This is a genomic window from Aeromonas sp. 160P (assembly GCF_055193095.1).
This window is the reverse complement of record NZ_JBUXKV010000001.1, coordinates 817,501-867,500: the sequence shown is the minus strand read 5'-3', so window position 1 is coordinate 867,500 and position 50,000 is coordinate 817,501. Positions and strand designations below refer to the sequence as shown.

The 50,000-nt window shown below is 59.5% G+C and carries 49 protein-coding genes, 2 tRNA genes and 2 rRNA genes (1 of these 53 running past the window's edge); 21 read left to right on the top strand and 32 right to left on the bottom strand.

Features of this window, described 5'->3' with window-relative positions; translation table 11 throughout:
• Positions 1–170 precede the first annotated feature (170 nt).
• Positions 171–734 carry a gamma carbonic anhydrase family protein gene (locus ACY8FN_RS04145; RefSeq protein WP_303846403.1) on the top strand — a complete coding sequence of 188 codons (564 nt, stop codon included), beginning with the start codon at positions 171–173 and terminating at the stop codon, positions 732–734.
• Between the two features lie 83 nt (positions 735–817).
• Here the strand turns inward: ACY8FN_RS04145 and polA are convergent, their stop codons facing one another.
• On the bottom strand, positions 818–3,583 hold the full coding sequence (gene polA / locus ACY8FN_RS04140) for a DNA polymerase I (RefSeq protein WP_463099300.1): 2,766 nt from the start codon (positions 3,581–3,583) through the stop codon (positions 818–820).
• A 400-nt stretch (positions 3,584–3,983) separates the two neighbouring features.
• On the opposite strand from polA, the gene elbB reads away from it, so the two are divergent.
• Positions 3,984–4,634, top strand: a complete 651-nt coding sequence (elbB, locus tag ACY8FN_RS04135) for an isoprenoid biosynthesis glyoxalase ElbB (protein ID WP_463099299.1) — start codon at positions 3,984–3,986, stop codon at positions 4,632–4,634.
• 72 nt (positions 4,635–4,706) lie between these two features.
• Here elbB and ACY8FN_RS04130 read toward each other — a convergent pair whose 3' ends face one another.
• The 4 genes from ACY8FN_RS04130 to fieF all read right to left on the bottom strand — a co-directional run bounded on the left by ACY8FN_RS04130 (position 4,707) and on the right by fieF (position 8,166).
• Positions 4,707–4,916: a cell division protein ZapB gene (locus tag ACY8FN_RS04130; RefSeq protein WP_042022687.1), complete on the bottom strand. Its 210-nt coding sequence runs from the start codon at positions 4,914–4,916 to the stop codon at positions 4,707–4,709.
• Between the two features lie 248 nt (positions 4,917–5,164).
• On the bottom strand, positions 5,165–6,445 hold the full coding sequence (locus ACY8FN_RS04125) for a hypothetical protein (RefSeq protein WP_463099298.1): 1,281 nt from the start codon (positions 6,443–6,445) through the stop codon (positions 5,165–5,167).
• 21 nt (positions 6,446–6,466) lie between these two features.
• A complete protein-coding gene (gene cysE / locus ACY8FN_RS04120; protein WP_042022685.1) occupies positions 6,467–7,246 on the bottom strand; it encodes a serine O-acetyltransferase in 780 nt (259 codons plus the stop codon).
• A gap of 8 nt (positions 7,247–7,254) precedes the next feature.
• Complete coding sequence (gene fieF / locus ACY8FN_RS04115; RefSeq protein WP_101319384.1) at positions 7,255–8,166, bottom strand: cation efflux pump FieF; 912 nt, start codon at positions 8,164–8,166, stop codon at positions 7,255–7,257.
• Positions 8,167–8,251: 85 nt separating this feature from the next.
• Between fieF and ACY8FN_RS04110 the strand changes: the two genes are divergently transcribed.
• The 3 genes from ACY8FN_RS04110 to trmL all read left to right on the top strand — a co-directional run bounded on the left by ACY8FN_RS04110 (position 8,252) and on the right by trmL (position 10,838).
• Positions 8,252–8,947: a response regulator gene (locus ACY8FN_RS04110; protein ID WP_098971311.1), complete on the top strand. Its 696-nt coding sequence runs from the start codon at positions 8,252–8,254 to the stop codon at positions 8,945–8,947.
• Entirely contained in the window at positions 8,929–10,299 is a 1,371-nt protein-coding gene (locus tag ACY8FN_RS04105; protein ID WP_392390309.1) for an ATP-binding protein, read from the top strand. The genes ACY8FN_RS04110 and ACY8FN_RS04105 overlap by 19 nt, the downstream gene beginning before the upstream one ends.
• A 74-nt stretch (positions 10,300–10,373) precedes the next feature.
• Positions 10,374–10,838: a tRNA (uridine(34)/cytosine(34)/5-carboxymethylaminomethyluridine(34)-2'-O)-methyltransferase TrmL gene (trmL, locus tag ACY8FN_RS04100; protein WP_101319386.1), complete on the top strand. Its 465-nt coding sequence runs from the start codon at positions 10,374–10,376 to the stop codon at positions 10,836–10,838.
• Between the two features lie 13 nt (positions 10,839–10,851).
• On the opposite strand, the gene ACY8FN_RS04095 is transcribed toward trmL, so the two are convergent.
• The 4 genes from ACY8FN_RS04095 to lexA all read right to left on the bottom strand — a co-directional run bounded on the left by ACY8FN_RS04095 (position 10,852) and on the right by lexA (position 14,372).
• Positions 10,852–12,213: an MATE family efflux transporter gene (locus ACY8FN_RS04095; RefSeq protein ID WP_463099297.1), complete on the bottom strand. Its 1,362-nt coding sequence runs from the start codon at positions 12,211–12,213 to the stop codon at positions 10,852–10,854.
• A 2-nt stretch (positions 12,214–12,215) separates the two neighbouring features.
• Positions 12,216–12,842, bottom strand: a complete 627-nt coding sequence (locus ACY8FN_RS04090; RefSeq protein ID WP_172954751.1) for an SCO family protein — start codon at positions 12,840–12,842, stop codon at positions 12,216–12,218.
• Positions 12,843–13,049: 207 nt separating this feature from the next.
• On the bottom strand, positions 13,050–13,265 hold the full coding sequence (locus ACY8FN_RS04085) for a hypothetical protein (RefSeq protein ID WP_101323291.1): 216 nt from the start codon (positions 13,263–13,265) through the stop codon (positions 13,050–13,052).
• A gap of 483 nt (positions 13,266–13,748) precedes the next feature.
• Positions 13,749–14,372, bottom strand: coding sequence for a transcriptional repressor LexA (lexA, locus tag ACY8FN_RS04080; RefSeq protein ID WP_042022677.1), 624 nt, complete (start codon positions 14,370–14,372; stop codon positions 13,749–13,751).
• A 204-nt stretch (positions 14,373–14,576) separates the two neighbouring features.
• Here lexA and plsB point away from each other — a divergent pair, with 204 nt between their 5' ends.
• Complete coding sequence (gene plsB / locus ACY8FN_RS04075) at positions 14,577–17,000, top strand: glycerol-3-phosphate 1-O-acyltransferase PlsB (RefSeq protein WP_463099296.1); 2,424 nt, start codon at positions 14,577–14,579, stop codon at positions 16,998–17,000.
• A gap of 70 nt (positions 17,001–17,070) precedes the next feature.
• Here the strand turns inward: plsB and ubiA are convergent, their stop codons facing one another.
• Both ubiA and ACY8FN_RS04065 read right to left on the bottom strand, forming a co-directional pair.
• Positions 17,071–17,940 (bottom strand): 4-hydroxybenzoate octaprenyltransferase, encoded by an 870-nt coding sequence (gene ubiA, locus ACY8FN_RS04070; RefSeq protein ID WP_139692706.1) that lies wholly within the window; start codon positions 17,938–17,940, stop codon positions 17,071–17,073.
• Positions 17,937–18,473: a chorismate--pyruvate lyase family protein gene (locus ACY8FN_RS04065; protein WP_463099295.1), complete on the bottom strand. Its 537-nt coding sequence runs from the start codon at positions 18,471–18,473 to the stop codon at positions 17,937–17,939. The genes ubiA and ACY8FN_RS04065 overlap by 4 nt, the downstream gene beginning before the upstream one ends.
• A gap of 145 nt (positions 18,474–18,618) precedes the next feature.
• Here ACY8FN_RS04065 and ACY8FN_RS04060 point away from each other — a divergent pair, with 145 nt between their 5' ends.
• Positions 18,619–19,056 (top strand): flagellar basal body-associated FliL family protein, encoded by a 438-nt coding sequence (locus ACY8FN_RS04060; protein ID WP_101319398.1) that lies wholly within the window; start codon positions 18,619–18,621, stop codon positions 19,054–19,056.
• Positions 19,057–19,168: 112 nt separating this feature from the next.
• Positions 19,169–19,333 carry a hypothetical protein gene (locus ACY8FN_RS04055; protein ID WP_098971330.1) on the top strand — a complete coding sequence of 55 codons (165 nt, stop codon included), beginning with the start codon at positions 19,169–19,171 and terminating at the stop codon, positions 19,331–19,333.
• Between the two features lie 35 nt (positions 19,334–19,368).
• On the opposite strand, the gene ACY8FN_RS04050 is transcribed toward ACY8FN_RS04055, so the two are convergent.
• The 5 genes from ACY8FN_RS04050 to ACY8FN_RS04030 form a co-directional block, all read right to left on the bottom strand.
• Positions 19,369–19,707: a hypothetical protein gene (locus tag ACY8FN_RS04050; RefSeq protein WP_463099294.1), complete on the bottom strand. Its 339-nt coding sequence runs from the start codon at positions 19,705–19,707 to the stop codon at positions 19,369–19,371.
• On the bottom strand, positions 19,704–20,036 hold the full coding sequence (locus ACY8FN_RS04045; protein WP_162515611.1) for a DUF2799 domain-containing protein: 333 nt from the start codon (positions 20,034–20,036) through the stop codon (positions 19,704–19,706). Before ACY8FN_RS04045 ends, ACY8FN_RS04050 begins: the two co-directional genes overlap by 4 nt.
• 136 nt (positions 20,037–20,172) lie before the next feature.
• Entirely contained in the window at positions 20,173–20,298 is a 126-nt protein-coding gene (locus ACY8FN_RS04040) for a hypothetical protein (RefSeq protein WP_256029019.1), read from the bottom strand.
• Positions 20,299–20,372: 74 nt separating this feature from the next.
• Positions 20,373–21,353 (bottom strand): acrylyl-CoA reductase (NADPH), encoded by a 981-nt coding sequence (gene acuI, locus ACY8FN_RS04035; RefSeq protein ID WP_463099293.1) that lies wholly within the window; start codon positions 21,351–21,353, stop codon positions 20,373–20,375.
• A 32-nt stretch (positions 21,354–21,385) separates the two neighbouring features.
• Positions 21,386–22,408: a LacI family DNA-binding transcriptional regulator gene (locus ACY8FN_RS04030; RefSeq protein ID WP_068979333.1), complete on the bottom strand. Its 1,023-nt coding sequence runs from the start codon at positions 22,406–22,408 to the stop codon at positions 21,386–21,388.
• Positions 22,409–22,659: 251 nt separating this feature from the next.
• Between ACY8FN_RS04030 and ACY8FN_RS04025 the strand changes: the two genes are divergently transcribed.
• The 3 genes from ACY8FN_RS04025 to ACY8FN_RS04015 are packed head-to-tail and all read left to right on the top strand — an operon-like array spanning position 22,660 to position 24,737.
• On the top strand, positions 22,660–23,103 hold the full coding sequence (locus ACY8FN_RS04025) for a PTS sugar transporter subunit IIA (RefSeq protein WP_042022661.1): 444 nt from the start codon (positions 22,660–22,662) through the stop codon (positions 23,101–23,103).
• Between the two features lie 35 nt (positions 23,104–23,138).
• Entirely contained in the window at positions 23,139–23,426 is a 288-nt protein-coding gene (locus tag ACY8FN_RS04020) for a PTS sugar transporter subunit IIB (protein ID WP_042022659.1), read from the top strand.
• A gap of 51 nt (positions 23,427–23,477) precedes the next feature.
• Positions 23,478–24,737: a PTS ascorbate transporter subunit IIC gene (locus ACY8FN_RS04015; RefSeq protein ID WP_463099292.1), complete on the top strand. Its 1,260-nt coding sequence runs from the start codon at positions 23,478–23,480 to the stop codon at positions 24,735–24,737.
• Between the two features lie 96 nt (positions 24,738–24,833).
• Here ACY8FN_RS04015 and waaA read toward each other — a convergent pair whose 3' ends face one another.
• The 3 genes from waaA to ACY8FN_RS04000 are packed head-to-tail and all read right to left on the bottom strand — an operon-like array spanning position 24,834 to position 27,431.
• Complete coding sequence (gene waaA, locus ACY8FN_RS04010; protein ID WP_463099291.1) at positions 24,834–26,099, bottom strand: lipid IV(A) 3-deoxy-D-manno-octulosonic acid transferase; 1,266 nt, start codon at positions 26,097–26,099, stop codon at positions 24,834–24,836.
• Between the two features lies 1 nt (position 26,100).
• Positions 26,101–27,135: a lipopolysaccharide heptosyltransferase II gene (gene waaF, locus ACY8FN_RS04005; protein WP_101319407.1), complete on the bottom strand. Its 1,035-nt coding sequence runs from the start codon at positions 27,133–27,135 to the stop codon at positions 26,101–26,103.
• A 38-nt stretch (positions 27,136–27,173) separates the two neighbouring features.
• Complete coding sequence (locus ACY8FN_RS04000) at positions 27,174–27,431, bottom strand: hypothetical protein (RefSeq protein ID WP_463099290.1); 258 nt, start codon at positions 27,429–27,431, stop codon at positions 27,174–27,176.
• 93 nt (positions 27,432–27,524) lie between these two features.
• On the opposite strand from ACY8FN_RS04000, the gene ACY8FN_RS03995 reads away from it, so the two are divergent.
• The gene (locus ACY8FN_RS03995; protein ID WP_463099289.1) at positions 27,525–28,301 is read left to right on the top strand and encodes a glycosyltransferase family 2 protein; all 777 of its coding nucleotides are present in this window, start codon (positions 27,525–27,527) and stop codon (positions 28,299–28,301) included.
• A gap of 51 nt (positions 28,302–28,352) precedes the next feature.
• Here the strand turns inward: ACY8FN_RS03995 and ACY8FN_RS03990 are convergent, their stop codons facing one another.
• A complete protein-coding gene (locus ACY8FN_RS03990; protein ID WP_463099288.1) occupies positions 28,353–29,390 on the bottom strand; it encodes a glycosyltransferase family 9 protein in 1,038 nt (345 codons plus the stop codon).
• A 232-nt stretch (positions 29,391–29,622) separates the two neighbouring features.
• On the opposite strand from ACY8FN_RS03990, the gene coaD reads away from it, so the two are divergent.
• Positions 29,623–30,105, top strand: coding sequence for a pantetheine-phosphate adenylyltransferase (gene coaD, locus ACY8FN_RS03985; protein ID WP_463099287.1), 483 nt, complete (start codon positions 29,623–29,625; stop codon positions 30,103–30,105).
• A gap of 94 nt (positions 30,106–30,199) precedes the next feature.
• Here coaD and ACY8FN_RS03980 read toward each other — a convergent pair whose 3' ends face one another.
• The 6 genes from ACY8FN_RS03980 to radC form a co-directional block, all read right to left on the bottom strand.
• Positions 30,200–31,135 carry a VirK/YbjX family protein gene (locus tag ACY8FN_RS03980; RefSeq protein WP_463099286.1) on the bottom strand — a complete coding sequence of 312 codons (936 nt, stop codon included), beginning with the start codon at positions 31,133–31,135 and terminating at the stop codon, positions 30,200–30,202.
• Positions 31,136–31,249: 114 nt separating this feature from the next.
• The gene (gene mutM, locus ACY8FN_RS03975; protein ID WP_463099285.1) at positions 31,250–32,062 is read right to left on the bottom strand and encodes a bifunctional DNA-formamidopyrimidine glycosylase/DNA-(apurinic or apyrimidinic site) lyase; all 813 of its coding nucleotides are present in this window, start codon (positions 32,060–32,062) and stop codon (positions 31,250–31,252) included.
• A gap of 24 nt (positions 32,063–32,086) precedes the next feature.
• Positions 32,087–32,542, bottom strand: a complete 456-nt coding sequence (locus ACY8FN_RS03970) for a hypothetical protein (protein ID WP_463099284.1) — start codon at positions 32,540–32,542, stop codon at positions 32,087–32,089.
• Positions 32,543–32,635: 93 nt separating this feature from the next.
• Positions 32,636–32,803, bottom strand: a complete 168-nt coding sequence (gene rpmG / locus ACY8FN_RS03965; RefSeq protein ID WP_005323752.1) for a 50S ribosomal protein L33 — start codon at positions 32,801–32,803, stop codon at positions 32,636–32,638.
• An 11-nt stretch (positions 32,804–32,814) separates the two neighbouring features.
• Positions 32,815–33,051, bottom strand: a complete 237-nt coding sequence (gene rpmB / locus ACY8FN_RS03960; protein WP_005321271.1) for a 50S ribosomal protein L28 — start codon at positions 33,049–33,051, stop codon at positions 32,815–32,817.
• Between the two features lie 137 nt (positions 33,052–33,188).
• Positions 33,189–33,863, bottom strand: a complete 675-nt coding sequence (gene radC, locus ACY8FN_RS03955; protein ID WP_068979342.1) for a RadC family protein — start codon at positions 33,861–33,863, stop codon at positions 33,189–33,191.
• Between the two features lie 147 nt (positions 33,864–34,010).
• Between radC and coaBC the strand changes: the two genes are divergently transcribed.
• The 5 genes from coaBC to pgi all read left to right on the top strand — a co-directional run bounded on the left by coaBC (position 34,011) and on the right by pgi (position 39,419).
• Positions 34,011–35,213 carry a bifunctional phosphopantothenoylcysteine decarboxylase/phosphopantothenate--cysteine ligase CoaBC gene (gene coaBC / locus ACY8FN_RS03950; protein WP_463099283.1) on the top strand — a complete coding sequence of 401 codons (1,203 nt, stop codon included), beginning with the start codon at positions 34,011–34,013 and terminating at the stop codon, positions 35,211–35,213.
• An 82-nt stretch (positions 35,214–35,295) separates the two neighbouring features.
• Positions 35,296–35,754 (top strand): dUTP diphosphatase, encoded by a 459-nt coding sequence (dut, locus tag ACY8FN_RS03945; RefSeq protein WP_033113594.1) that lies wholly within the window; start codon positions 35,296–35,298, stop codon positions 35,752–35,754.
• Between the two features lie 68 nt (positions 35,755–35,822).
• Positions 35,823–36,419: a nucleoid occlusion factor SlmA gene (gene slmA, locus ACY8FN_RS03940; protein ID WP_033113593.1), complete on the top strand. Its 597-nt coding sequence runs from the start codon at positions 35,823–35,825 to the stop codon at positions 36,417–36,419.
• 166 nt (positions 36,420–36,585) lie between these two features.
• Positions 36,586–37,422 (top strand): mechanosensitive ion channel domain-containing protein, encoded by an 837-nt coding sequence (locus ACY8FN_RS03935; RefSeq protein WP_101319424.1) that lies wholly within the window; start codon positions 36,586–36,588, stop codon positions 37,420–37,422.
• A 347-nt stretch (positions 37,423–37,769) separates the two neighbouring features.
• A complete protein-coding gene (gene pgi, locus ACY8FN_RS03930) occupies positions 37,770–39,419 on the top strand; it encodes a glucose-6-phosphate isomerase (protein WP_463099282.1) in 1,650 nt (549 codons plus the stop codon).
• 249 nt (positions 39,420–39,668) lie between these two features.
• Here pgi and ilvC read toward each other — a convergent pair whose 3' ends face one another.
• Positions 39,669–41,150, bottom strand: a complete 1,482-nt coding sequence (ilvC, locus tag ACY8FN_RS03925) for a ketol-acid reductoisomerase (RefSeq protein WP_463099281.1) — start codon at positions 41,148–41,150, stop codon at positions 39,669–39,671.
• 254 nt (positions 41,151–41,404) lie between these two features.
• Here ilvC and ilvY point away from each other — a divergent pair, with 254 nt between their 5' ends.
• Positions 41,405–42,298, top strand: a complete 894-nt coding sequence (gene ilvY, locus ACY8FN_RS03920; protein WP_463099280.1) for an HTH-type transcriptional activator IlvY — start codon at positions 41,405–41,407, stop codon at positions 42,296–42,298.
• Here the strand turns inward: ilvY and ACY8FN_RS03915 are convergent.
• Positions 42,287–43,147 carry a hypothetical protein gene (locus tag ACY8FN_RS03915; RefSeq protein WP_463099279.1) on the bottom strand — a complete coding sequence of 287 codons (861 nt, stop codon included), beginning with the start codon at positions 43,145–43,147 and terminating at the stop codon, positions 42,287–42,289. The two genes, ilvY and ACY8FN_RS03915, sit on opposite strands and share 12 nt — an antisense overlap.
• Positions 43,148–43,339: 192 nt before the next feature.
• On the opposite strand from ACY8FN_RS03915, the gene ACY8FN_RS03910 reads away from it, so the two are divergent.
• Positions 43,340–43,531 (top strand): hypothetical protein, encoded by a 192-nt coding sequence (locus tag ACY8FN_RS03910; protein ID WP_463099278.1) that lies wholly within the window; start codon positions 43,340–43,342, stop codon positions 43,529–43,531.
• 73 nt (positions 43,532–43,604) lie between these two features.
• Positions 43,605–46,187 (top strand): bifunctional acetate--CoA ligase family protein/GNAT family N-acetyltransferase, encoded by a 2,583-nt coding sequence (locus ACY8FN_RS03905; RefSeq protein ID WP_463099277.1) that lies wholly within the window; start codon positions 43,605–43,607, stop codon positions 46,185–46,187.
• Positions 46,188–46,453: 266 nt separating this feature from the next.
• Here ACY8FN_RS03905 and ACY8FN_RS03900 read toward each other — a convergent pair.
• From ACY8FN_RS03900 to ACY8FN_RS03885, 4 genes are all read right to left on the bottom strand, one after another.
• Positions 46,454–46,530: transfer RNA gene (locus ACY8FN_RS03900), tRNA-Asp, on the bottom strand.
• A gap of 98 nt (positions 46,531–46,628) precedes the next feature.
• A 5S ribosomal RNA gene (rrf, locus tag ACY8FN_RS03895) occupies positions 46,629–46,743 on the bottom strand.
• A 129-nt stretch (positions 46,744–46,872) separates the two neighbouring features.
• Positions 46,873–49,762, bottom strand: a 23S ribosomal RNA gene (locus tag ACY8FN_RS03890).
• A 237-nt stretch (positions 49,763–49,999) separates the two neighbouring features.
• A tRNA-Glu gene (locus ACY8FN_RS03885) sits at position 50,000 on the bottom strand (it continues 75 nt past the right edge of the window).

Below are 50,000 nucleotides of genomic sequence, written 5' to 3'. Positions count from 1 at the left end.
CAGTGCGGCGTGTTCCGCCGTGCTGGTAGGGGCGCATTATAGGGATCTTCGACATGCTTGCAAGGCTTTAAAGCTTTTAAATTGCTAAAAAGTGCGATTTATTAGTTATTCATATCAACGCACAGCTTTTATACAAACTTATCCACAGAATCTGGTTCTGGATTGCTAGAATGGCCGAAAACAAGGAGGCCAAGATGGACTTGCGACTGAGACCCTACAAGGGAAAACGCCCGCAACTGGGCAAACGGGTATATATAGATCCCTGCGCAACACTGGTGGGTGATATCGAGCTGGCCGATGATGCCAGCATCTGGCCCATGGTGGCGGCGCGAGGCGACGTGAATCATATCCGCATCGGCGCCCGCAGCAATATTCAGGACGGCACAGTGCTGCACCTCACCCGCAAGAGTGCCAGCAACCCTGATGGTTATCCGCTGCTGATCGGTGAAGATGTCACGGTCGGTCACAAGGCGATGCTGCATGGCTGCACCATAGGTAACCGGGTACTGGTCGGCATGGGGGCCATTATTCTGGACGGGGTAGTGGTCGAAGATGATGTGATGATCGGAGCCGGTTCGCTGGTACCACCGGGCAAACGACTCGAATCGGGCTTTCTATATATAGGCAATCCCGTCAAGCAGGCTCGCCCCCTCAAACCCGCCGAAATCACCTTTCTCAAAACCTCGGCCGACAACTATGTCCTGCTCAAGGATGAGTATCTGCAAGAGGCTTGATGGCAGGGGCAGAAACAGGAAGCCCGGCAGGGTGCCGGGCTTCTCTTCTTATATAGCTATATATAGCAACCGAACATGGCGGATCAGTGGGCCTGATCCCAGTTATCGCCGGAGCCCGCTTCGACCAACAGCGGCACATGCAGATCGGCCGCCGCTGACATCTTCTCCTTGATGATGGCGGTGTACTCCTCCAGCTTCTCTGCGCGGATCTCGAACACCAGTTCATCGTGTACCTGCATCAGCATACGGATCGACTCATCCTCGATGCCGCGGATCCAGCTGTCCACGTTGATCATGGCGCGCTTGATGATATCGGCGGCGGTGCCTTGCATCGGGGCATTGATGGCTGCTCGCTCGGCGCCCTTGCGCAGACCGGCATTGCGGGACTTGATATCCGGCAGATAGAGGCGGCGACCAAACAGGGTCTCGACATAACCCTGGGCTTCCGCCTGCTGGCGGGTGCGCTCCATATACTCCAGCACCCCCGGGTAGCGTTCGAAGTAGAGATCCATGTACTTCTGCGCTTCGGCGCGACCGATCCCCAACTGCTTGGCCAGACCAAAGGCACTCATGCCGTAGATAAGGCCGAAGTTGATCGCCTTGGCACTGCGACGCATGTCGGTAGTGACCGCATCGAGCGCCACGCCGAATACCTCGGCAGCCGTCGCCTTGTGGATGTCCTTGCCCTCGGCAAAGGCAGTCAGCAAGCCCTTGTCACCGGAGAGATGCGCCATGATACGCAGCTCGATCTGGGAGTAGTCCGCCGCCACCAGCTTGTAACCGGCGCTCGGAATGAAGGCCTGCCGGATCCGGCGCCCCTGCTCGTTGCGCACCGGGATGTTCTGCAGGTTGGGATCAGACGATGACAAACGACCCGTGGCCGCTACCGCCTGATGATAGGAGGTATGCACCCGCCCGGTCTGGGGCTTGATCATCAGCGGCAGCTTGTCGGTATAGGTGGACTTGAGCTTGGCCAGGCCACGATGCTCCATCAACAGCCGTGGCAGTTCATAGGTCTCCGCCAGCTCGGCCAGCACCTCTTCTGCAGTAGACGGCGCGCCCTTGGGGGTCTTTTTGATGATCGGCAAGCCCAGCTTGGTGAAGAGGATCTCCCCCAGCTGCTTGGGTGAGGAGAGGTTGAACTCCTGTCCGGCCAGCTCGTGGGCCTGACGCTCCAGCTCGGCCAGCCGCAGTTCGATCTCCTGACTCTGCTGGTGCAGCAGCTTGGGATCTATGGTGGTGCCGAGCAGCTCCATCCGCGCCAATACCGGCAGCAGCGGCAGCTCGATTTCGCTAAATACCTGGCACAGACCCGGCACGGCTTCCAGCTGACCCCACAGGGTCTGGTGCAGCCGCAGGGTGATATCGGCATCTTCCGCCGCATAGGGGGCGGCCTGCTCCAGCTCAATCTGGTTGAAGGTGAGCTGCTTGACCCCTTTGCCCGCGATATCTTCAAAGGAGGTAGTCTCAACCCCGAGGTAACGCTTGGCCAGCGAATCCATGTCGTGGCGACTGGCGGTGGAGTTGAGCACGTAGGATTCAAGCATGGTGTCGTAGGCGATACCTTGCAGGTCGATGTCGTGGTTGAGCAGCACATTGCGATCGTACTTGAGGTTCTGCCCCACTTTGAGACGGGTCGGATCTTCCAGCAGCGGCTTGAGCTTGCCCAGCACCACGGCTTCGGTCAACTGCACCGGCGCCCCGAGATAGTCGTGGCCAAACGGTACATAAGCGGCTTTGCCCGGTTCAACCGCGAAGGAGACACCGACAATCCGCGCCTCCATATAGTCGAGACTGGTGGTTTCGGTATCGAAGGCGAACAGCGGCGCGGCCTGCAGTTGGGCTAGCCAGCCGTCAAACTCGGCTTCGTCCAGAATGCAGCGATAGTCGGTTTCGATAGCGGCAATCGGAGCGGCGCTGTCATCGCCAGCCTCGCCCTGTCCGGCACTCTCGCCACCCTCATCACCACCAGAATCCAGCTCCTTGATCAGGTTGCGCAGCTCATATTCGCGGTAGACCGCCAACAACGACTCCTTGTCGACCGGTTTGAGCAACAGCTGTTCCAGATCCTGCTCCAGCACCACATCGGTCTTGATGGTCGCCAGTCGGTAGGAGAGGCGAACTTGCTCTTCCTGCTCACGGAACTTGTCGGCGAACGCCTTGGAGCCACGAAAGCCCAGGGCAGCCACCTTGTCGAGGTTGGCGGCAATTTCGTCGATGCTGCCAATCCCCTGCAGCAGAGCCAGTGCGGTCTTTTCGCCAACACCGGTCATACCGGGAATGTTATCGACCTTGTCACCCATCAGGGCTAGATAGTCGATGATGAGCTCGGGCGGTACGCCGAACTTCTCGATCACCCCTTCCCGATCGGTCTTCAGATCTTTCATGGTGTCGATCAGGGTGACATGGTCGGAGACCAGCTGCGCCATGTCCTTGTCACCGGTGCTGATCAGCACCGGCAGCTGCTTCTCGGTCGCCTGGCGGGCCAGGGTGCCAATCACATCATCCGCCTCAACTCCGTCGATCATCAAAAAGGGGAAGCCCATCGCCTTGATCATCTGATGGATGGGAGCGACCTGGCTGCGCAGGTCTTCCGGCATGCTGGGGCGATTGGCCTTGTATTCGGGATAGATGTCGTCGCGGAAGGTCTTGCCCTTGGCATCAAACACCACGGCCACATGACAGTCAGGGTATTGCTTGCGCAGGCTGCGCATCATGTTGGCCATGACACGGACGGCGCCGCTCGGCAAACCGGTCGAGGTGCGCAGGTCAGCCTGCTGGGAGGCAAAGAAAGCGCGGTACAGATAAGAGGAGCCGTCGACCAGAATAAGGGGATTGCTAGAGGCCATGAAATCGTCCTGCCAAAGATAAATAGCCGCTAGGATGCCACAGGGGCCCCTTCACACCAAGGGGCGTAATACCACCATAAACGGGCGCTTCAAACGCCCAAGGCTGTGGATAACTCTGTGTTCAAAAATAGCCACTTGGATGTTCATCAGTGATCAAGCTGTGCACAAAAATATAAAAACCAATAGAAAACAACAGGTTGAAATCTAATAAATAGACCACAACACCGTTAGAATGATCTCGATCAATGTGGAAAAAGATTTAAGGGAGTAGGTAAGGCAGGATCCAAAACGAAACAATCCTAGCACAGCGAGATGACTTGACCAGCGGATGGCGAGCGATAACCATACAAAAGTACAACAATCTATCTTGGCTCACATTTTCAACAACGAGGAGTTTGCCATGAAAAAAGTGGCCGTGATTTTGAGTGGCTGTGGCGTCTTTGACGGAGCTGAAATCCACGAAGCCGTCATCAGCCTGCTGGCGCTGGCTCGTCAGGGCGCAGCCGTGCAGTGCTTCGCACCGAACGTGACGCAGCTCCATGTGATCAACCACCTGACCGGTGAAGTGAGCGAGGGAGAGAGCCGCAATGTGCTGGTCGAGGCGGCCCGCATCTGCCGTGGCCAGATCCGCGATGTGGCAGAGTTAGATGCACGCGATTACGACGCCCTGCTGGTACCCGGTGGCTTTGGCGCCGCCAAGAACTTGTGCGACTTCGCCATCAAGGGGGCCGAGTGCTGCATCCAGCCTGACGTGCTGAAAGCGTGTCAAAGCTTTGCCAACGCCAACAAGCCAGCCGCCTATATCTGCATTGCACCGGCGATGATCCCGCTGATCTATGGCGCCGGGACGCTGGCGACCATCGGTCATGACGAGGGGACCGCCAATGCCATCGAGGCGATGGGCGGCAGCCACCTCAACTGCCCGGTCAACGAGTTCGTGGTGGATCAGGAGCGCAAGGTGATCTCCACCCCCGCCTACATGCTGGCCAACAATATTGTTGAAGCGGCAGACGGCATCGAGAAAACAGTCAGGCAGCTGCTGGCCTTGTAATCCCCGACTCGCCAAAAACAGACGGGCCGCTCATGGAGCGGCCCGTTTTCAATTCTGCCTGATGGCAATGAATTAGATGGTTTCGCCCATCTGCTCCATTTTGCCCAGCAGGGCACGCAGACGCTCCTGCCATGCAACATGTTCGTTGCGCAGCTGATGGTTCTCGTCTTGCAGCTTGCCATTCTGCTCTTTCAGCTCGTCCAGCTCCATTTTCAGCAGGGAGATGTTATCGACGGCGGATTGTACTTTGGATTCGAGTTGCTCAAGGACTTCTAGTGACATATGCATACCTGTTTGTTCAATTGCGATGCCCCACAGAGGGCGATTCAAGCGCGTGAAGCCAGCATACCTCGACCGCATTGGCACAAACAAGCCAGTGCGCTGCAAAATGCGCCTTCCAAAGATGTATTGTCTAAATATGCGTCTATTTTTCTCGCATCCTGCGCCCAATCCGCTACAAGAGCCTGATAACCAGCAAACAACCCCCTGCCAACAGGCTGGCCAAGGGTGAGATCAGTATCGATTCCCCCTCATCCATACAAGGCGCTATAAGCCCCCAACAACAGGCTGGCGATAGCGTACATCATCAGCCCGTAACACAGATTCCAACGCAGGATCAGGGCAGCACTCAAGTTGTAGCGGGAGGCCAACGCGAGGTTTGAGCCCGAGAGCGGACTGGTGCCGGTGGCGAGCCCCCATCCCAGCAGGAAGCACATGCCGAGCAGACTGGGGTCTGGCGACAGCGGCCACAGCAGCGGCGCCACGGCAGAAATAGTGATCAGCGGATGCACCCCGACAATGGCCACCAGCAAAATGAATAACAGCGTCAGGGAGGCTTCGAGCCAGCCAAAGTGGTTGAACAGCGGTAGACCGTGACCCATATCGAACTCGACCACCGACAGCGCACTGTTAATGCCCGCAGCCAACAAGCCGGCCCCCAGAAACAGCACCAGCTGACCGCCGATAGCGGGGAAGCGCTCCACCACTTGCCGCTTGAGGGCCGCCTTGCGCCCGACCCTCGGCATAAAGAGCAGCGCCAGCAGCGGGGCCACCAGCGCGATCACCGCCAGAATGCCAAGCTGGGGCCAGATCTGCTTGATCAGCAGCACCAGCAACGCCAGCGTGATCGGCAACCCCAGCGTCTGCAGTCGCAGCGGATAACCGGCAAAGTCCGCCACCCCGAGGCGCTCCACCTGCCAGGCGGTCAAGCCCATCGCCAGCAAGGCAGCGAGGATCCCGAACGGCAGAATATGGGAGAGCTGCAAGCCAGGGGCATAGGTGAGCGCCACCGCCATGGCGACAAAGAAGGGTGACCAGAAAGCGGCGGCACAGAAGATCCGGCTCAGCACCATCACCTGACGCCGCTCCAGCGTCCCGTTACGCTCCAGCCGATCGCCAATGATGAACAGCACCGAGAGATTAATCACCGCCCCCAGCAAATTGAGGCTGGCCATGGTGCTCCACAACCCCTTGCGTCCGGTCCAGGAGGTAGTGCCAGTGAGCAGGCCGGAGGTGGCGAGATTGAGGGTGCTCACTGCGGCAAACATGGTGAGCATATTGATGTTGGGCAGCAGCCAGTCGCCAGCTGCGAAGCTAGCCCCCCGCCACCAGGAGAAGATAAGCAGCAACAGGGCGGCACCATAAAGGGCCAGCGCCTGCCGTTTGGCGGCCCCCACCAGCCAAGGCCAGGTGAGCAGTGACGCCCCCCATGCCGCGATGGCCGCTGGCCAGGGGGATAACCCCAGATAGAGATGAAGCAGGTTGAGCAGCCACATCCCCAGGATCAGGTAACCTGACCAGCGCTTGGCCATCGAATTGTCTCGGTCAGGGGATCAGAGGCACTGATCCATATCCAGTGAAGGCTTGTCGCAATCCGGGCGGCCAACGATCTTGGCCGGCACCCCGGCGACAGTGGTGTGAGGGGGCACCGGGTTGATCACCACGCTGCCCGCGCCGATCTTGGCACCCATGCCCACTTCGATATTGCCGAGCACCTTGGCGCCCGCCCCTATCATCACCCCTTCGCGGATCTTGGGGTGGCGATCGCCGCTCTCCTTGCCGGTACCGCCGAGGGTCACGCTCTGCAGGATCGAGACATCATCTTCGATCACCGCGGTTTCACCGACCACGATGCCAGTGGCATGGTCAAACATGATCCCCTTGCCGATGCGGGCGGCCGGGTGCACATCGACCCCGAACACCACCGAGATCTGGTTTTGCAGATAGAGCGCCAGCGAGCGCCGCCCCTGCCGCCACAACCAGTTGGCAACCCGATAGCCCTGCAGGGCATGGAAGCCCTTGAGATAGAGCAACGGGGTGGAGAAGAGATCGACCGCCGGGTCCCGCTCCTGCACGGCACAGATGTCAGCCGCGACAGCGGCCAGCAGTTGCGGTTCACTGTGCAGGGCCAGCTCGATCACTTCGCGCAAGACGATGGCCGGCATGGTGGCACTGTCGAGCTTGTTGGCAAGCTGGAAGCTGAGAGCCGACCGCAAATTCTTGTGATTGAGAATGGTGGAGTGGAAAAAGCTGGCCAGCATGGGCTCTTCGGTCACCATGCACTGTGCTTCTTGCTGAATTTTCTGCCAGGTTTTGGCAACCAGTTCATCCATGTTGCAGCCTACTGTTGTTCGGGGTGGGGGCTCTGTTGTTCTTTTGTCAGCACCGAGATGGGGTCCATGTGGATGATGACATCCATCCGCTCGAATGCCTGGCGCACCGCCAGTTCGGCTTCATCGGCGATCTGATGGGCCTGGACCAGCGGGATCTGATCATCAAGCTCCAGATGCAACTGAGCGAAGCGAGTCGGCCCGGATTGACGGGTACGCAGATCATGCACACCATGCACACCTTCTACGGCGCAGCAGAGGGCCATTATTCTCGCTTGTTCTTCGGCTGGCAACTGACGATCGAGCAGCGCCTGCACCGACTCGTAGCCGATGTGTCCTGCTCCCCACAACAGGAACAGCCCGATCAGGATGGCAAACAGGCCGTCGGCCCAGTACCACCCCTGCCCCGCCAGCACCAGCGCCAGCAAGACACCGGCATTGAGCAGCAGATCTGAACGGTAGTGCAGCATGTCGGCCTTGATGGCCACGCTGTTGGTCTTGCGGATGACAAAACCCTGAAAACTGACCAGCAGCAGGGTCAACACGATAGACCCGCCACTGACCCATAGCCCCGCCTCCAGTCGATGGATCGGAGCCTGATTGAGCAGCGACGAGATGCCGTGCATCACCAGCAGCAGCGCCGAGCCCGAAATGAACGCAGACTGGATCAGCCCCGCCAGCGACTCCGCCTTGCCGTGACCAAAGCGGTGCTCGTCATCGGCAGGGGCCAGCGCATAGCGGATGGCAAACAGGTTGATGATGGAGGCACTGACATCCATAAAAGAGTCGGTGAGTGACGCCAACAGAGTCGATGAGTCAGTCATCAACCAGGCGATCAGTTTGCCGATAATCAGCACGGTAGCAGTGGCGACCGCAGCCACACTGGCAAAGGTCACCCAACGGGAATATTGTTGATGGCTCAAAACCGGCTTTCCTATGACGGTGAAAAACTTATTATACCCTGACCCCGGCGCCAGTTTGGCGCGAAAATCTGCGGAATAACTCCAGATGAACAGAATACTCCTCGTTGATGACGACCTTGAATTGACCCAGTTGCTTACCGAAATTCTGACCCTTGAGGGATTTCAGGTCACGGTCGCAGAGGATGGTGAAGAGGGACTGCTGCGGCTGACCGAGCAGACTTTTGACCTGGTACTGCTGGATGTGATGATGCCCAGACTAAACGGCTTTGCCATGCTGACCAAGCTGCGCAAGACCCACGACACCCCGGTGTTGATGCTGACTGCGCGCGGCGACAGCCAGGATCGGGTCAACGGTCTGGAGGCGGGGGCTGACGACTATCTGGCCAAGCCTTTTGATGATCGGGAGCTGCTGGCCAGAGTACGTGCCATCCTGCGCCGCACTCAGAGCGCCCCACCCCAGCGTGGCAACGCCTCCGACGAAGTTCACTTCATGGATATAGTGCTGCAACCCGGCTTGCAACAAGCCCGCTGCGGCGAACAGCTGCTGGAGCTGACCGCCACCGAGTTCGGGCTGCTGGAGTGCTTGCTGCGCAACCCCGGCCAGATCGTCAGCAAGAGCCACCTCTCGGAACAGGTGCTGGGCAAAAAGCTGGAGCCCTTCGATCGCGCTATCGACATGCACCTGAGTAATTTGCGCAAGAAGCTGCCCGATCGTACCGATGACCAGCCCCGCTTCAAAACCGTAAGGGGGCGCGGTTACCTGTGGCTAGAACAAGAATAGAGAGCCCCCGCTCCCTCAACAGCATCTCGACCCACATCTTCCTCTGGTTCTGGTTCATGTTGCTGGTGATGCTGGCTGCGGTGATCAGCCTGCCAACCCTGGATCCCCGCAACCAGATCCCGTTGCCGACCCATGAAGCGACGCGGATGCAGAATAACGTGCAGGCCCTGCTCAACGCCGCCGAGCCGGATCGGGATTTCGACCTGAGCAGGGTGATGGACAAAATCGCCATGCTGCCGGTGGATAACGTCTACATCCGTGATGAGAAGGGGCAGATCCAATCCACCGCCCATCCCCGCAAGTTCGTGGTGCGCTTCATGGTGGATGCCGATGACCCGGCCAACCCCATGCTGGGCAACGAGGATCGCAAAGCGATCGCCGGCCCCTTTCTGATGGAGCATCACGGTCACAGCTACCACGTCTATTTCGGCCTCAATGCCGAGAACCCTTACCTGTTCCTGTTCATTCAGGTGCTGGACCACCCGATCCGCATTCTGGGCATCTCTATGCTGGTCAGCACCCCGCTCTGCCTGCTGCTGGCCTGGCGGCTGACCCGCCCCATCCTGCAACTGCAAAAATCGGTCTCCCAGCTGGCGGCCGGTAATCTGGAGGTGCAGATCCCCAACCTGGGACGGGGGGACGAGATTGGCCAGCTGGCGGACAACGTCAGCCGCATGGTGGAGACGCTCAAGAGCATGATCCAGAAGCAGAAACAGCTGCTTTCTGATATCTCCCACGAGCTGCGTAGCCCCCTCACCCGCATGCAGCTGGCGCAGGCGCTGATCCGCCGCAAGCAGGGGGACAGCGCCGAGCTGGCACGGATCGAATCGGAGATAGGACGGCTGGACAAGCTGATCGGCGATCTGCTGGATCTGTCGCGGGTGCAACAGCACGTAGAGGCACCGGTGATCCATCCGCTGGCTGCGCTACTGGAACCCATCCTCGAGGATGCCATGTTCGAGGCGAACCAGAGTGGCAAGCAGCTCAGATTGCAGCCGCTGCCTGCCGAATCAATCCAGATGTGGCCCGAGTTGCTGGCGCGAGCGGTGGAGAACCCCCTGCGCAACGCCCTCAAGTATGCCCGCGAGTTCATCAAGGTAGACTGGTATCGGGAGGGGCTGGAGTGGGTGATGATCATTCGGGATGACGGTCCCGGGGTGCCTGACGAGCAGCAAGCGCTGCTGTTCCAGCCCTTCTTCCGGGTCGATGATGCTCGCAACGCCAAGACCGGCGGCACCGGGCTCGGCTTGGCCATCGCCGCAGAGGCCATTCAGCGCCACGGCGGCACCATTGCGGCCAGCAACAATCACCCGACCGGGCTGACCATCACCATCCGCTTGCCCATCGCCTGATCCTTTTCATCTGAACGGGCGCTGGGTATGCTGGCGCCCCTTCTTGGCTTTACATCCCTTTGCAGGAGCTCGTCATGCTCGATATCGTCCTCTACCAACCTGAAATTCCGCCCAACACCGGCAATATCATCCGGCTCTGCGCCAATACCGGTTATCGGCTCCATCTGATCGAGCCGTTGGGATTTGAGTGGGATGACAAGCGGGTGAAGCGGGCGGGACTCGACTATCACGAATTTGCCGAGGTGAAGCGCTGGCCGAGCTATGAAGCTTTTCTGGCAGCCGTGGCGCCCAAACGGGTGTTCGCCTGCACCACCAAGGGCCGCACTGCGCACTCAGCGGCACAGTTTGCCCTCGGCGATGCCCTGTTGTTTGGCCCGGAGAGTCGCGGCCTGCCCATCGAGATCATCGAGAGCCTGCCGTTCGAGCAGCGGCTGCGCATCCCTATGGTGCCCCAGAGCCGCAGCATGAACCTCTCTAACGCGGTGTCGGTGTTCGTCTACGAGAGCTGGCGCCAGCTCGGTTACGACGGCGCCATGTAAGCGCCATCACGGATCAGTGGCGGGCGTCGAGCAGTTGCCCGCTGCGTTCCAACCGCCAGCAGCTGACCCCCAGCGACAGACCGCGCCCCACCATCAGCGCCGCCATCGCCGCCCACAAGGCGGCCACACCCCACGACTGACAGAGCCACCAGATCGGGAAGAAGCCGCCAAATGCGGCCAGCATCATGCTGTTACGCATCTCCCGCGCCCGGGTCGCCCCGATAAAGACTCCATCCAGCAAGAAGCACCAGACCGCCAGCAGCGGCATGGCGATCAGCCAGGGAAGCTGGCGGTTCGCCTCCGCCACTACCGCCGGAATGTCGGTGATCTGTTCCACCAGCCAGCCACCCAGCAGGGCGAAGCCCAGGGTAAATGCGGTCGCAATCAGGGCGGCCCAGCCCAGATTGAGCACAATGGCCTCCCGCAGTTTCTGCCGATCCCGCTGGCCGATCGCCCGCCCCACCATGGCCTCCACCGCGTAGGCAAAGCCATCGAGCCCATAGGAGATCAGCATCAGGAAGTTGAGCAGCACCGCATTGGCAGCCACCGCCACATCCCCCAGCCGCGCCCCTTGCAGGGTCATAAAGGCAAAGCAAAGCTGCAAACAGAGGGAGCGCAGGAAGATATCGCGATTGAGGCCGAGCAGCCGCACCATGGGGGCAAGTTGCCGCCAGCGCTGCCAGCCATCCTGCCACACCGTCGGCGCCAGTTGCCGCAGCTGACGGCGCACCAGCCAGATCCCGGCGGCCAGCGCGCAGTAGTCCGCCATGACCGAGGCCGCCGCCACACCCCGCACCTGCCAGCCGAGCCCCAGCACAAACAGCGCATCGAGCGCCATATTGACCAGATTGGTGAGGATCAGCATCACCATGGGGCTGCGGGCATCCTGCATCCCCAGCAGCCAACCCATGATCACCAGATTGCAGAGCGCCGCCGGCGCGCTCCAGATCCGCACCTCAACATAGTGGCTAGCATAGAGCTGCACCTCTGCCGAGCCGCCACTCAGGGCGATCAGTCGGGGTAACAGGGGAAAGAGCAACAACAGCAGCATCAGCCCCATGGCGATGGCCAGCCCCAGCGCCCGCAGCAGGGTATCGAGCTGGGCGCGGCCGTCGGCGGCACCGTGGGCCTGCGCCGTCAGTCCGGTAGTCGACATCCGCAGAAAGCCGAGCAGCCAGAAGATCAGATTGATCAGGGTCGCGCCGACCGAGACGCCCCCCAGAAACCAGGCCTGACCGAGATGACCGATCACCCAGGTGTCCACCAGCCCCAGCAAGGGAGTGGAGATATTGGAGAAGACCATGGGCAGGGCAAGCACAAAGACCGCACGGTGACGGGAAGGATCACGCCACCATGGGGCAACCGGCTGGGTCATTCTCAGTAGCCAGCCAGCTTCATCATGCGGGAAAAATCAGACAACATGGTGGCCATCTGCACCCTTGGTACCTCACCCGGCGCCACCTGCGGGCGGAATACCCCCTGCAGCTTACCCTTGGGATTGATGAGCACGATGGAGGCGGAGTGATCGATCAGGTAATCCTTCTCCCCCTGATTGGCGATGGAGTAGATCAGCCCCAGATTGCGCACGAACGGAAACAGCTTGTCGTGGGGGGCGGTGGCCGCCTTGAACTCGGGATTGAAGAAGGCGGTGTAGGTCTTGAGACGGGGAATGTCATCACGCTGGGGATCTGCCGAGATAAACACCACCTGACTGTTGGGGGCCATCTTCTTCAGCTGGTCATACACAGAGCGCATATCTGCCAACGTGGTGGGGCAGATATCGGGGCAGAAGGTATAGCCGATGAACAGAAAGGTCCAGTGCCCCTTCAGGTTGGCAGGGGTGAACGGCTTGTTGTCCGCATCGGTAAAGGCGAAATCGTTGATATCCCGCCCCGCAGGATAGTAGTCAGCCTGTTGCGGCTGCTCAGGCTGGGTGGCGTAGAACGCCAGGATCAGGCAACCTGTCAGCAGCAGAAAAAGCAGGGGATAGCGGAGCTTCATCATCACAAGAGACCCTTTAAGTTCGAGGTAGATGGCCAGCAGTGACCGGACAAGAGGAGCATTGTACCCCAGCGAGCCAGCAAGGTGGGCCAACCTTGTGTCTCGCACAGTCAGGAACCGACCATTTGGCACAATTGCTCGCCAGTTCAGACCATAAAAAAACCGGCCCCTCGGGTGCCGGTTAGGTGTGCGTCTGCTTGCCTCTTCTGCTCAGGGGCGAGCGTTGCGTCCCTGCTGCAACATCTTGCCGATGGCCCGCACGCCGATGGGAATGACCGGGGCCAGCACGCCCTCTTCCCCCTGGCGATCGCCATGACCCCGCTTGAACAGTAACACCAGGCGCACCACCTTCTCCTTCGGGCATCCCAACCAGAGTGTCCAGTGTGACCCCTTGTGGTGTAACCAGAGACCATAAAACCAGGTCATCCGGCTACCTTTGACACAACGGGTGATAGACGATGTCGATGGTACAACTACCACCTCTGAATCCCATGGCGATCTTGATGCCATACCAGTCCTCCTTGACCGACAGGTCATATTGCTGCATCGGCCTGAGCGATCGTCAGGCCCGTCACAACTAACTGCAACCCTACGAGTGGTCCCCTCTGCCCGACAGGGCTCGGGATCTCCCCACTCCCCCTTCATATCCCGTGAAGGTGTACTGCCCGATTCTCGTTGTTACCGGCCCTCCCATAACGGCTCATTGACGTTGCCTGCATGAGGAGCCGAGCCCCGTCTCGGCGACAGGGCACTGATCTGAGCATATATCTGAAATAGATGATTGGTAACCGGTCACGCAGGACAAAAATGCCACCGCCGACGATCTGCTTGATATGACAGGGAAAGTGCGCCAGAAACAGCACGGCCTCCCGAAGGAGGCCGTGTGGCAAACGCAGTTGGAGGGAAGAACTACATCCAGTCGGCGTTGCGGATCACTCCAACCGCCAGCCCCTCGATAGTGAGCTGCTGGCAGGAGAGATCCACCTCGATGGGGGATAGCTCTTCGTTCTCCGGCAACAACCATACCTGACTGCCCTTGCGCTGGAAGCGCTTGACGGTGACATCCTCATCGAGACGGGCGACCACCACCTGACCATTACGCACATCCTGAGTCTTGTGCACCGCCAGCAGGTCACCATCCAGAATGCCGATGTTCTTCATGCTCATTCCCTGTACCCGCAGCAGAAAATCTGCCCGCGGATGGAACAGGGCGGGATCCACCTGATAATGGCTCTCGATATGCTCCTGAGCCAGAATGGGTTCACCGGCGGCCACCTTGCCGATCAGCGGCAGACCACTCTCTGCCAGTACCTCTTCCTCTTCGAGCAACAGGCGAATGCCGCGGGACGTGCCCGGCATGATCTCGATGACCCCTTTCTTGGCCAGGGCCTTCAGATGTTCTTCGGCCGCATTGGCCGATTTAAAACCAAGCTTCTGGGCAATCTCGGCACGAGTCGGCGGCATACCGGTCTCGCTCATGTTTACCTTGATCAGCTCCAGCACTTCGGCCTGGCGGGGGGTAAGGGGTTTCATAGCATTGGCACCTGTTTTTTTATACAGCACACTGGCAGTATATACAGTGTGCCAGCCAAGGCAAGGCACAGCTGACATTTGTCGCAACCCACCCTGCATTTATCACTGTTTTGATCTCGCGCAGCCGACTCATCGTACCTCTCGGCGACAAGGGGCTACCGATTTGCTATGCTCACGCCGCATTTTTTTGGAGAGCAGACGCACATGTCCATAGGGCAGAAGATATCCAGAGCCATCCTGCAATGGCCGGTCAGTGGCTTGGTCAATCACAAGAGCTTGCCGGAAAATCCCATCACCGAGCTCAATCTGGACCCGGACAGACCCATTGTCTATGCCCTGAAAACCAGTTCGATCACCGACCTGATGACCTTGCAGCAGTGCTGCGAGGATCTCGGTCTGCCCGGCCCCTTCACCCCGCTGGAGCTCAATGGCCAGCTGCTGCCGCGCTACGTCTGTCTGGATCGTCCGCCTCCCCTGTTCGGCAAGCGCAGCAAGCCGCTGCCGTTCTTGCAAGAGTTCCACCAGCTGCTGGATCTGCACAAGCAGGATCCCGAGCTGGATATCCAGGTGGTGCCCGTTACTCTGTTCTGGGGCCGTGCCCCGGGTCGGGAAGGGGAAGAGGCCTCCGGCCTCAACATCATCAGCAGCCTGGCGCCAAACCGGCTTAAGAAGGCGCTGATCGTGATCCTCAAGGGTCGTGAGAATCTGGTGCGCTTCTCGCCGCCGCTCTCTTTGCGCCACATGGCAGACAAACACGGCACCGATGAAGCCATCGCCCACAAGCTGGCGCGCGTGGCCCGCACCCACTTCAGTCGCCAGCAGCTGGCCGCCACCGGACCGAAACTGCCCAACCGCAATCTGCTGTTCAAACAGCTGCTCGACTCAGGGGTGATCCAGCAAGCCATTGAAGAAGAAGCCCAGCGCGAGAACATTAGCCTCGAGAAGGCGCAAAAGCGCGCCCACGGCTACATGGATGAGATTGCCTCCGATTTCTCCTACCGGCTGATCCGCCTGGGCGAGAGCTTCCTCGGCTGGCTGTGGAACAAGCTCTACCGCGGTTTGTCGGTCAATGGCGCCGAGAAGGTACGCCAGCTGGCGCAGGAAGGGCACGAGATTGTCTATGTCCCCTGCCATCGCAGCCACATGGACTACCTGCTGCTCTCCTACGTCATCTACCACCAAGGGATGGTGCCGCCCCATATCGCGGCAGGCATCAACCTCAACTTCTGGCCAGCAGGCCCGATCTTCCGTCACGGCGGCGCCTTCTTCATTCGCCGCACCTTCAAGGGCAATCCGCTCTACAGCACGGTATTCCGTGAATACCTCAACCTGCTGTTTGCCAAGGGTTACTCGGTGGAGTTCTTCACCGAAGGGGGCCGCTCCCGGACCGGCCGTCTGCTGCCGCCCAAGACCGGCATGCTGGCGATGACCCTGCAGGCGATGATGCGCGGGCTGGACAGGCCGGTCACCCTGGTGCCGGTCTATCTGGGCTACGAGCACGTGATGGAGGTGAACACCTACCACAACGAACTCAAGGGCAGCCGCAAGGAGAAGGAGAGCTTCCTGCAGGTGCTCGGCATTCTGCGCAAGCTGCGTAACTACGGCCGTGGCTTCGTCAACTTCGGTGAGCCATTGACCCTCAACAGTTACCTCAGTGAACACGTCCCGGAGTGGAAATCCCATATCGGCGAAGAGGATCGCCCTGAGTGGATGGCGGGCACAGTCAACAATCTGGCCGAGCTATTGATGACTCGCATCAATGCCGCTGCCGCCGTCAACGGCCTGACCCTAAGTGCGCTGGCACTGCTGGCCGCCGAGCGTCATGCCCTGACCCGCGACGAGTTGCAGGCCCAGCTCAACACCTATATGGATCTGCTCAAGCAGGTGCCCTACAGCCCACAGAGCACCATCCCGGATGAGGATGCCAAGACCCTGCTGGATCAGGCGATGGAGCTCAACAAGTTCGAGGTGAGCGAAGACAAGCTGGGGCAGATCATCAGTCTGGACCGCTATCAGGCGATCCTGCTGACCTACTACCGCAACAACATCTTGCACCTGTTCGCCATGCCCTCCCTGGTGGCGGCGCTGATCGAGCGTTGCGAGGGGATCTCCCACAGCGAGATCGTGGCCCGCTGCATCGACATCTATCCGCTGCTCAAGACCGAGCTGTTCCTGCATTATGAAGAAGAAGATCTACCGGCGGTGGTAGACAGCCTGCTCGATGCCCTGCAAGCCCAGCAACTGATTGAGCTGCGCGATGGCGGTTACTGGGTTAATCCGGGCAACCAGATGCGCCTGCTGCTGCTGGCAGAAAGCATTCAGGAGACCCTGCAACGCTACGCCATCGTGCTGACCCGGGTACTGGCCCAGCCGCGTATCGAGGCGGAGCAGCTGGAAGCGGACGGCCTGATGATGGCAGAGCGCCTCGGCACCCTGCACGGCATCAACGCCCCCGAGTTCTTCGACCAGAAGCTGTTCAGCACCCTTATCCACACCCTGCGCAAAGAGGGCTACCTCTCCCCCGAGTGCAAGCCGGATCTGGGCCGCTTCCAGGCGCTGGCCGACAACATAGTGCCGCTGCTGAGCAACAAGATCCGCCGTACCATTCAGGCAGGCAACCAGCTCTGATCTGCAACGAAAACAAAGAAGGCCGCATCATGCGGCCTTCTTTTTTCATTCCGTTTTACGCAGCGCGCTATCACGCCAGCAGGTAGTCGAGCACCAGACCGGCAAACACCAGCGCCCCCACATAGTTGTTGTTGAGAAACGCCTGGAAGCAGGCTTCCCGCTGCCGCTCGCGAATGAGCCGCTGCTGATAGACAAACAGCACCGCCGCCCCCAGCAATCCCCAGTAATACCAGCCGCCCAGCGTCATCAGATGGCCCACCGCCAGCAACAGCAGCAACGCCGCGAGTTGCAGCGCCCCGATGATCCGCTTGTCATGGCGACCAAACAGGATGGCACTGGACTTGAGGCCGAGCTTGAGGTCGTCATCCCGATCCACCATGGCGTACTGGGTGTCGTAAGCCACGGTCCACAGCAGGTTGGCGAAGAAGAGCAACCAGGCCACCAGCGGCAGGGCATTCGCCTGCGCCGCATAGGCCATCGGGATCGACCAGGAGAAGGCCATCCCGAGCACCAGCTGGGGGTTGGAGATAAAGCGCTTCATGAAGGGATAGCTCACCGCCAGCAGCAGGCCGACAAACGACAGGCCGATGGTGAGCGGATTCATGGTCAGCACCAGCGCAAACGAGATGATCGCCAGCACGAAAAAGAGCGCCAGTACCTCCCACGGCTTGACCCTGCCCGTGGGCAAGGGCCGACCAGCAGTACGTTTGACGTGGCCGTCAAAGTTGCGATCCGCATAGTCGTTGATAACACACCCGGCCGAGCGCATCAGAAAGACTCCGACCACAAACACGGTCAGCACCCAGAGATTGGGCAGGCCACCAGCGGCCAGCCAGAGCGCCCAGAGGGTTGGCCACAGCAGCAGCAGAGTGCCTATAGGTTTATCGACGCGGGCCAACTGCATGTAGGCAAGTCCCCGCTCCTTGGTTAACAGATTCACTCCAGCTCCTTGTCACAGACGAGAGAGGGCAGAAACAGCTCGTGCACCAGCAGTGGCCACTGCCCCAGAAACAGACGGGAACGACGCCCCCAGACGATGGCTGTCGGGCAGCGGGGATTGGCGGCAATCTCGAAGCGCGCCACTTGCAGATGATCGCGGCGGGCAGGCTCATGGCCAAATATCCGCTCACCCAGCGGCTGCTCGCCAAGCTCGGCAATGCCGCTCCCTTGCAGCGCATCATCGGCAAACAGGGTCCAACCCAGCACCGCGGGCCCCCGATCCCCGTGCAGGATCACTTCGCGGCAGGTGCCGACCGGCGCAGCCGAATCCACCAGCCACTGCTCATCGGCAGTGAGGGCGACCGGGTGATTGCCCAGCCATGCCACCGAGAAGTGGCGATTGTGCTGGCGCAGGCGCCGGGTCATGGAGCCAGGCTCCAGCAGCCAGGGGCGCAAGCTGGCGGGCAACTCGCAACATTCAGGGGCCAACCAGCCGCTTAATGGCGTGAGGGGAACAGTCAACTCGGACTTCACAGCTTCACCATCCAGAGATTTCCGTGTTCAGGTTAAAATCCGGTTTATTATCCGTAAATCAATAGCGAAATGTAAGAACATCCGTGCTTGACGGCCCCGATGGCAGCATCAAAAATGGGGTATCTCTTGCTGATGAGCCATCTATATGAAGATCTTCAAAATTCTGCTGGTGTTGTTACTGAGTTGCGGCGCGCTTCAGGTATATGCATCCGGGGGAGAAGAGCCGCCCGCAGAGGGAGAGGCCGCAGCGGCCGCCAAGCCGGGCTTCTCCTACCACGCGCTCGATCCCGACATCATCACCAACTATCTGAGCGATGGCAAAACCCTCGGCTATATCCGGGTCACGGTGGAGCTGATGGCGGAGAACGAGGCCGATCTCAAGCTGCTGGAGCAGCATGACCCGCTGATCCGCGACACCATCATCCGCCTGATGGGCAGCAAGAGCGCCGATCAGATCAAATCTCTGGTCAGCCGCGAAGAGCTGCGCAAGGAGTGCGAGACCAAGGTCAACGAGCTGCTGGTAAAAGAGACCGGCAAAAAAGCGGTGCGCGAGCTCATCTTCACCAAGTTCCTCTACCAGTAATCCCTCCCGAAACAGCCGCTTATTGGCATATCGGCCAATAAGCGAGCTTCGCCGGTTTATTCGAAATGAAAATCGATTACAATACGCCCATCGAGTCGTAGAGGTAGTCGTTATGGGCAGTAAAACCCTGTGTGAGTGGCGCCGTCACGAGATCCCCACCGATCTCAAGGCGTTGCGCAAGATAGTGCGCAAACCCAAGTTTGTCTGCGGCAAGTGTGCCCGCAGTGCCAATGACAAGGGTTATCTCTGCCAGCCGCTGCGGTTGAAAGAGGAGTAGCCCCTAGCTCCAACATCCATCCAAAAAGGACCTTGCTAGATTTCATCCTTTACAAGTCTGGCGTAGTACTGCTCAAGCTCGGCGGTCACCTGACGTAACTTGGAGTCTAGGTCTGCATGTCTTGCCCTGACGGCCTCCATCCCACTAGGACTGTGGCGGAGTACTTCGGCCATTTGTTCTTGATTCTGCATCAGTTCGAGATAGTGTGCTCTAAAAGACAGCAAAGCATTCAGGCGTCCCATATTATTGGCTCGCTCCGCCTCCTTAGCTGATTTCCGCGCATACCATACCGCCACAATAGCGATGAATCCCGCAACCAGTGAGATCACATCACTGGTAGAGATTGCGATAATCCCCCAAATCTCAGACATCATTGATCGGTCCAGCCGTGACGCCCCTGATCGAATAATCTGCGCGCCTGGGTATCGTTGGGGCAGACACCGCGATATTCACTGCCGGAGCGGCCAGCCAGATAGAGATGCTCAGGGCGGCAATACCAGGCCAGTCCCTTCTGGCGTCCCTGCTCCCATAGCTCGGCATCCACCTTCTTGCCACACTGATCCTGATGAAACGCGATCCGCTCACTGGTGAAGCCCAGCTTGCCATCCGCCTCCCCCACTTCGCTCCACACCTTCTCGCAGGGATCATCGTTCGAGACGCAGCCACCCAGCAGGGCAGCCAACAATATGATGGTGAGTCGCATAGTCATCCTTGAGTGTCATTTGGGCTGTTCATTCTACCCAGCAGCCCGGCACTGACCAAGGGCGAACAGTCAACCTTGTGAGCGCGGCAAAAAAATCAGGCGGGCCAAAGCCCGCCTGTTCATTTAATGCTGTGGTTCACTGGTCATCGAAAGTGTCATCATCCTGCCAGCTTTCATCTTCCCATTGATCCAGCTCTTCTTCCCAGGATTCCGGATCCCACTCGTCATCAGAGGAGTCGTAATCCGGCTTGTGTCCACCCATCTTCACTCTCCTTGGATAGTTCACCCGCACTCCAATTTTATCCGGAAATGTCGGGCTCGCCAGTCAAGGGGAGATCAAAGTTTGACCAGGGTGCGTCCGGCGATCTGGCCCAGCGTGATGGCCTCTGCAGCCTCGACCACCTGCTCCAGCCCGATCTCGGTGACCGCCTGTGCGAAGAAGCTGGCAGGCAGATCCCGCGCCAGTCGCTGCCACGCCAGTTGACGACGCTCAAACGGGCACAGCACCGAATCGACCCCCTGCAACCGCACATTGCGCAGGATGAAGGGCATCACGCTGGTCGGCAGATCGAAGCCGCCCGCCAGCCCGCAGGCCGCCACGGCGCCGCCGTAGTTCATCTGGGCCAGCAACTTGGCCAGCACCTGACTGCCAACGGTGTCGATGGCACCGGCCCACAGCTGCTTCTCCAGCGGTTTGGCGGGCACCAGCAGTTCACTGCGCGGCACGATGCGGCTGGCACCCAGCGCAGTCAGCATGGCTCCCTGCTCTTCCGGGCGACCGGTCAGCGCTGCCACCTGATAGCCAAGGGCTGCCAGCAGGGCAACCGAGGTGGAGCCAACACCGCCTGCCGCGCCGGTGACCAGCACCTCGCCACTTGCGGGAGTAATGCCCGCCTCTTCCAGCGCCAGCACGCAGAGCATGGCGGTGAGACCGGCTGTACCGATGCACATGGCCTGGCGCTCATCCAGCCCGGCGGGCAACGGCACCAGCCAGTCCCCCTTGACCCGCGCCTGTTCGGCCATGCCGCCCCAGTGCCCTTCGCCCACGCCCCAACCGGTCAGCACCACCTTGTCGCCGGGCTGATAGCGGCTGTCGGCAGATTCGAGCACGGTACCGGCGAAGTCGATACCGGGCACCAGCGGCCACTGGCGCACGATCTTGCCCTTGCCGGTGATGGCCAGCCCATCCTTGTAGTTGATCGAGCTGTAAGCGACCGCCACCCGCACTTCACCTTCCGGCAACTGGCTCTCGGCCAGCCGGGTCAGAGTCGGTACAGTCTTGCCGTCTTGGTTTTCCAGTAACAGAGCCTTGAACATGGTTGCCTCTTTGATGACGTGTGAAATGGGAGTCAGCTGCTTTGGCGCTTTTGCAGTTGAAAGTCGAGAGCCAGAGCAGTACCGCTCACGGACTCCCCGGCCAGCTGGCGCAGGATCAGCTCGGCGGCCTCCTGCCCCATTTTGCGATAGGGGATCCTGACCGAAGTGAGGGTCGGATAACAAGCCCGCGCCACATCCAGATCGTCGAATCCGGCGATGGCCAGCTTGCCAGGCACAGCGAGATGGCGCCGCTGGCATTCGAACAGCACGCCCGCCGCCAGCTCGTCGTTAACGCAGATCAGCGCGTCCAGCTCGGGCCAGCGCAGCAGAAACTCCCCCAGCATGGTGGCGCCGGTGCTGAAGCTGGGCCGCTCCGAGGTGTTGATGATGGCATCGGGGGAGAGGTAGTTATCGAGCAGCGCCTTCTGCCAGCCCTGCATCCGCTGTTGCAGCATCCACTGCTCCTGACGGGCACAGAGAAAACCGATATTGCGATAACCCCGCTCGATGAGGTGACGGGTCAGCTGATAACCGGCATCGAAGTTGGAGACCCCCACATTCATGTCGATGGGGCTGCGGGCCATGGCCCCAACTTCCACCACCGGCAGACGAGAAGCTTTCAGGCGGGCCCGGATCGTCTCGCCGAGATCGCCGCCAAACAGCACCACCGCCGCCGGATTGTGCTGCAGAAAGCTGGTCAGCAGGCTCTCTTCCTGCTGCTTCAGGTGCTGGGCATCCCCCAACATGATCTGGTAGCCCTCATCGAGCAAGGTCTGCTGCAGACCGGCGATCATCTCGCCACAACCTGCTTCCGCCAGACTGGGGACGATCACCACAATGGTTTGGGAGGTAGCAGACGCCAGCGCCCCGGCCGCCCGATTGGGGATATAGCCGAGCTCTTCCACCGCGGCTTCAATACGCTCGCGCATCTTGTCGGAGACCATCTCGGGGGTACGCAGGGCGCGGGACACCGTCATGGCTCCCACCCCGGCCAGCTGAGCCACATCGTTGAGGGTCACCCGACCGGTGCTACGGCGCTTCTTTGCTTCTGACATCCATCCCATCCTTGACTTGCGGCTGCCCACTTTAAGGCAAAAGTGCGGCACTGACTATTTGCTCAGGGCCGATTCTACCCTCTTTCCCGGATCACGGGGGCAAGATGACTCCCGTTAATGGATGAAGTGATAGCGCTATCACAGTTTCATGTTAGCGCTATCTGATAGCGCTAACTTTCGCGATCAGCCTCACAGTTTCCCATCGGCAAGATGGTTAGATTGGCCCCATCTTAACTAGCCGGATCACCACCATGCTGACTCAACTGTTGACCGAGGATGTCATCCGCATCGAGCCTGCCGCCCGCGACTGGCGCCATGCCATCGAGCTGGCCACGGCACCCCTGCTGGCCAATGGCACCATCGAGCCCTCCTACGTGGCGGCGCTGTTTCGCTCCCACGAAGAGCTCGGCCCCTACTACGTGCTGGGCCCCGGTCTGGCGATGCCCCACGCTCGCCCCGAGGATGGGGTCAACCGGCTGGGTCTGGGCCTGACCGTCATCAAGCAGGGAGTCAACTTTGATTCCGAAGGCAACGACCCGGTCCAGCTATTGGTGACCCTGGCAGCCAGCGACAGCAACTCCCATGTGGAGACCATCGCCCAGCTGGCCGAGCTGTTTATGAATGAAGAGGACGTGGCGGCCATCATTGCGGCCGACACCAAAGACGACATCTTGCGCATTCTGGCGCGCTACTGATCTGCGCCAAGGCGCACCTGACAAAGGAAGAGACGATGAAAATTCTGGTTGTATGCGGTCACGGTCTGGGCACCAGCCTGATGATGGAAATGAGCATCAAGAGCATCCTGAAAGAGCTGGCGGTCACTGCCGAAGTGGATCACCGCGATCTGGCCTCCGCCGGTAGCGAAACCGCGGAGATCTTTGTCGCCACCCGCGACATCGCCGAGCAGCTGCAATCCATGGGCGTCAACGGCCGACTGGTGACCCTCGCCAACATGGTCGACAAGGTGGCGATGAAAGAGCAGCTCTCCACCGCCCTGCGCGAACTGGGCGCCCTCTAAGCATCCTCCATGCGGCCTGCGGGCCGCATCTTCCATTGCCAGGAGCTGACCATGGAATTTTTCAATTTTCTGATGTTTGACGTGCTGTCAGAGCCCGCCGTACTGGTTGGCCTGATTGCACTTATTGGCCTGATCGCCCAGAAAAAGCCGGTGACCGAGTGCATCAAGGGCACGGTCAAGACCATCATGGGTTTCGTCATTCTGGGGGCCGGTGCCACCCTGGTGATCAACTCGCTGGGTGACTTCGCCGTCATCTTCCAGCACGCCTTCGGCATCAAGGGCGTGGTGCCCAACAACGAGGCCATCGTCTCCATCGCCCAGACCTCATTTGGCAAAGAGATGGCGATGATCATGTTCTTCGCCATGCTGGTGAACATCCTGATCGCCCGCCTGACCCCGTGGAAATTCATCTTCCTGACCGGTCACCACACCCTGTTCATGTCGATGATGGTGGCGGTAATCCTCTCTGCCGGTGGCATGAGCGGCGTGCCGCTGATCGCGGTCGGCAGCCTGGTAGTTGGTGTCGCCATGGTCTTCTTCCCGGCGATTGCCCAGCCGTTCATGAGACAGATCACCGGCTCCGATGATGTGGCACTGGGCCACTTCTCCACCTGCTCCTACGTACTCTCCGCCCTGATCGGTGCCAAATTCGGTAACAAGGCCCACAGCTGCGAAGATGTGCAGGTGCCCAAAAGCCTGCTGTTCCTGCGCGACACCCCGGTGGCTATCTCCTTCACCATGGGCATCATCTTCCTGGTGACCGCCGCCTTCGCCGGTCCCGAGTTTGTGACCAGCGTGGCCAAGGGCAAACACTGGCTGATGTTCTCCCTGATGCAATCCATCACCTTCGCAGCGGGCGTCTACGTCATCCTGCAGGGTGTGCGGATGGTCATCGCCGAGATCGTACCGGCCTTCAAAGGGATCTCCGACAAACTGGTACCGAACGCCAAACCGGCCCTCGACTGCCCCATCGTCTTCCCCTACGCCCCCAACGCCGTGCTGATCGGCTTCCTGTCGAGCTTTGCCGCCGGTCTGGTGGGGATGACGCTGCTCTACGTGATGGGGCTGACCGTCATCATCCCGGGCGTGGTGCCGCACTTCTTCGTCGGCGCGGCCGCCGGGGTATTCGGTAACGCCACCGGTGGTCGTCGTGGTGCCATTTTGGGCTCCTTCGCCAACGGCCTGCTGCTGCTCACCATCCTGCCGGTGTTCCTGCTGCCGGTACTGGGCGACCTCGGCTTTGCCAACACCACCTTCAGCGACTCCGACTTCGGGGTACTGGGCATCCTGCTGGGGCTGATCGTTCGCTAATCCCGGCCATCGCCAACAAAAAAACGGAGCGCATCGCGCTCCGTTTTTTTATGGCTGACCATCGATAAGGAATGGCCGGATGTGAATGGCCGGGAGTCAGTCGTTTTCCAGCGCCGCGAGGCAGTGAGAGAGAGTGCGCGCCAGCGCTCCCTGATTGCGCAGCACCACGGCGCGGGCCTGCTCCCCTATCTCACGGCGGGCATTTCCGTCAGCAAACAGCTGGCTCACCTGCTCGCCCAGTGCGGCGGCATCGGCCACGATGGCGGCTCCCCCCTGAGCCACCAGCTGGCGGGTGATGTCGCTGAAGTTGAAGTAGGCAGGGCCGGTCAGGCAGGGTTTACCGAGCGCAGCTGGCTCCAGCAGGTTGTGGCCGCCGATCTTCACCAGACTACCACCGACGAAGGCCACATCGGCCGCCGCCAGCATCAGCGGCAGCTCACCCATGGTATCGCCGAGATAGACCTTATCCTCGGCACTCACCGCAGCACCATCAGTGCGCCGCACACAGCCGTAAGGGGCGCACAGCTCGGCCACCCGGTCGAACCGCTCGGGGTGGCGCGGCACCAGGATCAGCAGCGCATCGGGATGGCATTTGAGCAGCAGATCGAAGGCGGCCAGCACCTGCTCGTCCTCACCCTGATGGGTGCTGGCGGCGATCCAGACCGGACGCTCAGCGCCCAACTGCTGACGCAAGGCACGCCCTTTGGCCTGCACCTCGTCACCAAACTGGATATCGAACTTGATGGAGCCGGTCACCGCCAGCCGCGAACGATCGATGCCGAGGCGGGCGAAACGGTCGGCATCGTCCTGATGCTGACAGAGCAGATGAGTCAGCGGTCGGCTCAGGGCGTCGAAGGCACCGTGGAAACGGGCATAACGTTGGCAAGATCGCTCGGAAAGGCGGGCATTGATGATGGTCACCGGCAGATGGTGCTTCTCGCAGGCGGCCAGCCAGTTGGGCCACAGCTCGGTCTCCATCACCCAGAGCGCGCGCGGCTTGAAGGTGTCGAGAAAGGCCGCCACCGCCCAGGGGTAGTCGAGCGGCGCGTAGCGATGCACCACCAGATCCCCCAGCTTGGCGGCCTGCTCGGCGCCGGTGCGGGTGGTGGTGGTGAGCAGGATCGGCAGATCGGGCCGCTCCGCCTTGAGGGCACGAATGAGCGGCGTGATGGCCAGCGTCTCCCCCACGCTCACCGCATGGATCCATAGCGGTGCATCCTGGCCGGTGGCGGGCAGTCGCCCGAGATGCTCGGCCCAGCGCTCACCAAAGCCGGGCTTACCCCGCTTCGGCTTGTAGAGCGCCAGCAGTGCCAGCGGCAATCCCAGATGGATCAGCAGGTTGTAGAGCAGACGGTAGGGCATCTTACTGGCTCTGCTCCAGCTTCTTGCAGGCATCGACCACCTGCTCCGGCGGCAAGTCGATCAGGCACTTGAGATGGCCGAACTTGCAGGTGCGCTTGAAACAGGGGCGGCACTCGATGTCGGTGTGGACGATCTCGACCCGATCTGCCAGCGGCGGGGTGTAGAGCGGCGAGGTGGAGCCATAGACACCGACCAGCGGCCGGTTGAGGGCGGCGGCGATGTGCATCAGGCCGGAGTCGTTGGAGATGACCCGGCTGGCCAGCGCCATCAGATCGATCGCCTCGTGCAAGCTGGTCTTGCCCGCCAGCACATGGCAGTTGGGGCGGGTCAGCAGATTGACCCGATCCCGAATGGTGTTGGCGACCGGCAGATCCTTGTTGGAGCCGAAGATCCACACCTGCCACCCCTCGTCCAGATGCTGCTGGGCCACCACGGCGTAGTGCCCTTCCGGCCAGCGTTTGGCTGGGCCGAACTCGGCACCGGGGCAGAGCACCAGCACCGGGCGAGCGCGATCCAGCCCCAGTCGCTCCAGCGCCTTGCTCTGGTTGATCAGATCGACGTGGAGTGCCGGGTGCGGAATGGTCGGGATATCGGCCCGGCTCTTCATCTGCTCCTTGGGATAGGCGAGCGCCAGATAGGCCTCGACCATCAGCGGGAAGGCAGACTTGTTGCTGCGCAGGTCGTTGAGCAGGCCGTAGCGGCTCTCACCCTTCCAGCCGGTACGCACCGGAATGCGGGCAAACCAGGGGATCAGCGCCGACTTCATGGAGTTGGGCTGGACGATGGCCTGATCGTATTTCTCGGCCGCCAGCTGCTTGCCGAGACGGCGGCGCGCCACCAGCTTGAAGTCACCGTGGCCAAGGGGCATGGTGATCGCCTTGTCCACCTCCGGCATCCGCTCCAGCAGGGCACAGCACCAGGATGGCGCCATCACGTGCAGCTCACACTCCGGGTGGTTGGCCTTGATCGCCTTGTAGAGACTCTGGGACATCACCATGTCGCCGACCCAGGAGGGGCCGATCACCAATATTTTCATCACGCGTCTTCTCTCGGGACAGGCCCGACTGTTAATCATCACTGGGCGAGATTATGCCCCAAGAATGGTCGGATAAATAACAGAAGATCCTTGGCAATCCCCCGAGCCACCTCATTTTTCCAGCGGTGACCTTCTTCCAATCGGGCGAGATTAGGCGCCACATGCAATGACTGGATAAAAAACAGAAGATCCTTGCTTGGCGCTGCCGCCGCCTCATTTTTCCAGGGGTGACCCTCTTCCTGCCAAGCAAGATACAACACCAGCAAGGCAGGTAAACAGCAGGCAGAAACGGGCAATGGCGGCTCTCTCTTTGGCCCGTTTTTCCGTTAGAATGGCCCATCAATACCCATTCGCCCCACCAGCCGGGCAATAACCATGAGCCCAATTTTGTGAAAAAACCGACTCTGGCTGCCGTTCTGATCGTCAAGAATGAAGCCGACAACCTGCGCAAGTGCCTCGCCTCCCTCGACGGACTGGTGGACGAGATCGTCATTCTGGACTCCGGCAGCCAGGACGAGACCCCGGCCATTGCCGCCGAGTTTGGCGCCCGCTTCTTCGTCAACCAGAAGTGGCCTGGCTTTGGCAAGCAGCGCAGACTGGCGCAGTCCCATGTGCAATCCGACTGGGTGTTGTGGCTGGATGCCGACGAGCGGCTCACCCCTGAGCTGAAAACCGCTATCGCCAACGTGATGACCCATCCGGCCAGCGATACCATCTACTCGATCCCGCGCCTCTCTTGGGTGTTTGGCCGCTTTATTCGTCACAGCGGCTGGTATCCGGATCGGGTGCTGCGCCTCTATCCCAAGGCGCTCACCAGCTACAACGAAGCGCTGGTGCATGAGAAGGTGGAAGTGCGGGCCAACATGAAGATCGTCAATCTCCATGGCGACCTGCTCCACTTCACCTATCGGGATCTGGAGCACTATCTGGTGAAATCCGCCGGTTATGCCCGTGCCTGGGCCGATCAGCGCACCGCTCGCGGCAAGAAGGGTTCCCTCAGTCAGGGGCTGCTCCACGCCGTCGGCTGCTTCCTCAAGATGTACCTGCTCAAAGCCGGTTTCCTCGATGGCAAACAGGGACTGCTGCTGGCGATCCTCTCCGCCCACTCCACCTTCGTCAAATACGCCGACCTCTGGGTGCGCCAGCAACCGCAGCAGCCGGAATAACGGCCATACGAAACAGGGCCCCACGGGGCCCTGTTTGCATTGCTGGATACCTTACTTCTGCCAGAAAGGCGCCGCCCAGCGGGCCATCTCCGGTACCATGGCCTTGGGATCGAGCTGGCTCATATCCTCCGGGTGGTCGCTATCTTCCGGCGGGCTGAACGCGAGGTGACGACCTTCGCTGTTGAGGGGCTTCCAGCGCAGCGGGGTGGCGGAGCGGCGCATCGGGAAGAAACCTATGGTCGGCACATCCAGCGCACCGGCGATGTGGAGCGGCCCGGTACTGCCTGCCACGAACAACGCCGCGTTGGCCAGCACCTGACAGAACATCGGCAGACCATCGCTGGAGCGGTAGATCCAGCCGTTGCCGCCGTGGGCCAACAGCTCTGCGGCCAGCTGTTCGGCGATCTTCTCCTCACCGGGGCCTGCTGTCAGCACGCACTGCAGCTCGGGGCAGGCCTGATTGAGCTTGATGATGATGCGGGCATACTGCTCGATGGAGAGGTTGTTGGCCGAACCGCCGCTACCGGCGTGCACCATCAGCCAGGGGCGGCTGGCATCGAGCTTGAGCCTGAGCGCCAGCTGTTCGCGCACCTGCAACAGGGTGGCGGGGTCGAACTGCAGGAAGGGGGTCTTGGGCTCCACCACGGCCACCTGCTGATCGGCCAGGAAACGGCGGATCAGCTCCAGGTTGTACTCGGACTCCGGCTTTTGGGAGCGTGAGCGACGCTGCACCAGTCGCTGGTTATAGAGCACCTGGGCCAGCTTGGTCGCCGGTGCCAACCGGTAGGGGATGTGCGCCTTCCACACCAGCATGGCGTTGCGGGAGTTGGAGAACAAGCAGATGGACGCGTCGAACGCCGCCGCCTTGACACGAGCCAGTAGGGCGCGCTGTTGCTCCTTGTCGGCACCGACGCCCGGATCGATGATCACCTCGTCAATCCAGGGGCAGAGCCGGGCCAGCGGCGCCGTGTAGGCTGGAACCAGCGCCGTCACATGACACGCCATGGATCCTTTGAGCATGGCGAAGCTCGGCCATGCCAGCATGAAGTCACCAATCTTGTCATTGCGAACGACCAGAATACGTTTCATAAAAATCCCTTTGCTCCCTGTCACCACTGCAAGGAGGCTTGATGCGCGATGGGCGTATTCTTGCCTGATGCAGGGCTATTCTCAAGCGAAGAGACCTGCTGACATGGATTAAAACCAGCAAAATTTACCTCGGACACCGCGCAGCGAATAAATTCTGAGGCGTCGGCTGTCGCGATAACGGCCAAATCCCCCCTATAATGCGACCAAATTTACAGGCTGCAGGACTGCAAACATGACTACCAGGGTAATTTATCCCGGGACCTTTGATCCCGTGACCAATGGTCACGCTGACCTGATCGGCCGCGCCGCCAAGCTGTTTGACGAGGTGGTGGTCGGCGTTGCCAACAGCCCGAGCAAGCGCCCGCTGTTCGATTTGGCAGAGCGGGTCCAGCTGCTCCAGCAAGTGACCAGCACGCTTCCCAACGTCAAGGTGGTGGGCTTCTCCGGCCTGTTGGTGGATTTCGCCAAGGAGCATAAGGCCAATGTGCTGATCCGCGGCCTGCGCGCCGTCTCCGACTTCGAGTACGAATTCCAGCTGGCCAACATGAACCGCCGCCTGATGCCGGAGCTGGAGAGCGTCTTCCTCACCCCGGCGGAGGAGAACTCCTTTATCTCCTCCACCCTGGTGAAAGAGGTGGCGCTGCACGGCGGTGATATCCGCCAGTTTGTCGATCCCGTGGTGGCCAAGGCCATCGCCACCAAGCAGAAAGGGTGATCCCCCTTCCCTACCGGCAACAACGAACTAGGGCTACCCGCGGGTAGCCCTAGTTGTATTGGTCTTGTGGTGGGGACTTCAGCCTGCTTGCCGGTTACTGACGGGCAAACCGCTCGGTCATCTCCTGCACCAGCAGATCGAGCCACTCGTAGCGGCGCCGGTACATGGCCCGCTTCTTGGAGGCGATCTCCTCCAGCGGCTTGCGCGGCTGGGCTTGCAAGGCAACGAAGTTGGCGTCCACATCTCGGGCGTCGAACTCCTGCCACAGCTCGTCATAATCGGCCTGCAGGTTGGCTTTCTGCTTGCTGCTGTAGCGCTTGGCCTGAAACACGTGGGCCCGCTTGCGCACCGCCCGCACCTCTGCAGCCCCCATGGTCTGCGCCAGTTGCAACACCAGCTGCACCAGCAGGGATTTGGGCCGCAGGCCGTGCCCCTCTTTGGTCAGCTCGCGGACCCGATCCTGGGCATTGTCGACCGCGGGCTCCGGCCCCTGCATGGAGCCGATCATCAAAATCAAACGATCCTTACTGCCCGCCAGCGAAAAGGCGCAGCTGTAGAGACGCTGCCCCTCGGGATTGACGATGGAGAGCGCCAGCTCGGCCTCACGACGGAAGGTGCCATCGTAACGCAGCAGGATGCGGCAGCCACTCTGGGGATAGTGTCCCAGCACGATCCCCTCGCCCAGATAGAGCGAGTCAATCAGCTGCGGGTAGCACTCCAGCTGCAACCGGTAGTGGTTTTCCAGCATCTCGGCCCGCTGGCGGGCACTGGCACAGGCGAAGCGATAGGGGCGCATCGGCTTGTCGAGCAGCTCGGGATACATCGCTGGCAGCGCCTTGAGCGAGTCGCACTGAAACAGACTGAAAACCCGGCTCAGCGACTTGCGATAGAGCAGGCTGCGCAGCACGAACTTGCCGCGATTGAAGGTTTTACGGTCATCCCCCTCCGGGTAGAGGAAGCGGGCCATGGATTTTGCGCAATAGCGCTCCTGCTGGGATAAATATCCCCAGTCTATTGATTTAACTGTCATTTTTATATTCTCAAACCGCCTGAACGGTCGGGATACTAGTGACAGCTGTGCAAATCTTCAACAGAGTGGCAATACGCTGTTACAACTTCCCCCTGATCGGGGCAAAAAGCGCGCTCAGCGCTGGCAATGACTGCAAAAAACCGTGGTGCGCCGCCCCATTCTTATCTCGCTCAGCAGGGTGTGACAGTGGAAACAGGGCTGACCGCCACGGCCATAAACCTGCAACTGCTGCACAAAATAGCCCGGCTTGCCATCGGCGCTGGTGAAGTCCTTGAGGGTGGTGCCCCCCTGACGGATGGCCTCGGCCAGTACCCGCTTGATCTCGGCCACCAGGGTTCCCAGCCGCTCGCCGCTGATATTGCCCGCCGCCCGCTTGGGGTGAATGCCGGCGGCATAGAGCGCCTCGTTGGCGTAGATGTTGCCCACCCCGACCACCACCTGATTGTCCATCAGGAACTGCTTGATGGCAGTGCTGCGCCCCTTGGCACGCTCGCGCAGGTAATCGGCATGAAAGGCGTCGGTGAGCGGCTCAGGCCCCAGCTTGGCCAGCAGTGCATGGGCTTCGGCCGGTTCACGGGTCCACAGCAGGGCGCCGAAGCGGCGCGGATCGTTGAGCCGCAGCAGCTTGCCATTCTCCAGCTCGATATCCACGTGGTCATGCTTCTCGGCTGGCGTGCCGATATCCAGTACCCGCAGGCTGCCGGACATCCCCAGATGGAGGATGGCGGTGCCGAAATCGGTCTCCAGCAGCAGGTATTTGGCACGGCGACGCACCCGATGGATGGTGAGGTCCACCAGCTCCTGAATTTCACCGGGGATCGGCCAGCGCAGGCGGCCATCCCGCACCACCACGCGCGTCACCTTGATGCCGGTGAGCCAGGGGGAGATCCCCTGACGGCTGACTTCAACTTCTGGCAATTCAGGCATTGGAACCTCGCAAGGAAAAGGAACTCAGGGAGCAGGACGCAGCAGATCGCGATACTGCTCGGCAGTCAGAGAGAGCCAGAGACCGGATGGCAGCTGGGCGCCATATTGACCGCTGTTCTGATAGAGACCGATCTCGATCGGATCGTTCTGGCCGGCCAGCCATACCTTGATGGTCACCGGCGTACCACGCACCGCCTCGCCGGGGGGCAACAACCAGCTCTGCCAACGGGCCAGACGGGCAGCCAGCTGCTCACTGTTGAGCCCCAGCTCCGCCCCACTACGCCAGCCCTGGCCAATCCGCTCTATCTGCCAGCTCGGCCCCTGCCAGGTGAGCACTACGGCCGCATCAGGCAGCAAGGGGCGAGCACGTTTGGCGCTGTTCTCCTGCTGGGCACTCTCCATCCGGTGCAGCAGGGTGATCACGATCAGTACCACCACGATGATCACGTTATTCCAGCCTTTGCGGCTCAATTTGAACATGGCAAGCCTCCTTTCGCTCCGGCAGTGTACTGAATTCCGCCCATAAAAAAACCCGGCACGAAGCCGGGTTTTTGGGAATGCAGCATCAAGTAATTACTTGATTTTGCCTTCCTTGTAGATCACATGCTGACGAATAACGGGATCAAACTTTTTGATCTCCATTTTTTCGGGCATGGTGCGCTTGTTCTTGGTAGTGGTATAGAAGTGACCAGTACCGGCGCTGGAGTTCAGACGAATCTTATCGCGAATACCTTTAGCCATGATCTAATTCCTTATACCTTAACACCGCTGGCGCGCAGTTCAGCCAGAACCACTTCAACGCCACGCTTGTCGATAATACGCATGCCTTTTGCGGATACGCGCAGGCTTACGAAGCGTTTTTCACCCTCAACCCAAAAACGGTGAGTGTGCAGGTTCGGCAGGAAACGACGCTTGGTAGCGTTGTTTGCGTGCGAACGGTTGTTACCAACGGCCGGACGCTTGCCGGTTACTTGACATACTCTAGACATGTCCGTCTCTCCAAATCTTACTTCAATTGCTCGAGCAAATGTCTGCCCCGCTGGCCTTCGATTGCGGGGCAAACAGAAGGCGGCATTTTATACAGCATCCATGATCAAAGATCAACTAATACGGAGCCGGAGCACAGTCATAACCAACCGCGCTCGGCAAACGAAACCGTGATGCCATCACCGATCACCAAGTGATCCAGCACTCTAATATCGATCAGGGCCAAGGCGGCCGTGATCCGATCCGTGATCTGGCGGTCGGCCCTGCTGGGCTCGGCGACGCCGGACGGGTGATTATGCGCCAGAATCACCGCTGCTGCATTATGTTTGAGCGCGATCTGCACGATTTCTCTGGGCCAGACGCTGGCCGAATCGATTGTGCCGTAAAAAAGCTCAACAAATTGAATGACTCTGTGCTGGTTATCAAGCAATAACAGCGCAAATACCTCTCGCGGCCGATCTCGCAACTGAGCCTGCAGATAATCCCGGGTTAGCTGGGGCGAGCTGAGGGCATCGCCCCGTTGCAGCTGTTCGGCCAAATGGCGTCTGGCCATCTCCAGCACCGCCTGCAACTGGGCATATTTGGCAGGGCCCAAGCCGTGTGCCTCGCAGAATGCCCGCTGATCCGCCCCCAGCAAGCTGCGCAAAGAGCCGAATTGATTCAACAGGTTGCGCGAGAGATCCACCGCACTCAGGCCATTAACGCCAGTGCGCAAAAAGATCGCGAGCAGCTCGGCATCGGAGAGCGCAGCGGGCCCCTGACGCAGCAGCTTCTCTCTGGGTCGCTCATCCTCTGGCCACTCCTTAATGCTCATTTGTCTCTCCCTCATCCCTGTTGAGAGAAAACATAGCAAAAAATTGCGCGCACCCGACCACACCCCTTGATGCCAACCCCTGTCGTCATCCATTGCCTGTGGTATCTTAGCCGACCAGTCAAAGTGAGCCGGATAGAGAAACAGCAGATGAGATTGGCCGATAAACGCATCCTGTTGGGTGTCAGTGGCGGGATCGCCGCCTACAAGAGTGCCGAGCTGGTACGTCGCCTGAAAGATCAGGGGGCCGAAGTTCGGGTGGTGATGACCCGCTCCGCCAAAGAGTTCATCACCCCGCTGACCCTGCAGGCGGTATCCGGTCATCCGGTGGCCTACAGCCTGCTGGATCCCTCTGCCGAAGCAGGCATGGGTCATATCGAGCTGGCCAAGTGGGCCGATCTGATACTGATCGCCCCCGCCAGCGCCAACCTGATGGCACGGATGGCCGCCGGCATGGCCGACGAACTACTGACCACCCTCTGTCTGGCGACCCCGGCACCCATCGCGCTGGCGCCCGCCATGAACCAGCAGATGTATCTCAACGCCGCGACCCAGGCCAACCTCAAGACCCTAGCCAGCCGCGGCATTCTGCTGTGGGGGCCGGATGCTGGCAGCCAGGCCTGTGGCGACGTGGGCCCCGGCCGGATGCTGGATCCCCTCGATCTGGTCGATCGCTGCTGTCAGCAGCTGGCCACCGAGCCCTTGCTGGCAGGCGTCAAGCTGCTGCTGACCGCAGGTCCAACCCGCGAGGCGCTGGATCCAGTGCGCTACATCAGCAACCACAGCTCCGGCAAGATGGGCTATGCCATCGCCCGTGCCGCCCGTGAGGCGGGCGCAGAAGTCACCCTGGTCAGCGGGCCGGTGGCACTGGCAACCCCTGCTGGCGTTACCCGTGTCGATGTGGAGAGCGCCGAGCAGATGCATCAGGCGGTGATGAGCCGGGTCGGCGAGTGTGACCTCTTCATCGGCTGCGCCGCGGTGGCCGACTATCGCCCCGAGCAGGTGGCCAGCCAGAAGATCAAGAAGACCAGCGACAACGACCAGATGGTGGTTAAGCTGGTGAAGAACCCCGACATCATCGCGGCCGTCGGTGCCCTTGCAGACAAACCCTTCACCGTCGGATTTGCCGCCGAAACCGTGGATGTGGAACAATACGCCCTCGACAAGTTGCAGCGTAAGCGGCTGGACATGATCGCCGCCAACGACGTGTCCCGCGAGGGGCAAGGCTTCAACGCCGATGACAACGCCCTGACCGTGTTCTGGCAAGGAGGCCAAGCGCCTCTGCCGCTGGCCGACAAGCTGACGCTGGCCCGTCACCTTATTGCCCTGATTGCGCGCCACTACCGGCGCTGAGCGTCCCGATAACGCAAGACTCATGACGCCCCGCCGTGCCAAGAGGGGGCGCCGACACAAGATCCAACTGAACAAGCGATTCATGACAACACAAATTGAACTGAAGATTCTGGATGCCCGTATCGGTACCGAGTACCCGCTGCCTGCCTACGCCACACCGGGCTCTGCCGGTATGGACCTGCGCGCCCTGCTCGATGCGCCACTGACTCTGGCCCCCGGTGATACCACGCTAGTGCCGACCGGTCTGGCCATTCATATTCAGGATCCGGCTCTGTGTGCCACCATCCTGCCCCGCTCCGGCCTCGGCCATAAGCACGGCATCGTGCTGGGCAATCTGGTCGGTCTGGTCGATTCCGACTATCAGGGCCAGCTGATGGTCTCGGTATGGAACCGTGGCAAAGATGAGTTCACCATGCAGCCTGGCGAGCGTATTGCCCAGCTGGTGATAATGCCGGTGGTTCAGGCCAGCTTCCAACTGGTCGATGAGTTCAATCAGAGCGAACGGGGTGAAGGCGGTTTTGGTTCTTCTGGTCGTCAATAACAGACCACACCAGCCCTTTGGGCGGTGTCTAATAATAGAATCAAGCCATTGTTTTTTTAGGGGAATCCATGGCAAGCAGTAATCAGAAACAGAGTCGGCGCGATCAGATCCTGCAAGCGCTCGCCCACATGCTGGAAACCAGTCCGGGGCAGCGCATCACCACGGCCCGTCTGGCGGCCGAGGTCGGCGTATCTGAAGCAGCCCTCTATCGGCATTTTCCCAGCAAGGCGCGGATGTTCGAGGGGCTGATCGACTTTATCGAGGATTCCCTGCTGTCACGGGTCAATCTGATCATGGCGGAAGAGAAGGACACCATGGCGCGCTGCCACCACATCCTTCAGTTGCTGCTGGTGTTTGCCGAACGCAATCCCGGCATCACCCGCATCCTCAACGGCGACGCCCTGCTGGGTGAGCACGATCGGCTGCGGGATCGCATCAGCATCCTGTTCGACAAGCTGGAAACCCAGCTCAAACAGGTGCTGCGCGAGAAGCGGCTGCGTGAGGGTCAGGGTTTCCAACTTGACGAAACCATGCTGGCCAATCTGCTGCTGGCCTACACCGAGGGTCGCATCAGTCAATTTGTCCGCTCCGAGTTCAAGCTCAAGCCCACCGCCGGATTTGAAGATCAATGGCAATTTATCCGCAGCCAGTTGCTGCAGAGCTGATGGTTTTTTAGCGTCATTCAGCAAAAAAGAAGGGAGGCCTTGGCCTCCCTTCTTTTTTGTGTCAGGTTTTTATGGCAGAAAAGAAGTACCAGATGCGACCCGGACTGTCGCGCTGCGGTGTTAGATTTATCCACCATAAACCTTTTAGAACCTGACAGGACATCCTATGGAACCCGAAATCATTACCGAAGCGCAGACCTGGCTGGTCAATAATCAGGGACTGCTGATCGAATACGGCGTCAATATCGCCGCCGCCCTGCTGACCCTGCTGGTCGGCTATATCGCTGCCAACCTGCTCAGCGGCGGCGTAGTCAAAGTGATGCAAACCCGCAAGCTCGACATCACCATCACTCACTTCGTCGGCAGCATCCTCAAGTACGCCATCCTGGTGTTCGTGGTGATCGCCGCGCTGGGCCGGGTCGGGGTACAGACCGCCTCCTTCGTCGCCATTATCGGTGCCGCCGGTCTGGCCATCGGTTTGGCGCTGCAGGGCTCGCTCTCCAACTTTGCCGCTGGCTTCCTGCTGATCATCTTCCGCCCCATCAAGGCGGGCGAGTTTATCGAAGTAGCAGGCACCAACGGGGTCGTGCAATCCGTTCAGCTCTTTACCACTACCCTCACCTCCGCTGACAACAAGATGGTGGTAGTGCCCAACTCTGCCATTCTCAATGGCACCATAGTCAACTACTCACGGATGGATACCCGCCGCGTAGATATGACCTTCGGCATTGGCTACGGCTCTGACCTGCGCAAGGCCAAGCAGATCCTCGAGCGTCTGGTGAATGAAGAGCCACGCATCCTGAAAGAGCCAGCCGTCACCATCGCCGTCGCTGCGCTGGCCGACTCCTCGGTCAATATCGTGGTGCGCCCCTGGGTAAACACCGCTGATTACTGGGGTGTCTGGTTCGACTTCCACGAGAAGGTGAAACTGGCCTTTGATGCCGAAGGCGTCGAGATCCCCTTCCCGCAGATGGTGATGCACATGCAAAAACCGCAGGCGTGATCGCGGTTCTGCTGCAACGCACAATGCCAGCCTTCGGGCTGGCATTGTCGTTTCTGGCCCCGGCCCATGACCATTGCGATGCATAACCACGCCAACCGGATGAAAACAATTTCAGGCCATCGGGGTGGCTCCAATCATGAGCAAGCGCAAGATCCGCCTTGCTTTCGTGACTCATAATCCCAATGTTCTGGTTGTATGCTCCCGACCGTGACCCACTGCGGTAAAAGACAATCGGTAAAAATCTGTTACACGGGCCGCCCGATCGGCTCGCTATAATGCTCGGATAATAAGGTTTGGCGGAACCTTGCCTGCAAGGTTCAAACACAACTTGGCATTTCAGGAATCCTATGAAAAATATCAATCCAACCCAAACCCAGGCCTGGCAGGCACTGGAAGCCCACTTTGCAGCAAACAAAGAGACACAACTCAAGGATCTGTTCGCGCAGGACCCGAAGCGCTTTGACAAGTTTTCCCTCACCTTCGGCGGCGATATTCTGGTTGATTACTCAAAGAACCTGATCACCGAGGAAACCCTCAATTTGCTGGTTAATCTGGCCAAAGAGACAGATCTTCGCAGCGCGATCGATGCCATGTTCAATGGCGAAAAGATCAACATGACCGAGGGCCGCTCGGTACTGCACGTGGCCCTGCGCAACCGCTCCGACCGCCCCGTCGAGTGCGACGGCAAGGATGTGATGCCGGAAGTGAACGCCGTACTGGCCAAGATGAAAGGCTTCTGCGAGAAGGTAATCGGAGGCGAGTGGAAAGGCTACACCGGCAAGGCGATCCAGCACGTGGTCAACATCGGGATCGGTGGCTCTGATCTGGGCCCTGTGATGATCACCGAGGCACTGCGCCCCTACAAAAACCACCTGCAGATGCACTTCGTCTCCAACGTCGATGGCACCCACATCGCCGAAACCCTGAAGAATATCGATCCGGAAACAACCCTGTTCCTGGTGGCCTCCAAGACCTTCACCACTCAGGAGACCATGACCAACGCCCTGACCGCCCGCGACTGGTTCATCAACATCGCCGGTGACAAGGCCCACGTTGCCAAGCACTTCGCTGCGCTCTCCACCAACGGCAAGGCCGTAGCCGAGTTCGGTATCGACACCAACAACATGTTCGAGTTCTGGGACTGGGTTGGCGGCCGCTACTCCTCCTGGTCTGCCATCGGCATGCCTATCGCCCTGTCGGTCGGTTTCGAACACTTCGAAGCCCTGCTGCAAGGCGCCTTCGAGATGGACATGCACTTCGCCACTGCCTCCTATGAGCAGAACGTGCCGGTGCTGCTGGCGCTGATTGGCCTGTGGTACAACAACTTCCATGGTGCCGAGTCCGAAGCCATTCTGCCGTACGACCAGTACATGCACCGCTTCCCTGCCTACTTCCAGCAGGGCAACATGGAATCCAACGGCAAGTACGTGGATCGCAACGGCAAGCCGGTTGATTACCAGACTGGCCCCATCATCTGGGGTGAGCCGGGCACCAACGGCCAGCACGCCTTCTACCAGCTGATCCACCAGGGCACCAAGCTGATCCCCTGTGACTTCCTGGCGCCAGCCATCAGCCACAACCCGATCGGTGACCACCATCCGAAACTGCTGGCCAACTTCTTCGCCCAGACCGAGGCACTGGCCTTCGGCAAGAGCAAAGAACAGGTTGAAGCCGAGTTCCTGGCTGCTGGCAAAACCCTGGAGCAGGTCAAGGATCTGGTGCCGTTCAAGGTGTTCGAAGGCAACCGCCCGACCAACAGCATACTGTTCAAGAGCCTGACCCCGAAAACCCTGGGTGCCCTGATCGCCATGTACGAGCACAAGATCTTCGTACAGGGCGCAATCTGGAACATCTTCTCCTTCGACCAGTGGGGCGTGGAGCTGGGTAAACAGCTGGCCAACAAGATCCTGCCGGAGCTCAACACCGCCGAGGCTGTCACCAGCCACGACTGCTCCACCAACGGTCTGATCAACACCTGGAAAGCGTGGAAAGCCTGATTTATCCAGCCTTTCTGAATGCAAAAGCCCCGCTCGATGAGCGGGGCTTTTTTATGACTGTCAGGCTGATTTTTCTGGCTGGCTGGTCGGGTGTCCAGTCCGACCGGCAACGGGGATCGTCATCCCCGCCCCTTCATCATCCCACCCGATGCAGGCTTAACCGCCAACGGCGATGCGCTTCATGTCTTTCATGTAACCGCGCAGTACCTGACCGATCTTCTCGATCGGGTGGTTGCGGGTCATACCTGATTAACCGCCAACAGCGATGCGTTTCATGTCCTTCATGTAACCGCGCAGTACCTGACCGATCTTCTCGATCGGATGGTTGCGGGTCGCCTCGTTGGCCGCCAGCAACGCCAGGTTGTCGACGCTCTGCCCTTCCGCCTTGCAGGCCCCCAGATCGCCCGCCTTCAGAGTCGGCATGAAGTGCTCACGCAGCAACGGTACAGCGGCGTTGGCAAACAGATAGTTGCCGTACTCGGCGGTGTCGGAGATGACCACGTTCATCTCGTACAGACGCTTGCGAGCAACGGTGTTGGCGATCAGCGGCAGCTCGTGCAGGGATTCGTAGTAGGCGGACTCCTCGTAAATACCGGAGGCCACCATGGTCTCGAACGCCAGCTCGACACCCGCCTTGACCATGGCCACCATCACTACGCCATTGTCGAAATACTCCTGCTCGGCGATCTTGCCAGCGAACGCGGGGGCATTTTCGAAGGCAGACTTACCGGTCTCTTCACGCCAGGTGAACAGTTTGACGTCATCTTCGGCCCAGTCGGCCATCATGCCGCGGGAGAACTCACCGGCAATGATGTCATCCATGTGCTTCTCGAACAGCGGGCGCATCAGGGTGCGCAGTTGCTCGGAGAGCTCGAAGGCGCGCAGTTTGGCCGGGTTGGAGAGGCGGTCCATCATCAGGCTGATGCCACCCTGCTTCAGAGCTTCGGTGATGGTCTCCCAGCCGAACTGGATCAGCTTACCAGCGTAGGCTTTGTCAGTCCCTTCGGCAACCAGCTTGTCGTAGCAGAGCAGGGAACCGGCCTGCAGCATGCCGCAGAGGATGGTCTGCTCGCCCATCAGGTCAGATTTCACTTCCGCCACGAAGGAGGACTCCAGCACCCCGGCACGGTCGCCGCCGGTGGCAGAGGCCCACGCCTTGGCGATGGCCATGCCTTCGCCCTTGGGATCGTTCTCCGGGTGGACAGCGAGCAGAGTCGGCACACCGAAACCGCGCTTGTACTCTTCACGCACTTCGGTACCCGGGCACTTGGGCGCTACCATGACGACAGTGATGTCGGCGCGGATCTGCTGACCCTCTTCCACCACGTTGAAGCCGTGGGAGTAGCCCAGTGCGGCGCCCTGCTTCATCAGCGGCATCACGGTTTTGACGACGTCGGAGTGCTGCTTGTCCGGAGTCAGGTTCAACACCAGATCCGCGGTCGGGATCAGCTCTTCATAAGTGCCGACCACGAAGCCGTTGTCAGTAGCCTTCTGCCAGGAGGCGCGCTTCTCGGTGATGGCAGCCTTGCGCAGGGCGTAGGAGATATCAAGCCCTGAGTCACGCATGTTCAGACCCTGGTTCAGCCCCTGGGCACCACAGCCCACAATCACCACCTTCTTGCCCTTCAGCACGTCGCAACCGTCGGCGAATTCCGCTCGCTGCATGAAACGACACTTGCCCAGTTGAGCCAACTGCTGACGCAGGTTCAAGGTGTTGAAATAGTTAGCCATGGTGATTGCTCCGTTCGATTGATTCCATGCCGGTTAGCGGCGTTGTCTGAACCACTATAGCGCGGGACACTTATTGCCTGAACTGATATATTCGAAACAGTATGTTGCAAGAATTGAAAGGTGATTCTTGGCAGTTTCACTCTAAGCGCGCCCCCCGTTTCGGCAATATTGCCGCTGAATTGTGCGGGGATGCTGTTGCCAGAGCCGAACGGTTTGGCATGACTCCATGCCCTGACTGCAGCAGGAAGTGATCAATGGACCTTCGCAATCTCGAGCTGTTTCTCCACCTCGCCGACTCCCTTCATTTCGGCAAAAGCGCCGATGCCATGGCGGTCAGCCCCTCCACCCTGAGCCGCGCCATCCAGCGGCTGGAGCAGGAGACCGGCTGCATCCTGTTCGAGCGGGACAACCGCTCGGTTCGGCTCACCCCCGCCGGCGAGAAGCTGCGCGAATTTGGCGGCGGCCTGTTGCAGGAGTGGCGTCAGCTCAAGCAGGAGCTCAAACGCAGCGATGAACCGCTGCAGGGGCGGCTGCGGGTCTTCTGCTCGGTCACCGCCAGTTACTTTCTGCTGCCCGAGGTGCTGGAGCGCTTTCGCCGCCGCTACCCCCAGCTGGAGATCAAGCTGGAGACCGGCGACCCGGCGCTGGCGGTGGACAAAATCCTGGCCGACGAGGCCGATCTCGCCATCGCCGCCCGTCCCGACGCTCTGCCCGCCAAGCTGGAGTTCGCCAGCCTGCAACTGGTGCCGCTGGTCTTTATCGCGCCGCGCAATGCCCCGCAGCTGAACCAGTGGTTCCGTCAGGGCGAGCCGGACTGGGAGCAGCTACCGCTGATCCTCTCCGAGCAGGGGCTGGCCCGCAAACGCAGCGATCAGTGGTTTCGCAACAAGGGAATCGCCCCCAACATCTATGCCGAAGTGGCGGGTAACGAGGGGATCGTCGCCATGGTGGCGCTCGGTTGCGGCGTGGGATTGGTACCGGCGGCGGTGATCGACCACAGCCCGCTCGGCGACAAGGTGCGGATCATCGATCTCAAACCCGCCTTCAAGCCATTTGATGTGGGGATCGGGGTGCTCAAGAAGCGGTTGGAAGAGCCGCTGATCCGCGCCTTCTGGGATACCGCGCAGAATCAAAGCTCACTGCGCTGACACCGGATTATAGATAAGGGCCGGATCGGCCATCATGACGCGACTGGGCAACGGCAGGTCGGGGTTGTGCAGCTCGAGGCGCACCCGTTCATCCAGTTTCAGCCGCCGAATGGTGCTGCCAAATCCCTCTTCAAAGACCCGGTCAAAAGCACCAGACTGCCGCGCCCGCAGCAGGCCGAGCTCGATGCGCTGCGCCAGCTCCGGATATTTGGGCGAGACGAAAAACAGCAGCGCCAGCGGATAGCGAAACACCAGACGGGGCTCGATGGCGAGATCCGGATGCTCCTTGAGTTCATCCTCGACCTCGATGACCGAGCGCAGGAAGCAGTCAAAGTGCTTTTTGCGCAGCATGTTGAAGAGTGCCTCATAAAGGTTGCCCACCGTCACCTTGAGGCCGTTGGCCTTGAGCAGCTGGGTATCGGGCCAGGATCTGTGCTGACCGATGGAGAGCCCGGCGCTATGCCAGTCCGCCAATGACCCGATCGCGGCAAATCGCCCCTCATCCCCCTGCCGAACCAGACAGACCCGCCACCCCAGCAGCCCCTTGGCCAGCGGCATGTGCACCGCCAGCAGATCCCGCTCTCGCTCACCATCCGGGGCAAAGACACCGACCTGAACCAGCTCGCCGCTACGCAGCGCCTTCACCGCCCGTCCCTGCTCCATTTGCGGACTAGGCACCAGTTGGTAGGGGCCATATTCGGGCACAGTCAGATCGAGGGAGAGGCGCAGCAACTGGACGACGGCGGGGTTGGGGTGATCCAGCAGCAGATTCCAGACGCGGATAGGCTGCTCGGTTGCCGTTGCGCCAACCGTCCACAGGGCCATGCACCACCACCAGACTCTGATCATCCCTTGCACCATCCGTGCCTCATGCTCCTCGCCATACTATAACGCCAGCCAGCGCCTCAACGGAGCCCTCTCTGAAAGATGTGTGAGCGCTCTCGTGTCAAATCTCGTGTCAGAAGTGACAATAGGCAAACCCGGCAGCTCATCGCAGACTGGGCGTTCATCAACAAACGCCAAGGCGCAGGGAGGAGAGCCATGAAACAGCATCTGGTAGAGATCAAGGGTTCAACCCTGTTTGACGAGTATCTACAAAGCATGGGGGTGCCCAGCACGGCGCTGGACCGGGAGCAGGATATCTATCTGCAGGAACTCCACCTGGGCGCCATTCGCCGGGTGCAAGGCGAACTGCGCTTTTATCTGCGTGCCAATGCCCTGAACAAACGGTGATCAGGATCCGGTCACAGAACCTGCAGCAAAGGCGTATTAGACTGGTATCTTCCCCCTTTTGACGGGAGTGCCCATGAAAGCAAGCGGTCTGGATCGGCTTTTTAAACCCCAATCAATCGCCGTGATCGGCGCCTCGACCGACCCGCTCAAAGCGGGTCATGTGATCGTGCGCCACCTGCTAGCGGGCCAGTTCAAAGGGCCCATCCTCCCCGTCACCCCGCGCAACAAGGCCATCGCCGGCGTGCTGGCCTATCCCGATATCGCCAGCCTGCCGCTAACCCCGGATCTCGCCATCATCTGCACCAGACGGGAGCGAGTCTTGCCACTGCTGGAAGCGCTCGGCCAAAAGGGCGCGGGAGCGGCCATCATACTGGCCGCCGACTTTTCCCCCGAAGAGCGGCTGGAGCTGAAACGGGTCTGCCAGCAATATGGCATTCGCCTGCTCGGCCCCAACAGCATGGGGATGCTGCTGCCCGGCCAGGGGATCAACGCCAGCTTTTCGCCCATTGCCGCCAAGCCGGGACAGGTCGCTTTTCTGTCGCAATCCGCCGCCGTCAGCACCACCATTCTGGATTGGGCCAAACAGCATGAGCTGGGCTTTTCCGCCTTCATCTCCCTTGGCGATCACTGCGATATCGACTTCGGCCAGCTGCTGGATCAGCTCTCCCGCGACAGCGTCACCCGCGCCATCTTGATCTACATGGACAAGCTACACGACGCCCGCCACTTTCTCTCGGCGGCGCGGGCAGCCTCGCGCAACAAGCCAATCCTGGTGCTGAAAAGCGGGCGCCACGATCCGGCCCACGGCCTCGACAATGTCTATGATGCCGCCATCCGCCGCGCCGGTATGCTGCGGGTGCGAGATACCCACGAACTGTTCGCCGCGGTTGAAACCCTGAGCCACTCCATGACCCTCAAGGGGGAGCGGCTCGCCATTATCTCCAACGGCCGCGGGCTGGCCAATATGGCGGTGGATGTGCTGCTGGAGCGCGGCGGCAAGCTGGCGCGTCCACCGCTCGATATCGGCAGCGATGCCACTATCACCACCTATCAGGAGGCGCTGGACAGCGTGTTGCAGGAAGATGGCATCGACGCCATCCTGATCATCCACGCCCCCTCGCTCACGGCACCGAGCGCGCCGCTGGCCAGCCATCTTATCGCCCATCTGAAACAGCACCCCAGAGCGCGCCGTTTCAATATCCTCACCAACTGGGCAGGCGAATACTCGGCGCAGGAGGGGCGCAAGCTCTTTACCGAGGCGAGCTTCCCGACCTACCGTACCCCGGAAAGCGCCATGGCCGCCTTCATGCACATGGTGGAATACCGTCGCAACCAGAAGCAGCTGATGGAAACCCCGGCGTCACTGCACGGCAACCAGCTCAATGTCGAGCTGTGCCAACAACTGATCCGTCAGGCGCAGGAGCGCAAGCAGCTGAGGCTGGATACCCATCTGGTGCACCCGATTTTGCAAGCCGCAGGTCTCTCGACCCTGCCAACCTGGATCGTCACCGACGCCATCGAGGCGACCCTGACCGCCGAGCAGATCGGCTATCCGGTGGCAGTGAAACTGCGCTCGCCAGATATCCTGCACAAGTCCGCCGTTCACGGTGTGGTGCTCAACCTGCGCACCTCGGCCGAAGTGGCGCAAGCCGCAGATGCCATTCTGGATCGAGTCAGACAACACGATCCGGGCGCCCGTATCGAAGGCTTGCTGGTGCAGCGGATGGCCCGCCGCAGCGGCGGCCTGGAGCTGCGGGTGCGGATCCAACAAGACGCCATCTTTGGCCCTGTCATCCTGCTGGGCGAGTCGGGCGCCGAACCGCAGGAGATGGTAGCAGCGCTACCGCCGCTCAATCAGGCGCTGGCCCGTTACCAGATCATCGGCGCCCTCAAAAGCCGCAAGATCCGCGAACAGGCCACGCCGGAGCGACTAGATATTGATGCCTTGGGTCAGGTGCTCTGCCAACTCTCCGAGCTGCTGCTCGCCTTTCCGGAGATTCAGGAGCTGGATCTGCATCCGCTACAAGCGTGCGGTGCCGAGATGGTAGTACTGGATGCCAGCCTCACGCTGGCAGACCCCGCCATCCCGACCAGCAATCGACTGGCGATCCGCCCCTATCCCACCGAACTGGAGGAGGGTGCCTGGCTGAAAGACCAGCGCCACATCCTGCTGCGCCCGATCCGGCCGGAAGATGAACCGGCCCACAAGCAGTTCGTGCTGCAAGTCTCCGATGAAGACAGGTACAAACGCTTCTTCGCCGATGTGGGTGAACTGGGCCATGAAGAGCTGGCTCGCATGACCCAGATCGATTACGACCGGGAGATGGCCTTTGTGGCGGTAGGTCAGGATGGCGAGCTGCAGGATCAGATCCTTGGCGTGGTGCGCGCTATCTCGACCCCGGACCTGAGCGATGCCGAGTTTGCCATTTTGGTGCGATCAGACTTGAAAGGGGTGGGGCTCGGCAAATTGATGATGGAGAAGATCATCCGTTATGCCAAAGAGCAGGGGATTGGCCAGTTATCCGGCATGACCATGCCGAGCAATCGCGGCATGATCAACCTCGCCAAGAGGCTTGGCTTCAAGATCGATGTGCAGATGGAGGATGGGGTGGTCAATATGGAACTGCCCTGTAGCCAACAGGCAACAGAAGGCTGATTTGACCACCTGTAGAGTCGTTCAAATGGCTGTAAATGAAGCAGATAAGGCTCTGATATAGCTAGAAAATGGTTGGAATAGCGGGCTATCTGGCCATCCTTCCGGCAGGGAAAAACCAGCCATTGGCGGTTTAACACGCTAAAAACACCAAAGCCCGGTTGTGAGACCGGGCTTTGCTGTTCGCGCTGGTGTGCAAACATCGGGTCACTGGGCAAAATCTACCCATAGCAAAAGGCCTTCCCATTCGGGAAGGCCTTTAAAATTACTGGCGGAGCGGACGGGACTCGAACCCGCGACCCCCGGCGTGACAGGCCGGTATTCTAACCAACTGAACTACCGCTCCGCTATTTGGTTAGCTTTTCGCTAAATCTTTTGCCGCTTATCAGAGGTGTCATCCTCTCGGCCAATGACGTGATTCTTCACATCACTGTTTAATTGGGTGCCTGGCAGTGTCCTACTCTCGCATGGCGAATGCCACACTACCATCGGCGCTACCGCGTTTCACTTCTGAGTTCGGCATGGGATCAGGTGGTTCCACGGCGCTATGGCCGCCAGGCAAATAACTTCAATCTGAGAAAGCTGACGTGAATAACAACTTGGCTAGTTTGCTTTGTCATTATCACTGAATTTTTAAGTAGTTCACTTGGTATCTGTTACAAGTCTCAGAACACTTCTTGGGTGTTGTATGGTTAAGCCTCACGGGTAATTAGTATGGGTTAGCTCAACACGTCGCCGCGCTTACACACCCCACCTATCAACGTTGTGGTCTCCAACGGCCCTTTAGGACCCTCAAGGGGTCAGGGATGACTCATCTCAGGGCTCGCTTCCCGCTTAGATGCTTTCAGCGGTTATCGATTCCGAACTTAGCTACCGGGCAGTGCCACTGGCGTGACAACCCGAACACCAGAGGTTCGTTCACTCCGGTCCTCTCGTACTAGGAGCAACTCCCTTCAATCATCCAACGCCCACGGCAGATAGGGACCGAACTGTCTCACGACGTTCTGAACCCAGCTCGCGTACCACTTTAAATGGCGAACAGCCATACCCTTGGGACCGACTTCAGCCCCAGGATGTGATGAGCCGACATCGAGGTGCCAAACACCGCCGTCGATATGAACTCTTGGGCGGTATCAGCCTGTTATCCCCGGAGTACCTTTTATCCGTTGAGCGATGGCCCTTCCATTCAGAACCACCGGATCACTATGACCTACTTTCGTACCTGCTCGACCTGTCCGTCTCGCAGTTAAGCTGGCTTATGCCATTGCACTAACCTCCTGATGTCCGACCAGGATTAGCCAACCTTCGTGCTCCTCCGTTACTCTTTGGGAGGAGACCGCCCCAGTCAAACTACCCACCAGGCACTGTCCGCGAGCCCGATTCAGGGCCCTGCGTTAGAACATCAAACATACAAGGGTGGTATTTCAAGGACGGCTCCAGCGCAACTGGCGTCACGCCTTCAAAGCCTCCCACCTATCCTACACATGTAGGTTCAATGTTCAGTGCCAAGCTGTAGTAAAGGTTCACGGGGTCTTTCCGTCTAGCCGCGGGTACACCGCATCTTCACGGCGAATTCGATTTCACTGAGTCTCGGGTGGAGACAGCATGGCCATGGTTACACCATTCGTGCAGGTCGGAACTTACCCGACAAGGAATTTCGCTACCTTAGGACCGTTATAGTTACGGCCGCCGTTTACCGGGGCTTCGATCAAGAGCTTCGCTTGCGCTAACCCCATCAATTAACCTTCCGGCACCGGGCAGGTGTCACACCCTATACGTCCACTTTCGTGTTTGCAGAGTGCTGTGTTTTTGATAAACAGTCCCAGCCATCTGGTCACTGCGACTCCCAACTGCTCCATCCGCAAGGGACTTCACTGTCAAGAGCGAACCTTCTCCCGAAGTTACGGTTCTATTTTGCCTAGTTCCTTCACCCGAGTTCTCTCAAGCGCCTTGGTATTCTCTACCCGACCACCTGTGTCGGTTTGGGGTACGATGACTTGTAATCTGAAGCTTAGAGGCTTTTCCTGGAAGCATGGCATCAATGGCTTCCGCACCGTAGTGCGTTCGTCTCGTGTCTCAGCGTTGTATCTCCGGATTTGCCTAGAAATACCGCCTACGCACTTTCACCAGGACAACCGTCGCCTGGCCCACCTAGCCTTCTCCGTCCCCCCATCGCAATTACAAGTCGTGCAGGAATATTAACCTGCTTCCCATCGATTACGCCTTTCGGCCTCACCTTAGGGGTCGACTCACCCTGCCCCGATTAACGTTGGACAGGAACCCTTGGTCTTCCGGCGAGGAGGTTTTTCACCCCCTTTATCGTTACTTACGTCAGCATTCGCACTTCTGATATCTCCAGCATACCTCTCGATACACCTTCGCAGACTTACAGAACGCTCCCCTACCACTCACACATAAGTGTGAATCCGCAGCTTCGGTGCCTGGTTTGAGCCCCGTTACATCTTCCGCGCAGGCCGACTCGACTAGTGAGCTATTACGCTTTCTTTAAATGATGGCTGCTTCTAAGCCAACATCCTAGCTGTCTGAGCCTTCCCACATCGTTTCCCACTTAACCAGAACTTTGGGACCTTAGCTGGCGGTCTGGGTTGTTTCCCTCTTCACGACGGACGTTAGCACCCGCCGTGTGTCTCCCGGATATTACTTACTGGTATTCGGAGTTTGCATGGAGTTGGTAAGTCGGGATGACCCCCTAGTCCAAACAGTGCTCTACCCCCAGTAGTATTCGTCCGAGGCGCTACCTAAATAGCTTTCGGGGAGAACCAGCTATCTCCGAGTTTGATTGGCCTTTCACCCCCAGCCACAGGTCATCCCCTAACTTTGCAACGTTAGTGGGTTCGGTCCTCCAGTTGATGTTACTCAACCTTCAACCTGCCCATGGCTAGATCACCCGGTTTCGGGTCTACACCTTGCAACTAGACGCCCAGTTAAGACTCGGTTTCCCTACGGCTCCCCTATACGGTTAACCTCGCTACAAAATGTAAGTCGCTGACCCATTATACAAAAGGTACGCAGTCACCCCGAAGGGCTCCCACTGCTTGTACGTACACGGTTTCAGGTTCTATTTCACTCCCCTCACAGGGGTTCTTTTCGCCTTTCCCTCACGGTACTGGTTCACTATCGGTCAGTCAGGAGTATTTAGCCTTGGAGGATGGTCCCCCCATATTCAGACAGGATGTCACGTGTCCCGCCCTACTCGATTTCACTTCAAGGTCGTTTTCATGTACGGGGCTATCACCCTGTATCGCTGGCCTTTCCAGGACCATTCCACTAACTTCCAAGAAACTTAAGGGCTAATCCCCGTTCGCTCGCCGCTACTAAGGGAATCTCGGTTGATTTCTTTTCCTCGGGGTACTTAGATGTTTCAGTTCTCCCGGTTCGCCTCGTTAAGCTATGTATTCACTTAACGATACCCAGCTTATGCTGGGTGGGTTTCCCCATTCGGAAATCTGTGAGTAATAGCGTCTCTTACCGACTTCTCACAGCTTATCGCAGGTTAGTACGTCCTTCATCGCCTCTGACTGCCAAGGCATCCACCATGTACGCTTAGTCACTTAACCATACAACCCCAAGAAGTGTCGTCGAAACAACGCTTGCTTGTTGATGTACAACAAGGACCAAAATAAATTTTGGTTTTCGCCAAGAAGTTTCCAAAGCACTTGTAACAAATGTTTGAGAACTACTTTTTAAATCAGCTTTCCAGATTGTTAAAGAGCATGTTTGCAACGGTCATCGACCGAAGAAAACAGACATAAACACGCATGCTTATGTCTGCATTCTTGTTAGCAAAAGAGAAGT

Excerpts from the sequence above, each read along its gene's own strand:
- ACY8FN_RS04145 (WP_303846403.1), top strand. The coding sequence starts at position 171 with ATGGCCGAAAACAAGGAGGCCAAGATGGACTTGCGACTGAGACCCTAC.
- polA (WP_463099300.1), bottom strand. The coding sequence starts at position 3,583 with ATGGCCTCTAGCAATCCCCTTATTCTGGTCGACGGCTCCTCTTATCTG.
- elbB (WP_463099299.1), top strand. The coding sequence starts at position 3,984 with ATGAAAAAAGTGGCCGTGATTTTGAGTGGCTGTGGCGTCTTTGACGGA.
- ACY8FN_RS04130 (WP_042022687.1), bottom strand. The coding sequence starts at position 4,916 with ATGTCACTAGAAGTCCTTGAGCAACTCGAATCCAAAGTACAATCCGCC.
- ACY8FN_RS04125 (WP_463099298.1), bottom strand. The coding sequence starts at position 6,445 with ATGGCCAAGCGCTGGTCAGGTTACCTGATCCTGGGGATGTGGCTGCTC.
- cysE (WP_042022685.1), bottom strand. The coding sequence starts at position 7,246 with ATGGATGAACTGGTTGCCAAAACCTGGCAGAAAATTCAGCAAGAAGCA.
- ACY8FN_RS04110 (WP_098971311.1), top strand. The coding sequence starts at position 8,252 with ATGAACAGAATACTCCTCGTTGATGACGACCTTGAATTGACCCAGTTG.
- trmL (WP_101319386.1), top strand. The coding sequence starts at position 10,374 with ATGCTCGATATCGTCCTCTACCAACCTGAAATTCCGCCCAACACCGGC.
- ACY8FN_RS04095 (WP_463099297.1), bottom strand. The coding sequence starts at position 12,213 with ATGACCCAGCCGGTTGCCCCATGGTGGCGTGATCCTTCCCGTCACCGT.
- ACY8FN_RS04090 (WP_172954751.1), bottom strand. The coding sequence starts at position 12,842 with ATGATGAAGCTCCGCTATCCCCTGCTTTTTCTGCTGCTGACAGGTTGC.
- ACY8FN_RS04085 (WP_101323291.1), bottom strand. The coding sequence starts at position 13,265 with ATGACCTGGTTTTATGGTCTCTGGTTACACCACAAGGGGTCACACTGG.
- lexA (WP_042022677.1), bottom strand. The coding sequence starts at position 14,372 with ATGAAACCCCTTACCCCCCGCCAGGCCGAAGTGCTGGAGCTGATCAAG.
- plsB (WP_463099296.1), top strand. The coding sequence starts at position 14,577 with ATGTCCATAGGGCAGAAGATATCCAGAGCCATCCTGCAATGGCCGGTC.
- ACY8FN_RS04060 (WP_101319398.1), top strand. The coding sequence starts at position 18,619 with ATGAAGATCTTCAAAATTCTGCTGGTGTTGTTACTGAGTTGCGGCGCG.
- ACY8FN_RS04055 (WP_098971330.1), top strand. The coding sequence starts at position 19,169 with ATGGGCAGTAAAACCCTGTGTGAGTGGCGCCGTCACGAGATCCCCACC.
- ACY8FN_RS04050 (WP_463099294.1), bottom strand. The coding sequence starts at position 19,707 with ATGATGTCTGAGATTTGGGGGATTATCGCAATCTCTACCAGTGATGTG.
- ACY8FN_RS04045 (WP_162515611.1), bottom strand. The coding sequence starts at position 20,036 with ATGCGACTCACCATCATATTGTTGGCTGCCCTGCTGGGTGGCTGCGTC.
- ACY8FN_RS04040 (WP_256029019.1), bottom strand. The coding sequence starts at position 20,298 with ATGGGTGGACACAAGCCGGATTACGACTCCTCTGATGACGAGTGGGAT.
- acuI (WP_463099293.1), bottom strand. The coding sequence starts at position 21,353 with ATGTTCAAGGCTCTGTTACTGGAAAACCAAGACGGCAAGACTGTACCG.
- ACY8FN_RS04030 (WP_068979333.1), bottom strand. The coding sequence starts at position 22,408 with ATGTCAGAAGCAAAGAAGCGCCGTAGCACCGGTCGGGTGACCCTCAAC.
- ACY8FN_RS04025 (WP_042022661.1), top strand. The coding sequence starts at position 22,660 with ATGCTGACTCAACTGTTGACCGAGGATGTCATCCGCATCGAGCCTGCC.
- ACY8FN_RS04020 (WP_042022659.1), top strand. The coding sequence starts at position 23,139 with ATGAAAATTCTGGTTGTATGCGGTCACGGTCTGGGCACCAGCCTGATG.
- ACY8FN_RS04015 (WP_463099292.1), top strand. The coding sequence starts at position 23,478 with ATGGAATTTTTCAATTTTCTGATGTTTGACGTGCTGTCAGAGCCCGCC.
- waaA (WP_463099291.1), bottom strand. The coding sequence starts at position 26,099 with ATGCCCTACCGTCTGCTCTACAACCTGCTGATCCATCTGGGATTGCCG.
- waaF (WP_101319407.1), bottom strand. The coding sequence starts at position 27,135 with ATGAAAATATTGGTGATCGGCCCCTCCTGGGTCGGCGACATGGTGATG.
- ACY8FN_RS03990 (WP_463099288.1), bottom strand. The coding sequence starts at position 29,390 with ATGAAACGTATTCTGGTCGTTCGCAATGACAAGATTGGTGACTTCATG.
- coaD (WP_463099287.1), top strand. The coding sequence starts at position 29,623 with ATGACTACCAGGGTAATTTATCCCGGGACCTTTGATCCCGTGACCAAT.
- ACY8FN_RS03980 (WP_463099286.1), bottom strand. The coding sequence starts at position 31,135 with ATGACAGTTAAATCAATAGACTGGGGATATTTATCCCAGCAGGAGCGC.
- mutM (WP_463099285.1), bottom strand. The coding sequence starts at position 32,062 with ATGCCTGAATTGCCAGAAGTTGAAGTCAGCCGTCAGGGGATCTCCCCC.
- ACY8FN_RS03970 (WP_463099284.1), bottom strand. The coding sequence starts at position 32,542 with ATGTTCAAATTGAGCCGCAAAGGCTGGAATAACGTGATCATCGTGGTG.
- rpmG (WP_005323752.1), bottom strand. The coding sequence starts at position 32,803 with ATGGCTAAAGGTATTCGCGATAAGATTCGTCTGAACTCCAGCGCCGGT.
- rpmB (WP_005321271.1), bottom strand. The coding sequence starts at position 33,051 with ATGTCTAGAGTATGTCAAGTAACCGGCAAGCGTCCGGCCGTTGGTAAC.
- radC (WP_068979342.1), bottom strand. The coding sequence starts at position 33,863 with ATGAGCATTAAGGAGTGGCCAGAGGATGAGCGACCCAGAGAGAAGCTG.
- coaBC (WP_463099283.1), top strand. The coding sequence starts at position 34,011 with ATGAGATTGGCCGATAAACGCATCCTGTTGGGTGTCAGTGGCGGGATC.
- dut (WP_033113594.1), top strand. The coding sequence starts at position 35,296 with ATGACAACACAAATTGAACTGAAGATTCTGGATGCCCGTATCGGTACC.
- slmA (WP_033113593.1), top strand. The coding sequence starts at position 35,823 with ATGGCAAGCAGTAATCAGAAACAGAGTCGGCGCGATCAGATCCTGCAA.
- ACY8FN_RS03935 (WP_101319424.1), top strand. The coding sequence starts at position 36,586 with ATGGAACCCGAAATCATTACCGAAGCGCAGACCTGGCTGGTCAATAAT.
- pgi (WP_463099282.1), top strand. The coding sequence starts at position 37,770 with ATGAAAAATATCAATCCAACCCAAACCCAGGCCTGGCAGGCACTGGAA.
- ilvC (WP_463099281.1), bottom strand. The coding sequence starts at position 41,150 with ATGGCTAACTATTTCAACACCTTGAACCTGCGTCAGCAGTTGGCTCAA.
- ilvY (WP_463099280.1), top strand. The coding sequence starts at position 41,405 with ATGGACCTTCGCAATCTCGAGCTGTTTCTCCACCTCGCCGACTCCCTT.
- ACY8FN_RS03915 (WP_463099279.1), bottom strand. The coding sequence starts at position 43,147 with ATGATCAGAGTCTGGTGGTGGTGCATGGCCCTGTGGACGGTTGGCGCA.
- ACY8FN_RS03910 (WP_463099278.1), top strand. The coding sequence starts at position 43,340 with ATGAAACAGCATCTGGTAGAGATCAAGGGTTCAACCCTGTTTGACGAG.
- ACY8FN_RS03905 (WP_463099277.1), top strand. The coding sequence starts at position 43,605 with ATGAAAGCAAGCGGTCTGGATCGGCTTTTTAAACCCCAATCAATCGCC.